We start from the raw sequence: 57671 nt of genomic DNA on the forward strand, positions 1-57671 counted from the left end.
ATAACGACTGATATTCCATAAACAAAACTGACTTATCCCATAAAAAAGAAAAGCAAACATGCCATGAAATAAATAATGACTATTTTTCATTACGAATCTTGAGCAAGTAAACGATGTTGTATCGCGAAACGAATCAAATCGACAATATTACTTAAACCAAGTTTGTTCAAAATATTGGCTCGATGAACATGGACAGTTTTATAACTCAGAAATAGCACTTGTCCAATTTCCTTAGCATCTTTGCCTTGGATCAATAAGAAAAAAATCTCACGCTCTCGTTTGGTTAACTCCATCAGCACATTTTTTTCTTGAGGATTACTCAAATTAAACAACGCATCAGCACACAAATAACGGTGTCCACGTGCCACCATACGAATCGCATCGACTAATTCACTAGGACCACATCGCTTCGATAAATAACCACTCGCTCCACTATCGATCGCTTTACTCACAAAAGAAGCTGAGTCATAAATACTTAAAATAATCGCTTTGAAATGAGGGTGCAGCGTTTTCAGACGAGCCAAGAGACTTAAGCCACTTTCATCAGGCATCGAGATATCCATAATCACGACATCTACTGGTTTTTTTGAAAGCGCTAAAAATGCAGCTTGTGCATCACCGTATTCACCAACCACTTGAATATCATCTTCTACATTAAGCAATTGAGCAAAGCCAGAACGAACCACTGCATGGTCATCCACTAACGCAACCGTAATCATTACTGACCTCAACAGACCTCTTTTCCTGTGAGAGTTATCATTACAGTGATGCATGATAACTGCAAATAAAGTCGGTCAAGCTGTGATTTCGGTTAACTAAATACCCCTCTTATCACTTCCTCACCAAGCGTGACCTTATTCACGCTTTGTACAACACCTTGCCGTTTCTAAGACTTTTTCTTAGTTGATCTAAGACCCTCTCTCATGCTCAACCAGCCAACAAGCCATACACTTTGCGACAACGCTTAAATACCCCTTTTATTTATACGGCAAAGAGAACGTATTATGTTGAAATTTCTAGAGCAGGTCAGAAAACCGACGTTAGATCTTCCACTCGAAGTCAGACGGAAAATGTGGTTTAAACCCTTTATCCAATCTTATTTGGTGGTCTTTATTGGCTATATGGCAATGTATTTGGTGCGTAAAAACTTCAATATTGCCCAAAATGATTTGATTTCGACTTACGGTTTATCAATGACGGAGCTGGGCTTAATTGGCCTTGGTTTCTCAATTACTTACGGCATCGGTAAAACGGTGGTGTCTTACTATGCCGATGGCAAAAATACCAAACAATTTCTGCCTTTTATGCTGATCCTCTCCGGTATCGCCATGCTGGGCTTCAGTTTCAGTATGGGCGGCGGTAGCGTCAGTCTATTTTTGATGATCGCCTTTTACTCTTTAAGCGGCCTATTCCAAAGTACTGGGGGACCATCGAGTTATTCAACCATCACCAAATGGACCCCGCGTAATAAACGCGGCTCTTATTTAGGTTTGTGGAATATGTCACACAACGTGGGAGGCGCTGGCGCAGCTGGGGTCGCTTTGTTTGGCGCTAACTACTTGTTTGATGGCCATGTGATCGGCATGTTCGTTTTCCCTTCGCTACTGGCGATTGTCATCGGTTTTATTGGCCTACGCTACGGTAGTGATTCGCCAGAAGCCTATGGTTTAGGTAAAGTAGAAGAACTGTTTAATGAGGTCATCAGCGAAGAAGATACCGCCGCCGAAGAGAACCAGATGACGCAGCGACAAATCTTTGTTGAATATATACTAAAAAACAAAGTGATTTGGTTGCTCTGTTTTGCCAATATCTTTCTCTACGTGGTACGTATTGGTATCGACCAATGGTCCACGGTTTATGCCTTCCAAGAGCTAGGACTATCAAAAGAAGTCGCGATTTCCGGCTTTACCATGTTTGAAGTCGGTGCGCTGGTCGGAACCTTAATGTGGGGATACTTATCCGATTTAGCGAATGGTCGCCGAGCCTTAGTTGCCTGCGTATCGCTTGCGTTGATCATCATGACCTTAGAGTTTTATCAACACGCCACCAGCGAATTGATGTACCTTTCTTCACTCTTTGCCTTAGGCTTTTTAGTGTTTGGCCCTCAGTTGTTGATCGGTGTTGCTGCGGTCGGTTTCGTGCCGAAAAAAGCCATCTCGGTGGCCGATGGCGTCAAAGGCACCTTTGCTTATCTGATTGGTGATAGCTTTGCGAAATTAGGCTTAGGTATGATCGCCGATGGCACGCCGATTTTTGGATTAACCGGCTGGAAGGGCACTTTTGCCGCGCTCGATACCTCAGCTTTCCTCTGCATTGGTCTACTGGCATTTGTCGCGATTGCCGAAGAGAAGAAAATCCGTAAAGAGAAAAAACGCTTATTATCTCTTTCTAGCTCACAAGCTTAATCTCCTCATCAATCTCCCGATCACATCCATTCACGGTGTGATGGGGAGAAGCTCAATAACTACCGATTGCCAGCGCGTCTATTTAGCGTTAATTTACCCTCTTGGTTACAGACTGATTCAATTTTATGCACAACGTGGTACTCGTCGATGATCATGTCATCGTCCGCTCAGGCTTTGCCCAGCTGCTCAATTTAGACCCAGATATTCAAGTTGTCGGCTCTTTTGGTTCCCTTGATGAAGCTCGGCGAGGCCTACCAAGCTGCCATGCCGATGTGGTGATATTGGATATTTCGATGGCCAATGAAAGTGGCTTTAGTTTATTGGCGGATCTGCCCTCTGGGTTGGCAGCGATTATGCTCAGTGTTCACGATTCTCCCGCCATGGTGGAAAAAGCGTTAGAGCTCGGTGCTAAAGGTTACCTGAGTAAACGCTGTAGCCCTGATGAATTAATCCAAGCGGTAAAGACCTGCGCGAGTGGAGGCTGTTATTTAACGGCTGATATTGCCAGCCGTTTAGTAACACCGAAACATCCGATTTCACCGCTGGCATCACTGACCCCACGCGAGCGAGAAGTGTGTCAATTGCTCGCCGATGGTATCGACGTTAAAACGATCGCCCAACAATTAGGACTGAGCCCAAAAACTGTCCATGTCCATCGAGCGAACGGTATGGAAAAGCTCGGCGTGAGTAACACCGTTGCTTTGGCGAACCTCATTCATCACAACTTAACCTAATGCGCTTACATCCTTTTACCGCCGTATGTAGCTTTTGCCTCATCGCTTGCACTTGGTTTTGCTTATGGGTGATTGGTTTTTACTTTGTCAACGATCCTGAATTAGCGATCCTGTTTTTCCCTTTTGCTTTGCGATTAGGAATTGCGCTCCATTGTTCCCATCGCTATTGGCCGATTCTGTATTTCACCGAGTGGGCGCTGACCATCAGTTTAGCGCTGCTCTTGGCACAACCGCAGTGGCTAACAATTTTGATTGCCAGTGGATTGAGTATCCCGATCACCGCTTTTGCTCAGCGCTATTATCATGGCGAACAATGGCGACGCTTAACGGTGATCTGTCTGACCATTGCGCTATGCGCCACCCTCAATACCGCTTCGGTAAGTTTCCATGTCCCTTCAATCTACCTCACTTGGTTAGTCAGTTTAACTGGTGGATTAATGCTTGTGCCAACCTGCTACTTACTCTGGAATTATCTGTTTCAAACACGTTGGTTACCACTTTCCGTACAACTGATCCGTCGAAAACCCAGCTTTAATGTCAAAGCGGTTTTGCTATGTAGTCTCTTATTTACCGTTAGTATTATCCTACAAACCAGCTTACCAGAAGAGCTACGCCGCTTTGCCCCTTTTTGTCTTGCTATCCCGATCATCGTATTGGCTTTTCGCTACGGTTGGCAAGGCGCGTTATTAGCAACTCTGCTCAATAGTGTTGCTTTAATAGCAACGCGAAATGATGTCTCTAACTTAGCCATCACTGATTTACTGCTGTCGATTTCCGCACAAAGCCTGACTGGTATTTTCCTTGGCGTCGCCGTACAGAGGCTACAAGATCTCAATCGCCAACTGAGTAAAGAGTTATGTCGCAATCAGTCGCTCTCTCAGCAATTGGTCAGAGCTGAAGAATCGGTCAGAAAAGAAGTCGCGCGTGAATTACACGATGAAATTGGCCAAAGCATCACCGCCATTCGCACTCAAGCGAGCATTATCAAACGTACCGAACAAGCCCAGATGCGTGAAGACAGTGCCAATACTATCGAGTCTTTATCACTTAACGTTTACGACACCACTAAGCGACTGCTGAGTAAACTTAGGCCGCAATCGTTGGATGATTTACAGCTATTAGAAGCGATTGAGCAATTAATTCGTGAAATGGAGTTTGCGCATAATGGCATTGAGGTTCGTTTAACTAGCCAAGGGCCAACGGAGCAACTGAGCGATACTTTGCAAGTCACTGTATTTCGACTCTGCCAAGAAGCGCTCAATAATGCCCGCAAATATGCTCATGCGCATCATATTGAAATTGACTTAACCATCGACAAACAGGTGTCTTTGACGATTAAAGATGATGGTGTCGGGATCAGTAAAATCGACCCACTCAAGGGGATGGGAATTAAAGGCATGCAAGAGCGTGTACAAGCGCTCGGCGGACACTTTAAGCTACAATCACAATCCGTCCTCCCCAGCGGAACCCATTTGCACATTCAATTGCCTAGGGTATGACATCGCTTATGTTTCGTTTTCTTTATCAATCAACAACGCCACCAGCGCTGACCAATCCGCATACCATCAAAGCTACGTACGATCATTGGCGATTGCATATCATGATCGGCATGTATTTGGGCTACGCTGGCTTTTATTTTACTCGGCGTACACTCAATTACGCTGCGCCGAGTTTACTGACTGATTTAGGATTGGATAAAGGCGATTTAGGACTGCTCGGTACGCTTTTTTATATCACCTATGGCTGCTCAAAGTTTCTGTCTGGCACCATCTCAGATCGGGCCAATCCTCGCTACTTTATGGGGCTTGGCTTAATCGCCACCGGATTGATTAATATCGCTTTTGGTTTTTCCAGTTCGATCAGCGCGTTTATTTTGCTCTGGGTCTTGAACGCTTGGTTTCAAGGCTGGGGTTGGCCTGCTTGCTCAAAGCTGTTAACCACCTGGTATTCACGATCTGAACGAGGCTGGTATTGGGCCATTTGGAATACGGCGCATAATGTTGGCGGCGCATTGATCCCTATTTTAGTCGGATTTTTAACCCTGCATTTTGGCTGGCGACACGGCTTTATTTGGCCGGGAGTGATTGGCGTGCTGATCGGCATCGTACTGTGCTGGCGACTTAGAGATAAACCCGTTTCATTAGGCTTACCAAGCATCGGGCGCTGGCGTAAAGATACCCTTGAACTTGCACAAGAAAATGAAGGTAAGGGACTGAGCTATCGAGAGATTTTAGCGCAATATGTCTTTAGTAATCCCTACATCTGGTTACTTGCTGCGAGTTACATCTTGGTGTATATCGTGCGCACCGCTATCAATGATTGGGGCAATTTGTATTTAACCGAGCAGCATCATTACAGCCTGATTAATGCCAATGCCGCGTTATCACTATTTGAAGTGGGTGGGTTTATTGGCTCTCTTGTCGCAGGCTGGGGATCGGACAAACTCTTTGCTGGCAATCGTGGACCAATGAATTTATTGTTCGCCAGCGGTATTTTCCTTTCTGTTGCCGCATTATGGTTGATGCCAATGACCCATTTTATCTTTCAATCCGCCGCACTATTTTGTATTGGCTTTTTTGTATTTGGCCCGCAAATGTTGATTGGTATGGCCGCCGCAGAGTGTTCACATAAAGATTCAGCAGGCGCTGCAACCGGATTTGTCGGCTTATTTGCCTACATGGGCGCAGCTCTCGCCGGTTATCCATTAGCGATGATTTTAGAAACCTATCATTGGAACGGTTTTTTCATCACCATTGCTCTTTGTGCCAGCGTAATTGGTTTATTGTTACTGCCCTTTTTATTAGCGCAGTTACCGAAGGCTGAGTGAAACATTGAGATTAAATACAAACAGAAAATCGAAGTCCTGATCAATAAAGAAGATTAAAATGGTATCACAATGCCGAGAGTAAGATTCAATATTGTTGCTTGTTGATAATCCAGTTGATCACTTTGAACACCAAAAGTAAACCATCGCCATTGACCTTCTACTCCAATGGCCCTAGTTTGCCAATTATAACTAAAACGGGAACGGAGATTGTCTCGCCATTGAGTTGACCATTCCAAGTCAGTTAACCAGAGTCTATCGACATAAACGTTTTTGATACTGTAAGCATGTTGTCCAGAAAGATAACCGAATCGAGCATGATACTTAACGGGGAGACGCTGAGTATAATCGCGAAATCCTTCAACCCCATTAACTAAAGGTTTAATAGAAACAAAACCATTTTCATCGGTCTCCGCCGTTGCCGTATTAGCGGTAGCAACCGTATAAGGCATATCACGCCAATAAATACTGCTGTAGAAATCTTGCGCTAGCAAGGAGATGAATGCTCGCTCATGGAACTGCCAATGAATGCCGATATCACTGGTATAACCAAAGTAACTGGATGGCGCTTGTACCTCGCGTTTTAATAACACATCTTCACTGTAGACATAATCTAGCTCGAGTAGACCATCATAATCACTCTTTCCCGTTTGTCCTACTTGCCCATGTAAGCGGCCACTCATCATCTCTTGAGCTTGTAAATAACTTGCAGAAACATGCCAGATAAAGGGCTGAGAGGGATCCGATGTCCACGCCAGTTTAATGCCTTGGCTGATTAAATGCTCAACACGTAAATCAACATCATAACGTTTACTCGCTTGCATATCTTGCCGGTTGACCGATTCACCATACAGCAACATGGTATCGGGGCTAAAGCGCAAGTACCATTCATAACGAGCGAGTAAAGAAAAAGAAAACTGTTGATAACGGACACCCATTTCCGCTTGGTTTAAAGTAAACGCATGTTTGGCCGGTGTATAGGCAATTTTATCCCCCTTCACTAACGGATAAATACCATTCTCTTGTGAATAACCAAAAGCCTGAGTCTGGCTAAATAGCTGCCAAGACTGATTTGTCTCAGGTAATGAAAAAAAACTTAAACTCGGTAATAATAAAAAAGCACTCGACATAATCAAATCTCAAACGTTCAAGAGCCCTGTATAGGGCTCTTGAGTATCGCCACACCTAGTTAGAATAATGATTCAAACTGGCCATTGATATAACGGACCACACTGACAGAATTACGTGGTGCATCAATACTAGCCACTTGTTTATTGCCAACTTTTATCGTTCCTACCACTTGTCCCTTATCATCTTCACGTAAATGAGCAATTGCTTGACCATTAGAGAGTTCAACGTTTAATGGCTCATCTTTCTCAGTATTGATTTGAGTTTTTAACGTCAATGATTGCTGGTTATAAACAATGGTGCCATTCAGATTCAGCAAATCAAACGCTGGGCGAGAGGCTTGTAAGCTAACTTTCGCGAGTTGTGGGTTATCTGGATTAACTTTACTCTCTAAGCTCACTAATAGAGAACCACGCAGGAACTGCGTTGCCGTCTCTGACTTAATGTCATCCAAGCTTGAACCCGGTAGCGCAAGATCACTTCCTTTGCTAACCTCATAGTTATAACCCTCACCCCATTGCCATGCTTCACGCATACTGGTGAAATAAACCACACCGTTGGGATTATCGAGAGCAATACTTAAAGAAGTATCTAATGTTTGGTCTTGATAGTCTAAACGAACCCCTAAGTTAAAATCGAGGCTACGCGCGCTGAAGGTTTCTTCATCAAAGTTCTCCGACTGGCCTTGCTGTTCCGTCGATGTGTGTGAAGAAGAGTGCTTACCTTTTATTTCAGGTTGGTTAGCGGTAAATGCAATACGCCCCGTTAATAACAAAGGATTTTCTTCTTTATCCTTAGCTTTAAGGCTGATTTCATTCAACGCAAAATGCAATTTTTCAGCTTTAAGCATCCATGTTTCGCTAAAGTCATGATCGCCCTCTGAAGCTTCGTGCTCCCAACTCTCTTGCGAGACAAACGACACCACCTCAGCTTTACCACTGGCAGCTTCCAGTTCAACCGAGCCCTGTTTTATCCACAATTCAGAAATAGTCAGATTAATAGCAGCACTGTCATTAATCGAACCGCCTTGTTCGGTTTCTTGCTCATCCAAAACAAGGCTGGCTGAACCAGAAACGACCAGCTTCACCGTCTCTGTATTAATCGTATAGGTATCGCCTTGCTGAGTGACCTGCCAATCACCCGCCTCTTCAACCAATTGATCATCGATTTTATGGGCGATAGACATGAGCGCAGAAGTCAATGTTTCAAAAGTGGCTGTCACATCATCTTGTAATAAATCAGGGATCGGATCTAGGCTGTCACCTAAACGAATAAATCCTTCTCGCAGTGCCCCCTCCTCTTGAGTGGCGTCGTACACAGTGCGAACTTGCTTAACTAACGCTTTAGCCGTAGTAATCTCATCCGTTGCAGTCGGCGGGGTAATCTTTGGTGGGGAGCCTTTAGCATCGTCAATTTTTTGTACGACATCTTCTAACTTAAGATCCACATTTTCATCTTTAGAAAGTTCAGTAACCACAGTATTAATGACTGAAGAAGCACCGGTTAGTAAAGCTTTACGCTCCTCTTCCCAAGTATTGGTCTCTTCACCATCCACTGAGCTAATTAGATTATCAGCCAGCGTAAATAAATTATCTAAATTCGGTTTTGTATCTGCAAATGCTGCAGACAGCGCAGCAACTTTGAGAGACTCAACATCACCAGCATCCGCTGCAGCTTGTATCGCCGCCGCGTCCGTTAAATCGACAGCACCTAACGACATCACTTTTTGTGCATCAAGCCCGAATAATTGAGCCATCACACTGCGGCTACTATTTATCACGTCAAGGTTGACTTCTTCACTGCCGCGTGAGGCACGAATAGTATGTTTAGCGATCGCATCAGTGATACTGGTCATGTGGGCGGTTATTGAGTCTGCATCAGAGGCGAGAATCGAGATGAGTTTAAAATCATTATCAACATCCATCCACTCACCGAGGGTTTTACCCTCATCAAGACAAGCCTGATAGTCACACTTCATTTGCGTGATAATGTCAGGATCATCATGTGAGGTCAGCACAAACAGTAGCGCTCTATTTTGAGGCAAGCCACTGAAAGTATATTGACCACGCTCATCGGTTTTAGTGCTACCTAGCACATCGTCATTCGGACATTGCTGTTCAGTAACATTGGCGGCACTAGCCACACAAACTTTCACTAAACCATCGCGAACTAAACCTTTATTCACCACACCAGAGACTTTTGATTGACTCTCAGGAGTCACTTTGGAACTGCTACTTCCACCACCACAGCCAACCAAGGCAATGGAAGTAAGAATAGCCGTTGCTAATAACGTTCTGTTCATTCCATGTATTCCTATATTATGAGGTTATCCATAGAACAGACCACCCGCCTGCTCAGTCACAAACCCTTACCATTAGTTACAGGTATGCTCAATGTTAAATTATAGGCCACATGAATAAATCAGAACAATTTAATTGTGAATTTAGTATGAAATGAAAGTTGAAACGAAACATAAAGGACCGAAGGATCTAGGTTCTATGATAAACGAAAACCTAGAACCAATAATGAAGATCATTACATAGACTCAAAAAATCAGCGGCCAAGATCTGAATACCGTATACAACAGAATAGTAAACGAAATTTACGGCCCCTAGGATCCGGAAGCTTGTGTACCCCACACTCCAATGTTATATCTAAATTCTAACCTCTCCCCTATAACCGATAATTTCCAACGCTTTAGCAAAACCTTGCTTAGCTGAACGTTCACCGTGAATCAAATGTATTTCCTGTGGTGGTTGGTCGATGCCTTTAATAAACGCGAGTAATTCAGATTGATCCGCGTGGGCGGAGTACCCCGATATGACATGAATACTGGCTTTCACATCAATCTCTTCTCCATCAATACAAATCGATTTTTCGCCTTCGGCAATGGCTCGACCTAGGGTTCCCTGCGCTTGAAACCCTGCAAAAATCACATCGGTACGCTCATCCCCAAGCAAGGCTTTTAAATATTCAACGATTCGTCCGCCTTGGCACATCCCCGATGCGGTAACCACAATCGCGGGCGCACCGGTTGAGGCGAGACGATTGACTAGCGCCTGATGAGTACGATAATCACTAATTTGTATGCACTGATCGAAAACCAGCGGATGACGATGCATCTCTAAACGCTGCTTGGCCTCTTCTCCCCATAGTGTTTTGAAGCGGCGATACGATTGGGTGACTTGTTGAGCCATCGGTGAATCAAGAATAATCGGCAGATCGGCATCAATTTTGTGCTCAAAAATCAAGCGTTCAATATCAAACAATAGCTCTTGGGTACGGCCAACACTGAAGGCGGGAATCAAAATCGTGCCGCCATTTTCTAATGAGCGTTGGATGATTTCGCGTAACTTCTCAGCGCGACCAGCCACATCGTCATGATTACGGTTACCATACGTTGTCTCAATGACAAGATAATCGGCGTGCTGTGGTGATTGGGGATCAGGTAATAACGGAGTATTGCTTGGCCCTAAATCGCCTGAAAACACTACCACTTCACCGTTAGCTAAACGAAGCTCAACATAAGCGGAACCTAAAATATGCCCAGCAGGTTGAAAACGAAGTTCAAGAGTAGCGGACTCCGGACGACGGCACTCGATCGTTAACCAATCGCCATAACAAAGAGGACGTAACCGTTGTTTTATGGTTTGCAAAACTTGCTGAATTTGCCCGCGATTCAGGCCCAATTGCAATTTAAGCCCATCTTCTAACATTAATGGGATCAATTCTGCACTGGCTGGCGTACAATAAATCGGCCCGGTAAAACCGGCAGCAAGCAACCACGGTATACGGCCAATATGATCAATATGAGCATGAGTCACAATCAGTGCATCGATATGCTCCACCGGAAAATCCAACTCAATGTCTGTCGCATCTTTACCTTGAAACAGCCCACAATCGATCAGTACCGCTACACCATCGACGCGCAACTCGTGACAAGAACCGGTGACAGTATGTTTACCGCCATGATGAAGTATTTGCATATCCTTTGCCTTATTCACAAACCCAATAAGCAAACACTAGCATAATGAATAAAAAAACAAGATGGGGAGAAAAAGAAAATTCGAGGCAGTTGGCAGGAAAAGATAGTAACAGAGTGGGATTTTCTAAAAACTAATTTAGCCTTCATTATTTTTGATAATAAATAAAACTCAAATGTAAAGGCATAAAAACAAAAAGCAAACGATAACTCTCTCAAAAAACAAACATCGTTAAAAATAATTACAATTAATGTTTAATTAGTGATCATCCATATATATAAACTGATTAACCATTTTTAAATATTATAAGTCCAACACTAATCACAATGATAATTTTAGTATCGTTTAAAATATTGATATAAATTGCAGCTTATAGATATGAGTTTATGATGAATAAAGTAAATATAGTCGCACTTGCAATAATGTGCGCATTACCAGCCCATAGCCAAATAATCATTTCAGAAACAACTGAAGGTTCAGGAAACAACAAAGCGATAGAACTCACTAATATTAGTCAAGAAAATATCAATCTTGAACAATACACGCTAAGAATTGCCCATAATGGTGCACAGGACTGGAGCAGTAGTACACTCAGTCTTCCTATTACCGTTATGCAGCCTTCACAAACCTATGTAATTGCTCATTCTCAAGCAGATCCAGAATTATTAGCACTGGCCGATCTACAAGATACTCGCGTAACAACCTTTAATGGCGACGATATTGTTGGCTTATTTCATCAACAGCAACTGATTGATATTGTTGGAACACTCGGTATTCGTGAAGACTTTAATAAAGATACATCATTACGAAGAATTAACGTTCAATCCTCGACCACCTTTAAACCTGAACATTGGCACAGTACAGGAATCATCAACGATTGGAGTCATATCGGCACTCCACCGAAACTGGATAATCAAGAGATACCACCAACGATCCCACCAATCACCGCTATAGATACAACTATCATGGATCTACAAGGGGACGGTTGGGCCTCACCTTATACGGATCCAGCTAATGGTAAACTTGAATCTGATGAAGTTTTTCGAGTTAATGGCGTGATTACCCATATTCAAACTAATAGCGACCTTGGAAAGGATCTACCAATTGGATTTTTTATACAAGATGAATTTGGTGACAATAACCCGCTGACTTCTGACGCTATTTTCGTTCAGGGCCTCGTACAAGGCTATTCGATTGGCGATAAAGTGACTGTTACAGGAAAAGTGATTGAGCAATTTGGTTCAACCCAGTTAGTCCCTACTGGTAATATCACAAAAATATCGTCCGGCCATAATATCGAACCGACAACCGTGACCAGATTACTATCTGATCGCTATTACGCCGAAACCCTTGAGCGCCACGAAGGGATGTTGGTGCGCTTTACCGATGATTCAAATATGTACGTTTCACGTAGCTTTGCTTTCGATACCGGCCCTCAGCGCTATAATATGGTGCTAGCTTATCAACAACCTAACATTCATCCTCATCAAAATCATTTACCCGGCAGTAATGAAGCGATCCGTCAAGCCGATTGTAACCTAGACCAACGATTGGTTGTCGAAGCAACCCAAACAGGAAGCAAACATCAACCGATAGTTTGGTATCCCGATTTTGCAAAAAACACTAACGGTATTGAGCAGAATTTGATCTCAATTGGCGATCGAGCCTCGAACATTGAGGGGATCATTGGTTACTCTCATTCTGATTATCGTTTATATGTCACTAAACAAGCCAATTCAGAGTCATTCACTCGACAGATAAATAGCTCTGATCCCGTCATTAATGAAGGTAATATAAAAATTGTCACCTTCAATACCGAAGGATTGTTTATTTCCCACCTTCACGGTAATAACAATCCAGCGGTCGATAATCATAGTCAAACTGGATTTGTGACTGGTGGAGCTAAAGATCAAGCCGATCTTGACTTACAAATTAAAAAATTAACGGCTGCCATTCACACTATGAATTCCGATCTAATTGCACTCTTACAAGTCGAAAATAACGGTTTTGAACAGGGCTCCGCTATTGATTATTTACTAACGAAAATCAATAAAGGCCAAGAGAACAAACAGCATTATCAAGTCGCTAAATGGAACGCCAGCAATCAAGATCACTACGTAGGGAATAATCCAACCGCAAGTTATATTCTTTATCGGCCCTCTGTTTTCAAGTTAAATGATCTTGAATTATTAACAATGCCAAGCGATGACAAGCAAAGCATCTCCATGAACGAGACTGTTATCGCAACATTAAACATTCACTCTAAAGAAAACCCCATAGAGCTAGTTGTGGCCGCTGTTGACCTAGTCAATCGCGATCAAAACTGTCATGGTGACACGACTCAACAAACGACTCCTTGTGACCAATTACGCCAACAAGCCAGCCAAGCAATTATTGAAGCGATGAGTAAGAAAACTGACCACCAGTTAATTCTGGGTAGCCTACACGCTTATCCAAAAGAAAAAGCAGCTCTCGTTTTTAGCCCAACGGAGCTAAATTCATACGTCGATGCTGTTGCGATCCGAGATAGAAACTCTGAACGGTATTCTATTGAACGCAACGCTGAATCAGGTCGAGTGGACTATATTTTCATGTCAACTTCGCTGAGAGATAAATTCGTCGATTCTGCACCTTGGTCAATTAACTCAGCTCAATCTGCACTGTTAAATTATCAATCTGGGATGACATTTGACGAAACCAATTGGTACCGCTCATCTTCCCACGATCCGATCCTTTTGACGCTAAACCTAGCGCTTAGCTCAAACAATGATCTTGGTGATGATTCAGAGACAGGTACACAACCTGATGCTGCTGAAAATAGTAGCAGTGGGGGTGGCCTTGGTTTGTTCAGTTTTTTACTGTTATTGCCATTGTTACGCCGCATACGCAATCAACAAGCCTAATGCCGTTTAAACTCCATCAGAATCAGAATAAGAGATACAAATAATGAAAAAGCTATTGTGCATCGCCTTAATGGTTAGCTTTAATGCCAGTGCCAAGTATATTGAAGCTCATCACCCTCATGTGATGCAGCCATTTTCTTCGACTTGCATCATCAATGCTAAACCGACGCCTCCTGAAAATTCGGATATTTTTAATCCTAATGGCTACTATAATGCGGCCTTGGAAAAAACGGGCGATGAATTAAAGCACGCCTTGAATACAATCGTCTCCGCCGGTCATATTCGTCTGCAATATACGGATAATAGTAATCTTCAAACACCAGATGTTTGGCGAGCATTAATGATCACCGATGAAGACCCATATAACTCAGACAACGTGATTTTACTGTATACAGGACGATCACAACTAAAAACCCAACGCACAGGACAAGGCGATTTAGGGCGAAATAATTGGAACCGAGAACACGTCTGGCCAAGAGCACAAGGAAGATGGAGCAGCAGCTCACACGCTGAGACCGATATTCATCACATTCGCCCCGCAGATGAGGGAATGAACAATGAACGAGGTAATTTTGAGTTTTATGAAGGTGGCGTCGCGACCAATGAATCACCAAGTGTCGGTAATAAAAAAGATACCGGTAAACAAACCTTTGAGCCTCGTGATGAGGTGAAAGGTGATATTGCACGGATGATGTTTTATATGGCGACACGTTATCAAGGTAACGATAATGATGACCTAAAGTTAGACCTCCTCCCTGGATACAATACACCTACGACTAAACTTGGTGATTTATGCACGCTACTCAGATGGCATCAGCAAGATCCCGTTGATAAATTTGAACGTGACCGTAACGAGAAAATTTATGACATACAAAATAACCGTAACCCGTTTATCGACAACCCAAGCTGGGTCGATGAGATATTCTATCATTCAGACTGTCGTTAGAAATTTTCCAGCGGTTATTTGGTCTGATCTGAACATAACTTAAAACTTGGTTATGGAGTACAGAGACAACAACATAAGTCCCTGTATTCCATAATCGATAATCAGAACTAAAAAGCACGATGATATCCCCTTCCTAGGATCTTAGTTTAAAACCTACTCCGTTAGGCTGTGGACATCAAACAGCAAGCTGCACATTATGATTAATGCTATCAATGACTAACGTTTTAAATAATGTTTGTAAGAGTAAGTCTTCGGCTTACTGACGATCTCAGTGTATTCAAACAGCTGACCGTCCGTTAATTTTCCTACTGAAATTAACTTCAATAATGGTGTTTGTTCACTAACCGTTAAACATTGAGCCATATGTTCATTGGGTAAAATGGCTTCAAAATCTTGAATCGCACCATCAATCTTCAACCCTAAGATCTGTTCTAGATAGTAGTACTTAGAGCCTCTCAAATGATTCAGGCTAAGATCTGGAAATAAGCGCACTGGCATATAAGAATCTTCGTAAATCGACAACACCTCATTAATGTACATAAAGCGTCGAATAAAAAAGACTTTTTCATTGCGATCGATCATTAAAGCCTGAGCGACATGATCGGGTGGCGTTATCAAGGAAAACTGATCAACTTCATAACTCAGTTTTCCTCCCGACTCAGCAAGGTATTCTCGATTACTACGCAGATTAGACATAGAACCTGTCATACTTTGACCAATTACCGTTGTTCCAGCCCCTTGGCGTTTTTCGACCATCGCCATTTTCACTAATTCATCTATGGCCTTACGCACGGTAATTCGGCTAACAGCGTACTCTTCAACCAATTTGCTTTCGGTCGGTAAATTATCACCAATTTGAAACTCACCTGAATCAATACGCTGCTTTAGCGCCAACATGACTTTTTTATATAACATTATCTCTCTCCAGCGAGAAAACATCATACACCAAAAAGTAACAAATTAAATACCTATCAACTCGTAGATTTTACTTTTAGCTCGAACTCATGCACAGCAACTACTAATACATTATATATTTATATCTAAATCACAACTTGTAATGATCACTTTGTTTTTTTATTACCAGGATCACAATAAATACATCCTATATTTGTACTATATATATCATATCGGTACATTAACTCTGTCTTAAGGCAATTTACCATTATCTCCCAAGAAGTTGGGGACACATAAATCAATACACTAGAGGGATTTTCCAATGTTAAGTGCAATACAACGCTTAGGTGGGGCAATGTTTACCCCCGTACTGCTCTTTCCTTTTGTTGGGATTATGGTTGGCCTGACGATCGTACTCAAAAACCCAATTTTTGTCGGAGATTTAGCGAATCCAGACGGACTGTATTATCAGATACTGTTTATTATTGAAGAAGGAGCTTGGACACTTTTCCGCAATATGCCACTGCTATTTGCGGTTGGTCTGCCGATAGGATTAGCAAAAACGGCTCATGCTCGTGCTGTGTTGGTGGTCATGGTCTCCTACCTTACCTTTAACTATTTCGTTCATGCCATGGGCTTACAGTGGGGGGCTTATTTCGATGTAGACTTTTCACAATCGATTGGTGGGGTATCCGGACTGACTGATATCGCCGGAATAAAAACCTTAGATACCGGTATCTTCGGAGCGATCATTATTTCAGCCATCGTCACTGGGTTGCACAACCGTTTTTTTGATAAACCCTTACCGGCATATTTAGGCATTTTCCAAGGTACTGCTTTTGTAGCAATCATTGCTTTCTGCATGATGCTACCTGCCGCATGGTTAACCTTATACATCTGGCCTTCTATTCAACACAGTATCTTAGATTTACAAGGTTTTCTTGTAAATTCAGGGGCATTTGGAGTTTGGCTATATACTTTCCTAGAACGAATTTTAATTCCGACTGGCCTACATCACTTTATTTATGCGCCTTTTGTCTTCGGTAATATTGCAACCCCTAATGGAATTTATGTCGACTGGTTTGCTGGCTTAGAAACCTTTAATCAATCTAGCCAAGCGATTAAAGACCTTTTCCCTGCTGGCGGTTTCGCCTTACATGGTAACTCTAAAGTCTTCGGTTGCAGCGGTATAGCTCTTGCCATGTACCATACCGCTAAACCAGAAAATCGTAAAAAAGTAGCCGCGCTACTGATCCCTGCCACCTTAACCGCGGTGTTTGTTGGCATTACCGAGCCCTTAGAATTCACCTTCTTATTTATCGCTCCTTGGCTATTCGCTGTTCATGCGTTATTGGCTGGAACCATGGCGATGGTGATGTATATGTTCGGTGTCGTTGGCAATATGGGAGGCGGACTGATCGAAATCGTCACTGGCAATTGGATTCCACTGCTTGGCAGCCATACTTATATGATGGTGACCCAAACCGCTATCGGACTGAGCTTTACCGTTATTTATTACTTAACTTTCAAATACTTAATCATTAAATTTAATGTACTGTTACCTGGCAGAGATGGCGCTGAACTCAAACTGCGCACCAAACAAGACTTCAACCAAAAACACGGTATTGTCGACAACGGCTCTTCATCAGCCACACCACTACAAGTCCAAGCCATGCAAACCATTGAAGGGCTTGGAGGCATAGACAATATCACTGACTTAAGTAATTGCGCGACTCGCCTGCGTGTGACAGTCAAAGATCCACAACAAGTTGCTAACGCCACCTATTTTATGGAAAACGGTGCTGTGAACCTAGTCAAAAACGGCTGCGCCATTCAAGTGATTATTGGCTTACACGTTCCGCAACTCAGGGAGGCTTGTGAACGAATTATGCAGCAAAGACAAGAAATCACAGATTCAGTCATCATTGCCGCAAGTTAGCTCAAAAGAGCAACAGTGAATACACCCATATACGACATAACCGATGAATAACATGATTTAAAGGAGCGCCGCTATGTGGCGATGCTCAACACAAACACAGACTAATTTAAAAGTGAGGTTTAACATGAAAAAGCAATTCTCTATCGTTATTGCAGGTGGCGGCTCAACATTTACCCCAGGCATCGTGATGATGCTATTAGAAAACCAAGAACGTTTCCCTATTCGTCAATTAAAGTTCTATGATAACTTCGCCGAGCGTCAAGAAGTAGTGGCTAAAGCTTGTCAAATCTTGCTCAAAGAACGGGCTCCGCACATTGAGTTTTCTTACACCACGGATCCAAAAGAAGCCTTTACCGATGTTGATTTTTGTATGGCGCACATTCGTGCTGGCTTGTATGCCATGCGTGAACAAGATGAAAAGATCCCTCTCAAGCATGGTTGTGTAGGACAAGAAACTTGTGGTGCAGGTGGTATCGCTTATGGCCTACGCTCTATTCCAGCGGTCATTGAATTAATTGACTATATGGAAAAATATTCACCGAACGCTTGGATGCTGAATTACTCTAATCCAGCAGCGATTGTCGCTGAAGCTTGTCGAGTCATGCGTCCAAACTCAAAAGTATTGAATATTTGTGATATGCCAATTGGTATCGAAACCCGTATCGCGGAAATTCTTGGTTATCAAGACCGTAAACAGTTTGATGTCATGTATTACGGCTTAAACCACTTTGGTTGGTGGAAAGAGTTTAAAGATGGCAAAACAGGGGAAGATTTACTACCACGCATTAAACAATACATTAAAGAGCACGGCTATTTACCGCCAAGTGCCCTCAATGGTGCTCAACATACGGATGAATCTTGGAAAGAGACGTTTATTAAAGTACGTGATGTTTACGCCCTAGATCCTGAGACGATTCCAAACACCTATTTAAAATACTATTTATTCCCAGACTACGTGGTGGAACATTCAAATAAAGAATACACCCGAGCTAATGAAGTGATGGATGGAAGAGAAAAAGAAGTGTTCACCGAATGCCGCCGAATTATTGCACATGGTACCGCGATTGATACCACTATCGAAGTAGAAGAGCATGCTTCTTACATCGTCGACCTTGCGACAGCCATCGCCTTCAATACTAAAGAGCGCATGTTACTGATTGTTCCCAATAATGGTGCGATCAGCAACTTTGATCCAACGGCTATGGTAGAAATACCTTGTATTGTCGACAGTACTGGGGCAAAACCGCTGCAAATTGGCGCTATTCCCGAGTTCCAGAAAGGTATGATGAATCAACAAGTTTCAGTAGAAAAACTGGCCGTACAAGCTCATGTTGAAGGCTCTTACCAAAAACTATGGCAAGCACTAACACTGTCAGCCACCATTCCTAGTGCTTCAGTGGCTAAAGCCATTTTGGATGATTTATTGGAAGCAAATAAGGACTATTGGACTGAATTAAAATAATCCGTGGTAGGTAATGATTGCTCCTCACTTCCGTGAGGGGCAAGTTAAGTGAAATTCATTAAGTGATTGATTAAACGCTCCCACTCACGTTCTTCATCCCCGCGCAGGCGGGGATCCATTCCGCCGAAAACGCCAAGTGACGAGCGCAGGTGCGAGACTAACCCTTAGCGCCATATAAATTTTCATAACAGTAATTGGTCGCTTCAATGTAGCCCTCAACACTGCCGCAATCAAAACGCTGGCCCTTAAACGTATAGGCCAATACACAACCGGATTTGGCTTGCTTTAACAGCGCATCAGTAATTTGAATCTCGCCACCTTTACCCGGCTCAGTTTGCTCGATCAGCTCAAAAATATCCGGCGTTAAAATATAGCGGCCAATAATCGCTAGGTTACTTGGCGCCGTGCCTGGCTCAGGTTTCTCAACCATGGTATCAACTCGATAAATATCGTCTTTGATCATTTCACCAGCAATCACGCCATACTTATGAGTTTCATCTTCAGGTACTTCTTGCACGGCAATGATTGAGCAACGAAACTGGTTATATAAAGCCACCATTTGCGCTAATACCCCTTGCTCAGGATTAACACATAAATCATCCGCTAACACCACCGCAAAAGGATTATCACCAATCAAAGGCTGGCCGGTTAAAATTGCATGACCTAAACCTTTCATTTCACGTTGGCGGATATAAGTAAAGTTGGCCGCATCAATCAGTGAGCGAATACCGGTTAATAGATTCTCTTTGTTAGTGCCACTGATCTGGTGCTCTAACTCATAGTTTTTATCAAAGTGGTCCATTAAGACATTTTTTCCACGCCCAGTGACCACACACATGTCGGTCATCCCCGCCTGAATGGCCTCATCAACGCCGTATTCAATTAAGGGCTTGTTGACAACCGGCATCATTTCTTTAGGCATTGATTTGGTGGCAGGTAAAAAGCGGGTGCCGTAGCCAGCGGCAGGAAATAAGCATTTTTTAATCATAATAATAACTTACTGGGTAATGGTTAATGGGTAATGGTTAATGGTTAATGGTTAATGGTTAATGATGATAAAGTTTATAGGTCCTAGATCCTAAGAAAAACACCACTCACCATTGTCATCCCCACTCACGTTCGTCATCCCCGCGCAGGCGGGGGATCCAAGTTTTAGTTTTTATCTAGGACCTGCTTTTCCCTAGGACCTAGGACCTGCTTTTAACCTAGGACCTCATAGTTTATAAAACTCGCGATACCAATTAATAAACTCCGCCACACCCTCTTTGACACCAATACGTGGGCGATAACCTGTAGCAGTAAATAAATCTTCGGTATCGGCGTAAGTTTGATACACATCCCCTGGTTGCATACCACGGAAGTTTTTCTTGGCTTCAATCCCCAGTTGGTCTTCAATCGCTTTGACAAATTCCATCAAATTAATTGGCGAGCCATGACCGATATTATAAATCGCGTAAGGGGCTGAGCTGGTCGCTGGCGTGCCAGATTCTACCGTCCAAGCCGCATTGCGAGCCGGAAGCACATCCGTAATGCGTACTACGCCCTCAACAATATCGTCAACATGGGTAAAATCACGCCACATATCACCATGGTTATTAATATCTATGGTTTCGCCCGCTAAAATCTTCTTGGTAAAGATAAATGGAGCCATATCAGGACGCCCCCAAGAACCATAGACAGTAAAAAAGCGCAACCCCGTGGTCGGAATATCGTAAAGGTGCGAATAACTGTGCGCCATTAGCTCATTAGATTTTTTAGTGGCCGCATACAAAGAAACCGGGTGATCGACCGAGTCAGAAGTCGCGAAAGGCACTTTAGCATTTAAGCCATACACAGAGCTGGACGAAGCGTAGACTAGATGGCCCACTTTATTTTGTCGGCAACCTTCAAGAATATTCAAATGACCGACTAGGTTTGAATCGGCGTACGCATGAGGATTTTCGAGTGAATAACGCACCCCTGCCTGCGCGGCAAGGTGAATCACGCGCTCAAACATCTCTTGATCGAAAAGCTGCGCCATGGCAGCGCGATCAGCGATATCTAGTTGGATAAAACGAAATAGCGGGTGCTCAATACGCGCCAGTCTGGCATGTTTTAGATTAACATCGTAATAGTCGTTAATGTTATCAATGCCAACCACATGATGGCCTTGTTCAGTTAATTTTTTAACGGTGGCGCTACCAATAAAGCCAGCGGCACCAGTAACTAGATATTTCATGTTTAAGTCTCGAAAATAATGGTGGAGTTAGGTTTTAGGTTTTAGATACTAGGTTTTAGATACTAGGTTTTAGGTCCTGGGTTCTAGGTTCTTGGATTTTGCTTTTCCCCTAGGACCTGCTCTTCCCTAGGACCTGCTTTCCCTAATCACTACCAAACAAATCACGGGTGTAAACCTTATCGACCACATCCGCCAACTCTTCCACCATACGGTTAGAGACAATCACATCCGCAGTTTGTTTAAACTCGTTTAAATCTTTAATCACCCGTGAATGGAAAAACTCCGGCTCATCGAGTACCGGCTCATAAACCACCACGTCAATACCCTTGGCTTTAATCCGTTTCATAATGCCTTGAATGCTCGATGCGCGGAAGTTATCTGAACCGGCTTTCATGATCAAACGGTAAATACCCACCACTTTTGGCTGGCGCTTGATGATTGAATCAGCCACAAAATCTTTACGGGTACGGTTCGCCTCGACAATCGCACCAATGATGTTATTGGGCACACTGCTGTAGTTGGCAAGTAACTGCTTGGTATCTTTCGGTAAACAATAACCACCATAACCGAATGACGGGTTATTATAGTGGCTGCCAATACGAGGGTCTAAGCCTACACCTTCGATGATCTGACGCGCATCTAAACCATTGGCCTCGGCATAAGAATCTAGCTCATTAAAGTAAGCCACACGCATGGCTAAATAAGTATTCGAAAACAGCTTCACCGCTTCAGCTTCGGTAGAATCGGTAAACAGTACAGCAACGTCTTTCTTTTCAGCCCCTTCAAGCAACAAATTGGCGAATACTTGTGCCCTTTCGCTGCGCTCACCGACAATAATTCGTGATGGGTGCAGGTTATCGTACAGCGCTTTGCCTTCACGTAAAAACTCAGGAGAGAAGAGGATATTATCGCAATTGAGCTCTTGTTTAATCCGTGCTGTGTAGCCCACAGGTACGGTCGATTTTATCACCATCACCGCCTGTGGATTAATCGCCATCACATCGCGGATCACCGCCTCAACCGAGCTGGTATTAAAGTAGTTAGTTTGCGGGTCATAATCGGTGGGTGTGGCAATAATCACAAACTCGGCATCTTGATAGGCTTGCTGCTTATCTAAGGTAGCAACAAAACTAAGCAGCTTATGAGCGAGAAAGTGTTCAATTTCTGCATCGACAATTGGCGATTGCTTTTGATTTAACATGGTGACTTTATGTTCAACGATATCAACCGCCACCACTTGATGATGCTGGGCTAATAACATGGCATTGGAAAGACCAACATAGCCAGTACCTGCTACTGCAATTTTCATTGTTTGTTCCTGGTTTGAAGATATAAAAGGTTATAGTGCCTAGAGAAAACCCACCCCGTCAAGCTGCGCCTGCCACCCCTCCCTAGAGGGGAATTTGATTTAGCGTTAAATGGCTAATTTTGCGATTAATTCATCGCTGACTTTGGCGGACTGATCCGTGATAACCACAGCATTAACTAACACTACGTATGGATTCCCGCCTACGCGGGGTGGGTGGTGCCGAAAATATACCGGAGATATAAACTTTACGGGGCAGAAACCACGGTGGTTTTCATTCCCCTCTTGAGGGTTGCCCGCAGGGCGGGGGGATGCAAACGAATTAGAGACTATAAGGTTTAAAGCTCTAAGATACCCACTCACGTTCGTCCTCCTCGCGCAGACGTATTGTGCAACAAACGCCATCTCTAAGGTACGGGTTATCGCCCCATACCGAATAGAACTGTTTTGACTGTCAATAAAAGGATCTTAATTTCCATTTTCCAGTTTTGATGCTTTATGTAGTAAATATCGTATTTATGCTTCCACATCGCATCTTCAAGTGAAGCACCATAAGGATATTTAACCTGAGCCAAGCCTGTCACTCCTGGTTTAACAGCATGACGAAAACGGTAATAAGGGATGGCTTTTTCAAGATCGGCAATGAAAACTTCACGCTCTGGTCTTGGGCCAACCATAGACATCTCGCCTTTTAACACATTGATTAATTGTGGTAACTCATCAATCCGAGTTTTTCGAATAAATTTGCCCACTCTTGTTACCCGTGCATCGTTTTGTGTTGCCCATTGCGCCCCGTTTTTCTCCGCATCATTGCGCATAGATCGGAACTTAATCACTTCAAATTCGCGGTTATATTGCCCCGTTCTCTTCTGTTTGAAGAACACTGGGCCTGGCGATTCAAGTTTAATGAGTAGCGCAGTGATCAAGCCCACGGGTATAGCCACCAAGGATAATGCAAACACAAAGAGTAAATCGATAAACCGCTTCTCCCAACCGTTTTTACGGTTAGTCAAAATAGAGAACGCCTTTTGATGTAAAAAATACCCACTATGCAGCAGTTCAAGTTCGGTAAAACCGAGCTTGCGGTCACAAAAGCTCACCAAAGGCTCAACCCAGCCGCCAAGCTCCGTTGCGGCAATCAAAAAGCTTTGTTGCTCTGGTTGCAATTCAGAGCTTTTAAAGTGGCATAAGGTTTTGTGTTTGAAATCACGAAGAGAGTAATCATTAATAATCATATGCAATGATGGATGACGTGCCGATAAATGCTCTATCTTGGCTACATCACTATCAGGACAATAGACATAAACGGTATTTTGAGGCATGGCTTGATCTGTTAATGAAAGTTCATCCAAAGCAGAATTTGCCGTATGAGGTTGAACATAATATTCGGTAGCCTGATACTTATGTATCAATATGGTTGTGTTGTTGTTCATGACGTTGTTTCTATAGTAAGTAATAGTAAATTATTTATAGTAGAGTCACTCAATTAGAGTGCTTATAGTAGATGAAAAATCAACCAAGAGCTAGTTAACTCTCTAGGAATAGTTATGCGCACATTTGTTACAGGCATTTATCGACAAAACTTATAAGCTACCTTCTTAACAAAAAGAGGAGATGAACGTAATATAAATTTAATCATGACGTTTTTAATAAATTCAAAATAAGAAAGAAAGCCTATTTCCTTTTGAAACTGAAGTAACTGATATTCATGTTTAAAATAATCTAGCCCCCGCCTTCCCATCATTTCATCACCTGACCGCATTTTTAATAGAACACTGGGTAAGTTTGCTAACTGAGCGCCATTGACGATTAGCAAGCTCCATAAAGCGTAATCTTGTGCTTTTCGTAAAGGAGGATACCCGCCAACTTCAACTACTGCAGCTTTTCTAAACATAGCGGCTGGGTGGTTCAACGGGCTGCGAGACTTGGCAAACTTTACAATATCATTATGCTCTTGTGGTAATTTTCGGCAACCTAACTGTTCTGTAAATGCCGAATCCCATTCTTCAATGACGCCACTACAAGCGATGACATTGGGGTTTTGCTGCATAAACTTGACTTGTTTTGCAAAACGTTCCGGCATAGCGATATCGTCTGTATCCATGCGGGCGACTAGTTCATATCGACAATGTGCTAAACCTGCATTAAGTGCAGCGCCTAGTCCAACATTCTTTGGCAGCGAAACCATCGTTAATGTTTCTTGAAGTTCGGATTGATAACGATCTAATACTTCTTCAAGCTGTGCTGGTAAAGAACCATCTTTTACAATCACTACCTGTGATGGCTTAAGCGTTTGATTATGATAAATACTTTCTATTGCCTGTTGTAAAAACAGTGAGGTTTCCGCCTTATAGACAGACAGCAGTACCGAAAAATCCACTATAGTAGCTCCATCCGATATAGCTTACGTTCACCCGTAAATACCGAATCAAAATAAACCGCTTTGCCGTCTGGTGTTAACCTTGGGTGCAAATCACAGCGGGTTTCTCCTGAAAATTGAAAACCGTGGAAAAATTCGCCAACGTGCTTAACTTCACCGGTTTTCCAGTTACATTGTAGAAGGTGTTGCATTCTTGCTTTGTCTGGGTAAGTGTCTGTGATAAACCAATCTCCAACGACATGAGGGTGACCATCACCATATTTCGATAAAACCTCATGAGCAAAAGGCGTAAACTCTCTAGTATCAACGTCTAATAGCCAGTACCCATCTTTCTCTTCTGGGCCACGCATATACCCAAGTACAGTATTATCATCTGCCCAGAAACAGTGACTCACCATACCGAAATTACTTAACAATTTCAGTGCCCCCGTTTTGGCATCAGCTAAGAACAAACGATCAAAACGCCTTTTACCTATTAAGTAGCGGTGCATAAATATAAATCTCTCGCCATTAGGAGAGATCATAACATGATTAAACTTATGTACTGCTGCATCGAACTCATCTCGTGGCTTCACGTTGCGTGCATCCGCGATTGAAATCAGCAGCTCTGACTTACCTGTTTCGAAATCGATACGCCATAATCCGTCTTTCTCGCATTCATTTAGCTCATCATTATTTAACGTTGGCAGATTACGGTAACCATAATCGGGTCTCAGTGTCATTAAACGTTGATAATTGAGAGATATAAAATAATCCGTTTTGTATGAGTCCTGAACAGGTTTATCGAAGCATGTCACTTCTTTATTTTCTTTAATTGAGAAAACGCGTGCTACATAGTTATGATTTTTTTCATCAAAATCATTGTAAATAAAAAGATCATCTGTTAACCAATGAGCACGACAGCCTTGTTGCCAATTGTGAGCTTTTACAGGCAGCTTAAAAATAATCTGATTTTCATTACCAAAAATATGTAAATTAACATTTTGATTGGTAGCAGGTAATTCACTCGTAGACTGTTTAGAAGAAAGAGCCAAGATCAACCCTTGTTTATTTTCAGGACATTTATCATAATAACCGAAAAAACTATCGTGCATTTTATTACAATAAGAAATGGGCTCAAAGGTTGTACGATAACGGTAATTTTTCTTATTTTTACTATAAATAATCCGTGAATAACAAAATTTCACAAATTGTTTAATGGCAGGGAACTTTGCAAGAACTCTAGCAATGTGACGCTCTAAGCCGCTATAAGTACTCATTTACCCTCCAATAGAGTTTTATAAAAATCTTGATATTTTTGAGACATGCTCTTTGCTGAAAAGACTTCATTAGCAATTCTTTTTGCCTCTATAACAGAATGTTCATCAAACAGCTCATTAACTTGCCCCATGAGTTTTGCTAAAGAAGCCTCACCATAATTCAGAGTAAACGTTTTACAAGCAGACGATGACTCACAAGCAATCTCTAAGTGTGACTCAATATTGGAAAGGATGACGGGTAAACCTGCCGACAATGCTTCAAGTACAGTGTTCGGCAGTCCTTCAGACAAAGAAGATGAAAGGAAATAATCTGCTCCTGCGAGATAGTCAGGTACATTATTTACATTTCCAAGGAGATGAACACCATTAACATTTTTTGCTTTCAAACTATCCATTAAAGGACCATCTCCTAATATTACCAAACTACCTCGGGTATCGTTTGGCAATTTAGAGAATACTGAAATCAGTAGTTCCATATTTTTCCTTGGAATTAAGCTACCTACTGAAACGAAAATTGGACGCGATAAATTCGAATATAGATCAACATCTAGTTTGTTAACTTCTAGAGAGCTTACTCCATTTTGAATTGCGAAACATTTCAAGCCATGGTCATTTAGTTTTTTTTGAATTGTTTTTGAACATGCAACCAAATTTTCACAGCGTTCCATTGCTAAAAGATGTTGTTTTACCATAATACTACCTTTTAGTTTTCCAAACTTTGTTGGATAATCATCTACAGGATAGTTTCTAGAAGTCATTAGCCAAGGAATATTTAATGAAAATGAAGATAAAAGACTGTCAGCTCGAATACCTTGCGTATGGATTATATCAGGCTTAATCTCATCTATTATATTTCTAAGTTTTGGTTTAGCAAATAAAATACCACCTAGACGAGATAAATTTAATGAATAGAGATTTATCCCTAGTTTCTCATAATCATTCCACCGACTATCTTCCGGTTCAGGAGACAGTGTAGCAACCGAAGGCTCAAAAACTGACCTATCAAGATTTTTAATAAGATTAAAAAGTTGGTTTGTAGGGCCTGAGCGTTTTAACGTACTAACTATGTAAAGTATTTTTTTCATAAAATTACACTATTGAAATCTCATAGGGAAAGCGACCTTCTTTGAAGTATAGATTCAAATACAATGTCAGAAAAGCATACAGCAGAATAAAGATAGTCATGATGAACTTTTGCCTGAATGCATAAATTAAAGCTGGGATTAAAAGCACTTCAACGATACTAAAAAATGTTGCGACTCGAGCTGCAAATATACCAAAGTCACTGAAGGCAATCCGCCAAGTAACGGCAAGGAAATAAAACAACAACATGGTATCAAAGTAAATAACTTTATCTTTAATTCGTGATCTTAGCGCTACAGACAATAATAAAATAAAACTGTTTTTTATATTGGTTATATCTAATAGCGATACCGTTTCAGCATAACCTGAATTAGCATAACCTGTAAGCTTAGTGGTAACATGACCTAAGTTAGGTAAAACACTAAGTAATAACGAACTTACGCCTAAAAGACCCAAGGTTATTGAAATAACATATCCAACAAATAACCTTTTATTAGTGAGCTTTAAAAATGAAATAAAATACACTAAAAAATATGATAGCGAAGCCATATGAAATGCCCCTGCCAAGAATATCGTACATATTATTTTAAAATGTTGCCTGTGATAAATTTGTGGTATTAAAAAAAGACCAATAGCAGCGGCTATAGCCGCACGAATTTGATTAATATCACGATATAAATATGTGTGAACAAAAAACAAAACTAAAACCAAGAATACATATTTTGAAAAACTGTAATAATTATAAGATGCAATACCTACTGAAAATAGCGAAACGACTAAAAATAGATATGTATAGTTTGATGTAAACAAACGAATAATTGCCCCTAAAGCAATATAAGCAGGCTCCATCCAAGTCTCGGAAAAAGAGTATGTAAACTCTCCAGTGAACCAATAACTTATATCTGGCACCTCCAAGAACTTTATAATATAGTTCCAATCATCAGCACCAACTCCAGCCCCTCTAAATCCTGCAAAAAAAATTAATAGTAAGGAAGATAATATAAAAAAAAATGGTTTTAGATAAGAAAATTGCTTTGTATTTTGAGCAACTGAACAAAAAGCAAGCCAACCAAAAACAACCAAGTATGGTGTCATACTTTAACCTTTAATAAAATATATAACATATGTGTTATCTAGTTGACATTGTCATTTTTATTTCGCTGGATCACCATGCCAAAGGTTTCCCATCCAAAGATCAAACATTTTGTGCATAAAAATAGCACCACCGCTAGTTTTTGCAAAAGTCAACTCACCAAAATAAATATTTCCAGAAACATTATAAAAATCAACTCGAACATGAGTAAATTCATCTGCTAATTGTTTTGCTTTCTCTAACATTATTTCATAATTAACTGGTCTTTTTATTTTAGTAATAATATTAGGATATTCAATGGTTAAAGGCAACCAATTCAGTTCTTCATCAAAATAGCTAATTGTGTGATTATAACCTTGACCAAAATGAACCTCTAATAATATTTTAAAAGTCCCATCTTCTTGCTTAAACATATGGAATTTATAATCTTTTAAATCCTTTTCACCTTCCTCTGGGTAGATGCGTTTTTCGACTAAAATCTGAGGTTTGATCTCGCTATACCAAGGTTCATTTTGATATTTACCAAAATCGATAGTTAGCTGGTGGTTAACATCATCACATGCCGCTTTAAGCTCAGTTTGACTCATATCCGTTGTTAATAAATACACAGGCCCAGAGTTATGGTTCGCTTTGAGTAGGCAATCACCATGTTCAGTTAGCAAAGCTTGTATTTGCTCTAGTGTGATACTGCTGCCTGTATATAAATTAGGAATAATATACTGTTCACCTATTTTCTCAGCCACATACTCTTTGGCGGCTATTTTATCAGCACAGACACTAAATAATGGATGATTAGCATTTCTCTTACGGTAATTAACTTTTTCATTGTATGTTTTTGGCTGTTTAAAGTTAGGAATATACTTGTTGTTATAAACAAATCGAAGCCAAAAGTAGAGGTTACGGATAAATCCGATCTCCTTTAATATTTTTTTCATTTTTCACTTCCGATATAAAACTTAAAGACTAAGAAAAAAATACCAAGTCACTTTTCATTTATATTTCTAAAATCTTCAAATTGTGTACGTCTAGGATGCCTACGATTAAATTTCATATTTATCCTGTCAGCCACTCGAGATAATTCATAAACCCAGCGGTTAAACTTGAACTCGCATGCTGGCATTTCAATATTTTTCAACGAATCCATTGACTTTTGACAGCTTTCATTGGTAAACGGATCAATACAGTCAAGATGTTTTTCTTTTAAGCGTTTTCTGTCAACATTGGACATGCGGATGTATTCACATATGATATCTTCAACATTAAAAAGCGGCAGCTCTAATCCTTTCAAGTTATACTCATGCTGGTATATATCACAAAAATACCCATATGTTTTTGGTTCTATCATATTCTCTACACCAGTAATACACGGTACTCCTAATGATGAGGCTTGAATAATTGCCGTACCACTACCAATAAATAAATCATAGTGCGATACAGTTGAGTCAAAACTTGAATAGTCTAAGGTTCCTTTTAAAAAAAAGTTGTCTTGCAAGTTGAATTTATTTATTTTTTCTTGAATTTCCTGCTTTAAAGGACCGTCTCCATAGACATCAAACTTAACATCAATTCCTCTCTCAATTAGATTTTTGATAACATTTACCATATAAAAATTATAGGTTTTAAATTCAACCAATCGTCCAATAGCTACAATTTTCAGTGGCGCTATTAAATTACCTATAAGCGTTACCTCCTTTTTGTCGATAACACCTAGCCTAAATGTATTAGATCTATCAAATGATTTTTTTTTATGCTTTCTGTAGAGATTACGATTACCTTCAGAGAAGAAAAATAACGACTCATCGGGTAGATAGTTAAATATAAAACTTCTATTTACTTTTTCATGCCAAGCTACTCTATCCCCGCCCCATAAATATTTTATATAGTGATAAAAACCAATTGTGATGGGAGTGTTTCTGTCTAGTTCTTTTGCGATTCGATAGCCAAGCATAGCGTGCATACCATCAAAAACGTGGATTTGGTCAACATCTTTTAATTTTTCTAAGGTTATTTTACGCTTTAATGGAGAAAGAAGTGGAAATCGACGAGAAAACAAAGAAGGACCATAGAAAACATCCTCAGGAAAAATCACATTTGCGTATTTTTTTATTTCTGAAATCAACTCATCATTACTCTGCTCTGGTTTAGACAATAATAAAATGGAAGTGGGTAATTTTTTTTTAAATCGCTCTTTTGCCATTCTTACGAAAAAAGTTTCAATACCACCGACTGGTAATGCACCATATATAAACAACATATTATAAACCTTTGATAACTTTCTTCATTTCTAGTGTGATTTTCTTAAATCTGCCACCATAACAAATCACCACTAATAAAAACAATAAAAACCAAGCCATTATCAAATAGTCAAGGCGTGCCTTATTGATAACCATAAAAATTGTTAATGTCATATAGCAAATAGCAATTAGATAAAGTTTAAATCTAGGAAAACTCCACCATAGCTTTGCCGTTGCTTCTGTTCTTACAACGAAATAAGTAAAAAAGGCTAGTAGAGTAGCAATTGCTGCACCAGATGCGCCCAGATCAGGTATTAAGATATAATTTAATGTTGCATTAATCAAAAATGCCAATATTGAAGCTAGCATAGAGAAAGCAGAGCGGCGAGTTATACCAACACCCACACCAGTCGTTTCCGATAGCATTTTAAATAAAGGCATAGCAATACAGGCAACGATTAAGTATTCTATTGCTGAATATTCTGGTGGTAAAAAGTAGACCAAAACAAAAGAGAGCATTCCAACCAAAGACCAAATTAAGCAGACTGCAAGCAGCATGCATTCGATTACGTTTAATACTTTTGCTTTATCAACGCCGTTTTTTACCCACTTGTAGAGAATCGGATGCCAAAGATTTGAAAATATTGTTGAGATAACTGATACTGCTCCAGCAAGTGATACCGACAAAGCATAGACTCCTAACTCCTCAAAACCTGAAAAACTACGTAAAAAGAACCTGTCCATAGTTGTCAAACCCCAGTAAGCAATACCGCCAGCAACAAGTGGTAAGCTAAAGGTTAACATTCGGTATAAGAGTTCACGATCAAGCGGTTTTAGTATAGCGGGTAACCACGTTGATCTGGTCCACCATGCAAAAATAGTTACCGAACTTCCGACGGCCAGTACATTCATTAGCATCAGTGTTTGAAATTCAGCCCTTAAATTAAGAAAGAATATAAAGCCAATAAAAATCAGTAATAGCAGTTTAGGGAGGATTTGGGTTGCTGAAAAAACCAACCCACGCTCTTCCATACGTACAACATGAGCGAAAAAATTAATAAAGTAACTGCAATAGATACCAAAAATTAGTAACCAAGTCAGTAAAGTGGAATCAATATCAAATAATAATTTAGAAATTGACCATGGTGAAAGCAGTATGATTAATAAGAACAGAGTTAAAACAACTAAGCCAGGTAAAACTGCATGTTTAAATAATGCAGCTTTATCATCCTCTTCATGATACTCACGTACATAAGCTTGATGCATGGCTAGGCTAAACAATGACACACTTAAAGCTAATGTTACTTGCAGCATGGTTAAACGGCCAACATCTTCAACACTAAAAAACCACGCTACAAAAGGTAACGTGATTAGACTTAATGCGGCAGCTCCGATAGGACCTATCGAGAATTGTATAACTTTTTTAACGTTCAAAATATTAAACTCTTTATATACTTTTGATTAATAAAACCGTTCATTTTTAAAGAGTTTTAACAAAGTTTAAAATTACACTACAAATATAATCAACCTGTTCAACCGTTAACTCATAAAACAAAGGTAGCCTAACCAGGGCGTCTGTAAATCGGTCAGAGTTTGGCAAATTACTTCCACTATATTTAGCTTGATAATATTCACTTTGATGTAATGACAAATAATGGAAAACGGCATATATACCATTATCTTTCAAAAATTGAATTAACGCGCTACGTTGCTCAAGGCTTTCACACACCAAATAAAACATATGAGCATTATTGGTCGAATAATCTGCAACTGACGGTAACTCAATGCCTGAACCAGTTAACACGTTACTCAAATTATCATAATACCGTTGCCAAATCGCTTTACGCCTTGCTTGAATATCATCAATATTCTCAAGCTGAGCATAGAGATACGCGGAAATAATATCGGATGGTAAAAATGATGAACCGATATCTACCCAACCATATTTGGCTACTTCACCACGGAAGAAAGACGAACGGTTAGTCCCTTTTTCACGGATTATCTCAGCACGCTGAATGTATTTTTCATCATTAATCGCGAGAAGACCACCTTCTCCTGCAATAATGTTTTTAGTTTCGTGGAATGAAAATGTACCAAAGGTGCCAATACTACCAAGCGGACGACCTTTGTAATATCCATCTATCGCTTGCGCTGCATCTTCTACTACGGGAATGTTATATTGGCTAGCTAATGCCATAATGGTATCCATATCACAAGCAACACCAGCATAATGAACAACAACAATCGCTTTTGTTTTTGGTGTAATCAGCTTCTCGATATGCTGAGGATCAATGTTAGGATGATCTGCATAGCTATCAGCAAAAACTATTTTTGCACCGCGTAAGGCAAAGGCATTGACGGTAGAAACAAAAGTGTAAGATGGAGCAATTACCTCATCATCAGGCTGAATATCTAGCAAAATAGCTGCCATTTCTAAGGCATCAGTACACGATGTAGTCATTAATGCTTTTTTGAAATGATAACGTTGCTCAAAAAATTCATGACATTTTTTAGTAAACTCACCGTCACCTGAGATTTTGCCCAATCTAATCACTTGAGCTATATTTATAAGCTCTTGACCATGTAAATATGGTTTGTTGAACGGAATCATATTATTTAAACCTTGTTCTCATTTTGGTTATTTTTATTTTATCCCCACGGCTATTTTCAATTTCATCGAGCCTTAGAAGGCCTCTTCCGCAGACAACTACAGGCTTCCCATCAGCAAAGAAAATAATTTTCCCTGGTGTTCTATTTTCTACAACAATATCATTTACCAGTGTACTTCTTTTAACTCTAACTAATTCATTATTTACAAAGCTTGAGGCACCTAGATATGGGTACCCCAAGGTATTAATTTTCAAATATATTTCTTCAGAAGTTGATGACCAATCAATTAAATAATCTTCTTCATCTCGCCATAAACTATAAGTGGCTTTATTCTCATCCTGAGGAACACCCTTTAATTTATTTTCAACAAATAATTCATAAATTATTTTTGCAACATCATAGTAAGCACAAGCAATATTGCTAATCGCATCTTCGATAAAAATTGGATATGAGATAGGGATTTTAACTTGATATACTACATTACCACAATCATAGCTTTCAGCAGCAGTTAAAGCTGTAAGTCCTATATAATCATCCTTATTTAATAATGCCGTAACTAAAGGATTAAAACCTCTATATTTAGGCAACAATGAATCATGGAAAACAATTAATGAGTCAGATGGTATATCATAGATCATTTTCTGCCAGCCTGCTGCTATCGCAAGCCCAAAATCCAAATCATTGTCTAATGAATCATATGTATACTGAATGTTGTTTATTTTGCAAAAATCTAAAATCTCTTCTGAATAATCATTTAAAACATTTCTATCTCTGCCAATAACAACTATAATTTTTTCTGTTTTCTCTTTAATTCCGTGTACGGTTTTTAAACCTTTGAGTCCAGTTGCAAAAATTTTAATTACGTTTGAATTAGCTATATACATATTATTTCTATTCTATATTATTTTTATTAATGATTGTAAATACTGCCCATACCCATTTTTAGCCATCAACTCTGCACGCGCTGACACTTGTTCTGTAGACAACCACTGTTGGCTATAAGCGATTTCTTCTAGACAAGCCACTTTATAGCCTTGGCGTTTTTCAATCGTTTCCACAAACTGCGCGGCTTCTAATAGACTTTCATGAGTGCCGGTATCCAGCCAAGCGTAGCCACGACCGAGTAATTCAACATTAAGTTGATTACGCTTTAAGTACATCTCATTAAGACAAGTAATTTCTAGCTCACCACGCGCTGAAGGCTGAACCTCTTTGGCCAGTTTTACGACCTGATTATCGTAAAAATACAGCCCAGTGACAGCAAAATTACTTTTTGGTTGGCTTGGCTTTTCTTCAATGGAAATGGCGCGTTTATTATCATCAAATTCGACCACACCAAAACGCTCAGGATCTTTAACTTGATAGCCAAACACGGTTGCCCCTTGGCCGTTATTGGCATTAGCAACCGCTTGTTGCAACTTAGGTCGAAAGCCTTGCCCCCAAAAAATATTATCGCCCAATACTAAACAAACTGAGGAATCGCCAATAAATTCTTCACCAATAATAAAGGCCTGTGCCAGGCCATCAGGTGACTCTTGCACCGCGTATTCAAGGGCAATACCAAACTGGCTGCCATCACCCAATAAGCGTTGAAAACTGGCTTGATCTTCTGGGGTGGTAATGATCAAAATCTCACGAATGCCCGCCAGCATTAATACCGACAGCGGATAGTAAATCATCGGTTTGTCGTAAACCGGTAGCAGCTGCTTGGAGACTCCCATGGTGATGGGATAAAGGCGAGTGCCTGAGCCGCCGGCCAAAATAATACCTTTGGTATTATTTTGAGTGTTGAATGTTGATTGTTGAATGTTTAATTCCATGATTAATGCTTAATAATTTTTAATGTTAATTGGTAAATGTTAAATGGAATGAAATAGCTTGGTTTACTTCTTCTGAGTTTGCTGGGCGGTTTTCACAATGCTGGTAAGCATTTTTATCAGCTCTTCACTCTGAGTAAGTAAGGTTGCAACATGTCCATCTTTCTGATTTAAGTAGTCGGTTTCACACAATAGCTTTAGCCAATAATGCGATTCTCTGGCTTCTTTACTGGCAATCGACATTTTTGCAATAAAGTCTGCATGACTTTGTGCGGCTTGCGCTTCATTGATATTGGCACCAATTGATGTACCCGATCGTAAGAGTTGTTTAGTCAGCACATATTCTTTATGTGTTTTAACTAAATGTTGGTTTAGCTTGACGATTCGAATCGCAAATTGAAACGCTTTGTCCAACACCAGATTCGAACTCATCCACTCCCCCCAACATTCAGCATTTTCAACTAGCCATTAACCATTTCCAATTAAACATTCACGATTAATAATTAACAACTACCTAATCGTTCACGTTGGTAGCTACCATCCTGCACATTTTGGCACCATTGTTGGTTGTCCAAATACCACTCAACCGTTTTGCAAATCCCAGATTCAAAGGTTTCTTCTGGCCTCCAACCTAATTCACGCTCAATCTTACTGGCATCAATCGCATAGCGTCTATCGTGCCCAGGGCGGTCTTTAACGTGAGTGATTAATGATGAATGTTGCGTGTTGATTGGGTAGCCACGCTGCTCCATCGGTACTAGTTGATCCATAATCGCACAAATAGTTTTTACCACTTCAATGTTCTGCTTCTCATTATGGCCGCCGATATTGTAGGTCTCACCCACTTTGCCTTCTGTTACCACTTTGTACAGTGCACGGGCATGGTCTTCGACATACAGCCAATCACGAATTTGATTACCCTGACCATAAACCGGTAATGGCTTACCTTCTAAGGCATTTAAGATCACCAGCGGAATCAGCTTCTCAGGGAAATGGTACGGGCCATAGTTATTTGAGCAGTTGGTGACTATGGTAGGTAAACCATAAGTACGAAGCCACGCGCGCACCAAATGATCAGAGGAAGCTTTAGAGGCTGAATACGGGCTTGATGGCGCATAAGCGGTGGTTTCAGTAAACAAGGGTAAATGGTTAATGCTTAATGTTGAATTTTTAATGTTTAATTCATCATTCACCATTACACATTCATCATTATTCTCAACCTCATCAGGGTGTGGCAGGTCACCATATACTTCATCGGTCGAGATGTGGTGGAAGCGGAACGATAGTTTCGCTTTATCATCGAGCTTGTTCCAATATTGACGAGTCGCTTCCAACAAAGTGTAAGTACCAACAATATTGGTTTCAATAAACGCAGCAGGGCCATCGATAGAGCGATCAACATGGGACTCAGCAGCAAGGTGCATGACTGCATCCGGTTGATGCAAAGCAAAAACGCGATCCAGTTCAGTGCGGTTACAAATGTCCACTTGCTCAAAGGCATAACGTTCACTATCTGCAACCAAGGTTAACGATTCTAAATTACCTGCGTAAGTCAGCTTATCCAAGTTAACTACGCTATCTGTCGTACATTGAATAATATGGCGAATAACGGCAGAGCCAATAAAGCCAGCACCACCGGTGACAAGAATTTTCATGATTTATCCTATAAGAATAAGAGCGGGCTGCGCCCTGCTAGAGCGTCGCTGCGCGACTGCGAGAAGCTAGATTCTATAAAAGCGTAAAGGCAGTTATAGATTCTAGAAGGCCGTTAGGCCGCTCTAGTTGCTCGATTCAACTTCTTCTTCCCTTCTAAACGCAAAGCGCACCAAAACAATCGCTATGCCAAGCATACCGCCGAGTAAGGTGCCTAATACGCAAATTAGTGCGCGTTTCGGGCCATCTTTTAGCTCTGGCACTACCGCGGGGTCAATAAGCTTAAACACAAATTCATCTTGCGCTTCAGCCAACATTAGGGTTTTGGTTTGCTCTTCAATCAGGGAATAAAAGGTGGCTTGCATAGCAGCAATGGAGGTGCGTTGTAGCTGCTCTTGTAGATAAGCGAGGTTTCGAGTGGCCTCAGTAATGGTACGCTCACGCATCACTTGGTTAATATCATCCACCAATAAACTTACCCATTGCTGGGCAATATAAGGGGAAAGATGAGTAATACTCACCGTGTATAAACCGCTATCACGACTGGAATTGACGCTAAAAATCTCTTTAAAGGCTTGAATAGCTTCTTGAGCGGTAGGCTCTACGCCACGCAGCCCTTTAGGTTCACGCAACCAAGTTTGGGTTTGAGAGTCGTAAACCTCTTGATTAATCACTAACTGATTGTTATTTGCATCCCATTCTTGAGTCGCCATTAACGGGACCCAGAGATCATGCTTATCAATAAAGTATTCTAAAAACTGACGTGATTGCATGATTTGTGCTGCCAGTTCGGTTTGAGTCATTTTACCACTCCCCAAATTAACGCCACCTAACGCGGCTAAGCCGCCTAGTTGGCCTGCCATCCGCGAGAGGCCGCCCCCTTCTCCGCTGTCTGCCGGAGCCAATAAAGCATCGGCTTTGTAGGTATTAGGTTGGCTAAGAGCGTACAACACGGCACCGACAGCAAAGATGAAGGTAGTAGCGATGATGATCCATTTGCCTTTCCAGAGGGCGATGAAGAGTTCGCGTAAGTCGATTTCGTCATCGTGCCGCGGCAGCGGCGCGAATTGCGCATCTGGTTGGTATGGTGGGTTGTTTTGGGTCATTTGTGTGTTCATAGGTTCTTCGGGTTTAGGGTCTGGTGAAGAAAGAGCGGGCTGCGCCCTGCTAGAGCATCGCTGCGCGACTGCGAGAAGCTAGATTCTATAAAAACGTAAAAGCAGTTATATATTCTAGCAGGCCGTTAGGCCGCTCTAGTAAGTTGCGTTAGCAAAACGCTCTCGTTTCTAGACTAAGAGCGGGCTGCGCCCTGCTAGAGCGTCGCTACGCGACTGCGAGAAGCTAGATTCTATAAAAGCGTAAAGGCAATTATAGATTCTAGCAGGCCGTTAGGCCGCTCTAGTAAGTTGCGTTAGCAACGCTCTCGTCTCTAGCTGTTCTCGTCCTTACATCTTTCTTTGCTTTTGTTTAATCATTGCGCCCAAAATTTTGGCTAATTCTTTTGCTTCTTGAACCATACCTAATGCCGGTTCTTTATCTAAGTAGCCAATCTCGATACCGATATAAAGTTGAGTAACTAACTCACCAAGTGAGCCTTTGGCATAGTACAAAAAACGAATTTGATCTTTTAGGGTTTCGCGCTCTTCACCCTCTGCAATATTAGAAGGAACTGAAAGTCCAGAACGAGTGATTTGGTCTTTAAATCCCCAATTACTGACTGACTCTGTCATTTGATATATTTGACATGAGAGTCGTGATGCTCTTTTCCAAACATCCAGTTGTTCAAAGCGCATGGGTGATCCTTATCAGATATAGAGCCCTGCTAGAGCGTCGCTGCACGACTGCGAGAAACTAGATTCTATAAAAGCATAAAAGCAGTTATAGATTCTAGCAGGCCGTTAGGCCGCTCTAGCAAGTTGCGCTAGCAACGCTCTCGTTTCTACTATTTCAACGCATTTACCGCTACACCGGTTTGATACAAGATTTGCGTTGCGGCGGTCCAGACATTAAGCGCGTCGCGGTAATCGGTATCGACTGGAACAACAATCGTATCACCTGGGTTTAACGTTTCATTGCGGCGGCCAAACCAGAAACTGGTGTTGGGGGTAAAGACAGAGCCATCAGCACGGACCACGAAAATACGCCCTTCATCCGCTTGCTTCTTAATACCACCCGCGCGGTTGATATAATCTTTCACTGTTAGACTTGGGTCGAGTAAGTAGGTGATTCCCACTTGTACTTCACCCATGATCGAAATGGTATTACGGAACTTAGGCACGTATAAAAAGTCACCATCTTCGAGCATAAAGTTGGCACTTGGCTGACCGGCAATCACTTCATCCAGTTGTACTACCATACGCCCTAGCGCACGACTTTTGGTCGCCTCTTCAATAAAGGCTAAGGTTTTATCTGGATTAGTGATCACACTTGAAACACGGCTATCGGCATTAAAGCTTTTTTTCGCCACTTCACGGCGCATATCCGCAGCGTATTGAGTAAGCAATTTTTGCTCTTGCAAGCGCAAGGCTTCACGAGTGAACACCGCTCCTTGTGGATGAGCAAAATCGGTCAAACCACCCGCACGTTCAATCACTTGAGCTAAAGTATCACCAGGAAGAACGGTATAATTGCCAGGGAAGCGGACTTCACCTTGCAAAGTGATGGTATTTTGCTGGCGGACATCTGGTCGTTCAAACACGCTTAGCCTATCTCGTGGCTTGACGACCACTTGATAATCACCATTAAGCACTGCCGTTAAGTTAACTTGCTCAATATTGGCTCGGTTATCCGCTTGGTTAATCGCTGCGCGGGTTAGCTCGGCTCGGTTACTGTAAGCATTGGCGGTTAGGCCACCAGCAGCAGTAAGTAATTGATTTAAATCATGCTGTTGAGTTATCGGATAACGACCTGGATAACGTAGTTCACCCACTAGCTCAACAATTGGTGCTGGCTCTCCGTAGCGTGCTTGTTGTTGTAAGCGAAACAGTACAGGGGCTAATAACGCACGACGTGAATTGGTGGCTTGGTTGCTATCTATAATTAACTGGGCACTGATCTCTTGTTTATCTTGACGAGCTTGACGCTGAGCTTGATCTAAAGATTGAATGGTTTCTTCTGTGGTGCCGTTATCGCGATCAACACCATTACGGCTAAAAATAATCAGTTGATCGCCATTATTAAGCGAGAGATTATTTGTCCCTTCAGGATTGAGTAACGCATCCGCTAGGCTAAATTGTAAGACTTTAATATCACGTTGATGGTTAATTTCTCTAATCACTAGAGCATAATCTAAATCAGCAGTTGGATTAAAAGCGCTGTCTTGAGATTGAAAGACGTCGCTAATAGTCATGCCATCACGCCACTCGAGCAATCCTGGATGACTCACATCACCCGTCACTTGTATTACATTGGTTAAAGGATTAGTGCGGGTGGCAACCGTAAGAATATCACCGCGACGAGCAGGTTGATTGAGCACACGGATATCGGTCAAATTGAGATCAATCAGTTCGACACTTTCTCCTGACAACAAACGTTTAACTTGACTACGCTCAGCAAAGGCATTGATACGCAATCCGCCTGCCATGGCGATTAAATCTTGATAGGTTTCTCCCGACTTGATCTCATATATAGCAGGACGTTGCACTTGTCCTTCAATGGTTACCACATCGGCCACCGGAGCAATCCAAACCACATCGCCCGGCAGTAGACGGACATCACTACTGGTATCACCTTTTAACAGCAAGTCGTACATATCTAAGATTTGTACGACTTGACCATCACGTTTAAGCTGAACATTACGTAATGCGCCACTGCTGTTAAAACCACCACTGTGGTAAATCGCTTGTGATAGGGTAGTCAAAGCACTCACTGTGTAAGCACCTGGTTTGTGAGCTTCACCCATCACAAAAATCTGCATACTACGTAATTGGCCTAAAGTGATATCGCTACGCACACCGATCATTTGCTCTTGAACGCGTTGCGTAATACTAGCTCTCACATCACTAAAAGCTAACCCTGCCACAGAGATAGGGCCTAAAGTAGGAAAATTGATCACCCCTTCTCGGTTAACCAACAACCGATGAGTAACATTCACTTTACCAAACAGTTGCACGACAATTTCATCCCCAGGGCCGACAGGATAATCACTGGGTACAGGGGAGTCATTAGTCGGAGCAAAAGTGGAAGGCGAGGAAGCAAATAAACCCAAGCCAAAGCGCTTTAAACCATTCGCTTTACCATTATTTTCTTTGTTTTTATTCAGCTCATCATCTTCTGAGTCTCTTGGCTCTTGCGTTGCGGCTTCTTCTAGCTGACTGGGCGACTCGCTGTTTGTCGCTTGTGCTTGTGCCTGTGATAAATCAACACCAAATTGATCCGCTAGCGCTTGTTGCTGACTGGCTGGAAGATTTTGAAACATGTTGATCTGTGCTGGCGTTGGACCTTGAGCAATAGCTTGGCTAGCTAATAAACAAAGTAATAGCGGCGCAAAAAGGGTAAAGCGTCCTTTAAACATGGTAGTTTCCGATGGTTGGGTTTTTAAGTTCCTAGGTTCTAGGATCCTAGGTTCTAGGTTTTTTGGTTCTTTAAGTTCTGGGGTTTTAGGTTTTGGTTCTCCCTAGGACCTGCTCTTTCCTAGGCCCTGGTTTTTCCTAGGACCTTGCTTTCGCTTTTACCTAGAATCTTTTCAATCAAAATTTAAATTGAATACCCAGCTGAAGTGCGCTTAAACGAACATCATCACCATGCAAATAGTTAATCCACTCACTGGTGATGGCACTGGTTGAGCTCAACGCATAGTGAACCCCCAAACCAAAACTTATGCTGTCGTCATAATGCGATTGATTGCGATAATCAGCACTCACATAGCTGTAACCGCCAAGGGCATAAACTGAAGTGCGAGGAGTTACGGGGATATTGGCTTTGATAAAAGCACTTGAGAGGCTATCAATGGCCAAACCTGCATCACGCTTAACACTCGCAGCGTGGCGTGCTTCAATAGCAAGATAATCATTGAAAAAATAACCCATTTGCGCTTGTGCTAAAAGGGGAGAAGCTTCTTGCCAAGTTTGGCTACGAAACTCACTACTACTATAGAGGCCGTTAAAACCGAAGTAAGTATCAGCATGAGCAGATGCACCAACAAAACAGGTCACAAGTGCTAAAAGAGGGGAAATGCATCGGCCTGACGTTAGGGCGCTAATGCCTGAAATATAGGTGTTTGCCATGATATTTAAATAACTCTTATTGGTAAATGAACCGTGTGGTTCTATACTTTATTATTGCTTGGCTTTGATTGCCAAGTCTGAGTTAGCAACAAAAGATGACTGAACATCACATTGCTTCATTTTTAGGCATGCTACCGCCCTACGCTGTCACACGCATTCCGGGCAATCATTGTAATTAGTTTGAAAACCTTGTTGCCAACCTTAAACAGAAAATGAAAGCCAGATTTACTGCTGCTAATTAAAGCATTGGGTTGGAACAATTAATTCAGCGCAGGATTACATCACAAACTGGCGTTGATAAGCAAACACTTCCCAACCAACAAAACGTGACAACCATCACACTAAAAGCAATCATCAAGCTCATGAATGGTTATTTAATCAACTAAATTATCATTAACAGGTATTGTGTTTACAAATGCTTTTTTTTGTACTTACAATGGGCGCGGAATGCCTGTCATTTCATAACATCGATGTTATTTTAACCCTTAAAGATCCATGGAGAAACTTATGAAAAAAACAGCAATGGTTTTGCTGGCAACATTCGCAATGGCACAAGGTGCAATTGCTGCTGAAACAGTGGGAGCCGTAGGTGGCACAACAGGGACAACCACAACAGCAACTGCTGGCGCTGCTGGCGCTGCTGGCGCTGGCGCAGCGGCTGGCGGCGTGGCAGCAAGCACCGCAGCTGCAGTAATGGCAGCAGCAGTAGCAGTAACAGCGGTAGCCGCTAGTGACAATGGTACACCTGGCACAAACGCTTCAAACGCTAGTGCGCAAAAGTAAAAATAATGACTGATCGCACCTAATACAGAAAGCCGCTCTATTGCGGTTTTCTTTTTCTAACGGTATCTATTTTAATAGGTTATGTATACACGATTTCATCACCCCTTTGATAGTATTGATTAACTCACCACATTACCGTTATTCTCTGTCGACTTGCCTGCATTAAGGATTGTGATATGCGCTTAGCCCATCACGGCTTGCTTATTGTTACGCTTGCGCTTAGCGGTTGTGCGCCGCAAACGCAACATATTTCAGAAACACTCTCAGTGGCACTGTTTGGGGTCAGTGATGAACGCGCCACCGTGGATTACGCCCAAACGCTGCCTTATGCGTCTTTATTTGCTAGCTTAGATAACGCGCCTCATGCTCTGTTAGTGTTAGCTTGGGATGAGCCAGGTCAACATAACGCGCTGGCTTTAAAATGGATTTCGGCTCAGCAAGAGTTAATCGTTACTGAGGCTGGGCGTATCACCAAAACGGTTAATTTGGTGGTCGGCAACCTTCAACATCTCTATGCCAGCGAACCCGACCCGCTAAGTCAAAATCTGTTGCTCGATAGCACACCGAAAACTTGGCGTTATCAATTAAGTTGGCAAGATACTCAGCGTCATCAGCAACCCGCGGTTTCGACGTTTATTATTCATCCGCAACAAGAGAAAGCCTTGCCTAATGGCACTCAATCACTGATTTGGGTCGAGGAGCAAGTTTCATTGCCACTGATCAAGCAACGCTATACCAATCACTATTGGCTAAATCCAACGAGCGGCAAAGTGATTGCCAGTGAACAGCGTTTGGGACCAAACGGGTCTCAACTGGCCTTATCCATTGCTAAACCTTTTGCAGGAGAATAAACCATGCGCTTTGCGTTATTGTTCATGCCATTCTGGCTTCTGGTTAGTCAATCTAGTTTGGCAAGCACACCGGTTTCTCATCCTATTGCAAGCTCTCGTAGCAATGATTCAACCTTTAGCGCACAAGTGGCGATTTCAACCGCTTCACCGATGCTTAATTTGGTTGCCGAAGGCCCAGTACGTTTAGAGGCGATGATGATGGAGGCACTGCACGCCCAACAACCTACCTTAAGTACCTTACAGGTCGATTGGCAGCGCGCCGCTTTGTTTATGCTCAATGCTCCTTTTGCTCATCAAGCGCAAGTATTAAAACAATTGGCCCTGCAACAAGACAATATCTCTGCGGATCAAGCCCGAGCTTGGGAGCAGTTACGTAACCAATTGCGACGCAGTGAATTTGCTCAGCGTGAGTTTATCCCTCTTGATCCGGATGTGATTCGTGTTGTTGATCGGCACAACCCGTTATTGAAGGGCCATTTTGCCCTTCATTTACCGCTGCTCAGCGACCAAACGAATGTTTCGGTATGGGGCGCAGTTAACGAGCCAACCCGCTTTGAGTGGCAAGCCAATTTCAGTGCCAAAGATTATGCCCAGCAAGCACAGTGGATAAACCCGAGATTAAGTGCCGTGATGGTGATTCAGCCGAACGGCGACGTGCAATCTCACCCGGTTGGCTATTGGCAATCGCAGCCTCTACCCGTTCAGCCCGGTGCCATTATCTACGTACCTTTTACGCGCAGCCTGCTCGCTTCTCTGTCACGCTCTGAGTTAGATCAAACCAATCAGCAAGTGGTTGAATTGCTTCGCCACCTTTTGCCCACTGAGTAACCATGATGATGTTAACTAACGGTTTCTTTAAATATTTAAGCTACACTGGTGTCTTATTGTTGACCCTCCCCGCCACCGCACATACGTACACACAATCGAATTTTGGTGGTACTGGATTAATGCAAATGCCCAGCGCACGCATGCAGCCGGAAGGGGAATTTAGCGTCGGTTTTAATCATAACGATGCCTATGATTTCTATACCGTTTCTGTCCAGCTTTTTCCATGGTTAGAAACCACCGCTCGTTACGCCCAAGCACACGATCTATTGTATAGCAACGATCCTTCTTTTAGCGGTAATACTAAATACACCGACAAGTCGTTTGATATCAAAATGCGTTTATTGGAAGAGAGCTACTGGCTACCTCAAATTTCCGTTGGCTTTCAAGACTTTGCAGGTACAGGGCTGTTTGATGGGGAATACCTAGCGGCCAGTAAACGCTGGGGACCACTTGATGTTACCCTCGGCATTGGCTGGGGATATGTCGGTAACCGAGCTAATCTACGCGGCGATAAATCGTTATCTGCTGACTGTGGTCGAGACACCAACTATAAAGCGAATGGGGGCAGTTTTGATGTAGAACGCATGTTTACCGGCTGCATGGCTCTGTTTGGTGGCATTGAATATCAGACTCCTTATCAGCCGTTGACCTTAAAAATCGAATACGATGGTAATGATTATCGCAGTGATTTTCCGGTCGAAAGGGGTAAAAACTCAATGACCCAATCAACGCCATGGAATTTTGGGCTTAATTATGCGATGACCGATTGGGCCAGTGTACGCCTTAGTTATGAACGAGGTAATACGGTTAATCTAGGAGTTAGGCTGCACAGCAATTTCTCTTATATTAAACCATTGTGGCTTGATGAACCCAAACCCGCTTATCAACCCAATGAACCTCGCACCCAGCTCAGCAACGAAGAATGGCAAGCCTTGACCGAAGAAGTAGCTCAAGTCGCGGGTTATCAATCGGTTCGACTCTACCAAAGTGATGACGCAGTGACAGTGACAGGTGAACAAAAACGCTATCGAGATCGCCAAGAAGCCCATGAACGAGTCGCACGCGTTGTGCTTAATAGTGGCATTGATACCGATGAAGTGCGGATCATTGAAACGCGTAATCAACAGCCATTAACTGAAGTCGTTATTAACCGCGAACAAGCCCATCAAGTGCTGAACCAAGCCTATATTGGTAGCCATATTCGTGATGCAACCACATTACAAGAGCCGTCGCCGATTATCGGTGAACAACACACGCATCAAGATAAAGCGTGGGATTTTGGGTTAGCTCCATTACTACAACAATCGTTTGGCGGGGCAGAAAGTTTCTATCTTTTTTCGATTGGTGTACGTGCGGATGCCAGTTGGCGCTTAAATGATCACTGGCTACTGTCTGGCAGCTTATATGGCAATATTTACGATAACTACGATAAATTTAACTACATCGTGCCACCCGATGGTACCGATTTAAAACGCGTTCGTACACTCGGTCGAGAGTATTTAGAAGATACGATACGAGTTAACCATGCTCAGTTAACTTACTTTGATCACTTAGGTCACGGTGTCTATAACCAGTTCTATGGCGGTTATTTAGAAAACATGTTTGCCGGGGTCGGAACCGAATGGCTTTATCGACCACTTAATGACAACTGGGCATTTGGGGTTGATATTAACTACGTCGCGCAGCGTGAAGCGGGATCAGTCTTTGGGATTTATCATGACGAAGTTCAACGGGATCACCAAGATACTTATCGAGTGCAAACCGGTACTGCCACTGGCCATGCCACGTTATATTGGCAGCCGCAATTTTGGTCATTACTGGATAACAGCTTATTAAAAGTCAGTGCTGGACGTTATTTGGCGGAAGATATTGGCGTGACTGTCGAGTTTTCTAAGCAGTTTGCCAGTGGCGTGATTGTCGGCGCTTTCGCGGCGAAAACCGACCTCTCTGCTGATGAATTTGGCGAAGGAAGCTTTACTAAAGGCTTTTATATTTCAGTCCCACTAGAGATGATGACGGCGAAACATAATACCAACCGCGCGGCGATCAGTTGGATGCCGATTCAACGTGATGGTGGGCAAATGCTCGGTCGTCAACATAGTTTATTTGGTATGACGGACGCAAGAAGCCCATGGTATGAAAAACCGGTGAGTCGATAGAAGGTTCTAGGTTCTAGGTTCTAGGTTCTAGGTTCTAGGTTCTAGGTTCTAGGTTCTAGGGCTTACTTTTCCTAGGACCTGCTTTTCCTAGGGCCTAGAGCCTATGCCCTAAGATCTTTTTATGGTCCGATTTTTGCTTTGTTTTTATCAATAGCATTCAGCAACATTAATCGGCGACATTCAGGGACTTCATACTATGCAAAAACAAATTATAACCAGCGTTATCGCCCTTACCCTATTCGGTTGTGGCGGTGGAGAAAGCGGCAACTCTGGTAACCCAGCGCCACCGGTAAAAAACTATACGATTAATTTTTTAGGGACTGGTTTACAAGCTACTGTTGGTAACTGCCAAGTTTTTGGGTATGGTCCTGAAAAAGAAAATGGATCACGCGATAAAATTATCGCCTATCGCACCCAGCCAATAAATACTCCTACAAGGCAATATGAAGTATTTATTCATAATGCGGATGGCAGTGTACGGCAGCATTTTAGGGGAAGCGGTCTCAATACCAATCAACTCCAATTTGCACAACGTGAAATCCCTAATGATGGTTATTTGAGTTTTGTCATCTTTGAAAACTTCGGAACTAATGTAACGACTTTCGCAAAATCTTTATTACCTGACGCATTTTCTGTCTATACCGAGGGGAATATAACCTCGTGTTTAACGCCTAATAGCGCAAATCCACGGGAATTTGAAGTAAAAGGGCGGATTCAAAGGGTGTCTGGTGAACCACTGTCCGGTTTTAATACCGCCTATCAAAACTTAGACGATATTACAAAGTTTTATCTACTAAATAATCCAGATATCGAACCAATAACGTTTCTCTCACAAGATCGTCCTTTGCTAGCAATAAATTATGAAACCGACAGTGAAAGCAAAGCAATTAAATCCCTCCTTGGATTTAAATTTACCCCTTTTACGCAAACGGGTACTTCAGGAAATCCAATAAAACTTGATCTATTAGTTCACCGAAATGCTCCATGGGAGTCACCTACGGATATTAATGTTGAAAATGCATTTCTATTTGTGAATGGGAAAAAACAACTACCCAGTGCCAATTATGCTTATTTATGGCAGCCATTTATTCAAAACGGTGAAGTAATTCATGATAAGTTTAGTTATACCGATAGCATTGGTGATAATAATTACTATCTCTATTTACAGGGTCAGCAAAACGTCAATGGTCACCCATACTACTGGGGTATACAGCATGTAGCCCAAGGTACAACAAACGCAGGTGCAAGCCTAAGTGCTGACCAAGTTCTGGATCCTCTTCCACAAGCTGAAACGCCAATACTAGAGGCTTGTACTTTGAATGAGTCGCGTCAATGTTTAATCGTTAATACTGGTGAGTTATCAGCTAACGATGGTATCCAACGAACAGTATTAGATGCAAAACTACGTGCAAGCTCATCCGTAAGCCTAAGACAAGTATTCTATACTCCGATTCAAGCTACGCTACCTATATTATCGTTTAACAAACCAAACCTCGATCAAGGGTTGGCAGAAAATACCGCAACGACTTCAGTATCGTTGTTGATCAGCAACTCTGTAGAAGTACGTGAAGCATTTTTATATCAGCATCAGAATTTACAAGGCGGAAGCGAAAATCTTTTTGACCCCAAAGTAGATATCATCCCACTCCTAAAAAATATCGCTGCCCAGCAAGATCAACAAGACTTGCTGAAGCGCCAACCTTATACGTGGGTATGGTTAGAAGAATAAAAGAAATAGAGATCTAGAATCTAGAATCTAGGATCTAGGGCCTATGAACCTAGGTCCTAGATTCCTAAACCTTCCCCACCTCCCCCTTTCCTGCTACTATTTTGTGAGACTTTTTAGCATAAGGTAGAACAGGTTATGATCATCGTCACTGGCGGTGCTGGCATGATTGGCAGCAATATTATCAAGGCCCTGAATGAACGCGGCATTAGCGATATTTTAGTGGTAGACCATTTAAAAAATGGCCGTAAGTTCAAAAATTTAGTCGACTTAAACATTGCCGACTATATGGATCGTGATGATTTTCTGACCCAGATTATGGCCGGGGATGATTTTGGCCCAATTGATGCCGTATTTCATGAAGGCGCGTGCTCTGCGACGACCGAGTGGGATGGCAAATATGTGATGCTCAATAACTACGAATATTCTAAAGAGCTACTGCATTACTGCCTCGACCGTGAAATCCCATTCCTTTATGCTTCCTCGGCGGCAACCTATGGCGATACCGATACCTTTATTGAAGAGCCACAATATGAAGGTGCATTAAACGTTTACGGTTATTCCAAGCAGCAATTTGATAACTATGTCCGCCGCCTATGGCAAGACGCTGCCGAGCATAAAGAGAAGCTATCGCAAATTACTGGCTTTCGTTACTTTAACGTCTACGGCCCACGAGAGCAGCACAAAGGCTCTATGGCCTCGGTCGCTTTCCACTTAAATAATCAAATGAACGCCGGGGAAAATCCAAAGCTGTTTGCGGGTAGCGAACACTTTAAACGCGATTTTGTTTATGTTGGCGATGTCGCAGCGGTCAACTTATGGTTTATGGACAGTGGCGTATCGGGTATTTTTAACTGCGGTACTGGTAATGCAGAATCGTTTAATGAAGTCGCCAATGCCGTCATTAAGCATCACGGTAAAGGGCAAGTAGAAACGATTCCCTTCCCTGAACATCTAAAAGGCGCTTACCAAGAATATACGCAAGCGGATTTAACCAAATTGCGCGCCGCGGGTTGTGACGTGACGTTCAAAACCGTTGCTGAAGGCGTCGCTGAGTATATGGCGATCATCAACCATTAATTTTATTGAGAGAGGATGATACTGTGAAAATAGCCGTTGCAGGAACAGGCTACGTGGGCTTATCAAACGCCATGTTGCTCGCTCAGCACAATCAGGTGGTTGCTGTCGATATTATTGAAGAAAAAGTCGCGATGCTCAACCAGAAGCAATCGCCCATTGTTGACCACGAAATTGAGGATTTTCTGCGTAACAAAAATCTTAATTTTGTTGCCACTCTTGATAAAGTCCAAGCTTATCAAGACGCTGATTTTGTGATTATTGCCACGCCAACAGATTATGACCCAACGACCAACTACTTCAATACCGCCTCTGTTGAAGCGGTTATTCGTGATGTGATGGCAATCAATCCTAATGCGGTGATGGTCATCAAATCTACCGTTCCGGTTGGTTATACAGAACAGGCTAAACAGCAGTTCCAGTGTGAGAATATTCTCTTTTCACCTGAATTTTTGCGTGAAGGAAAAGCGTTATACGATAATTTGTATCCTTCTCGTATTATTGTCGGTGAACAGAGTGAGCGGGCGCAAGTGTTTGCCAATCTATTATTGGCGGGAGCGATCAAAGATCAGGTTCCCGTACTGTTGACTAACTCCACCGAAGCCGAAGCGGTAAAATTGTTCTCCAATACCTATCTGGCGATGCGTGTGGCTTATTTTAATGAACTCGATACTTATGCTGAAGTGCATGGCTTAGATAGCCGACAAATTATTGAAGGTGTAGGGTTGGATCCGCGAATTGGTAACCACTACAACAACCCTTCATTTGGCTATGGCGGTTATTGTCTCCCCAAAGATACCAAACAACTGCTAGCAAACTATCAAGCGGTACCGAATAATATTATTGGCGCGATTGTCGATGCCAACCGTACTCGTAAAGATTTTATTGCCGATTCAATACTAAAACGTAATCCCAAGGTGGTTGGTATCTATCGGCTGATCATGAAAACGGGATCGGATAATTTCCGCGCTTCAAGTATTCAAGGGATCATGAAACGCTTAAAAGCCAAAGGAATTGAAGTGATTGTCTATGAGCCGGTACTCAAAGAGAGTCACTTCTTCCATTCACAAGTGATCAACGATTTAAATGCGTTTAAGCAAGCGGCTGATGTGATTGTCTCTAACCGTATGACCGATGATCTCAAAGATTGTGCTAGTAAAGTGTATACCCGTGATTTGTTTGGTAGTGATTAGTCTTTAATACGATTTAACCTTACTCCTACTCTTGCATAGTCGTGGTGCAACAATTGCGCCGCGACCATCACGGCGCCTTTTATATCGTAACGTTATAGAGAGCATTGCCTATCATTTTGTCAGATTGTTTCTGTTCCGTACTGTAGGGAGCTGCTATACTTTTCTGATAATTCAAACAATATTCTCGTTTTTATACTGGGTAGTTTATGTCTTTACCGCGCAATGACTTTGATCAATACGCCTATAATCCTAAGTTTCAATGGCGTTTTTTTCACCCTCGTTACTGGGGAACATGGCTAGCGATCCTCATCGCTTGTCTGATCAGTTTTCTACCTACCAGCTTTAAACGTACCATCGCCCACGGACTTGCTCGTTTGGCCGTTAACGTGAAAAGTAAAGCCAATAACCGCGCCAGAGTGAATTTGGCGATGTGCTTTCCAGATAAAACGGAGTCTGAACGTGAAGCTATTCTGAGCAAAATGTACGTCACTTCAACGATGTTTTTGATGAGTTTTGCTTCGACAACACTCAGAAGTAAACAGTGGCTAGAAAAACAAACGACCGTGCGTGGTTTGGAGCATGTTGAACAGGTACTAGCAAAGGGTGAGAACGTGATTCTTCTCGTCCCCCACACTTGGTCAATTGATATTCCGGCCATTTTGCTTGCTTCACGTGGATTACCAGTTTCAGCAATGGCAAAAAGCCAGAGCAATCTACTCTCCGATTGGTTGATGCATAAACAGCGTGTGCAATACGGTGGGCGAGTTTACGATCGTAGCGTCGGCATTAAGCCATTTATAAAGTCGGTTCGTAAAGACGGTTATTTAGGCTACTACTTACCCGATGAAGATTTAGGCCGTGAGCACAGTGTGTTTGTCGATTTTTTTGCCACTCAAAAAGCGACCATTGCTGGGCTGGGCCGCATATCAAGCCTTAGTAAAGCGAAAATTGTTCCTCTTTTCGCGATGTTTAACACTGACACCGGGAGTTATGAACTGGATTTTTATCCCCCCCTGCCATTCCCAACAGGTGATGAACAACAAGACGCACGAATGATGAATGAGTGTATTGAAGCGTATGTCACCGAACGTCCAGAGCAATATATGTGGATTTTACGTTTGTTAAAAACACGCCCTGAGAGTGACATTAACCCATATAGTAAAGTATAATTATGTCTTCGAGATTAAAAAAAATAACAGACCTACTGGTACTTCTACCTTTTATTTATATATTTTCTATCATATCGATTACAGAAAGTTCAAGTAAGATACTAGTAACCACAGTCATTATTTCATTTATTTTTTATATATCTAAAGATATCGCAAGTTTAAAAAATCAGTTTTTAGAAAACATAAAGTCTCCTTTTTTCTGGGTTATAATTTCATTTACACTTTATATTGTTATATTGTATAAAAATCATGATGTAAGCAATCGTGAAATAAGAACCTTACTCTGCCTATCCTTTCTTGTTTTTTATTTCCCCTTTCACTTAATAAATAGGAAAATATTTACAGTTCTTTGCATTGTTGGGTCATCGATAATTTTCATTAATAGTATTTACTATCTCTTTCAATCAGGCTACATTCGCTGGGCCGGAGCACTAAACCCTATCCCTTACGCGACAATATGTGCAACATTTTTGTTACTAAACACTTATTTGCTTATTAATGAAAAAAATAAATTATTAAAATATATTTTATCACTTTCTATTTTATTTAGCCTTACTTCAATCCTTCTCACACAATCAAGAGGAGTATGGATTGCTATTATTTTTTCAATATTAGTATTATTAAAAGATGAAATACCTAAAGTATCAAAGAGGGCTTTGCTTATTATCTTAGGTATTATCATTCTTCTATTTTCAGCTAACGGTAATGTAATAAAAGAAAGAATGCAGCAAAGTGCTATAGAAATTGAAAGAATAAATAATGGCGATCTAAATTCATCTTTTGGCCTTAGAATACAAATGTGGAAAGCATCACCAAAATTAATCAAAGATAACATTTTTTTTGGATTGGGAAGACATCACTCAGAAAAAATGAGTGAATTGTATGAAAACAAAGAAATTTCTCAAACTCTATATAAATATAACACTGTACATTATCATAACCAGTTTATTGACATTATAGTTAGATATGGAATATTTGGATTTTTATTTATAATAGGGTTATTAGTTACTCCTATTGTTTTATCTAAGAGATATAAACCTATAGAGAAAAAAGCCATTTATTCTATTGTTTTATTATTTATTATATCAGGTTTAACTGACGTACCTTTTTTCCACAGTCAAAGTTTGTTAATTTATATTTCTTCAATTTTCTTCCTAGATAAAATCGGCAGAAGAGAAATTGGACACTAGAAAATGACAAACACTATTATTTGACATTTTAAAAAGTAAATAAAAATATAATTATTAAACCCACTTTTAGATAAAACTGGATAATCGTTCATGATAAGAAAACTTAAAAATATAAACAGGGCATTTAGAAACCTTAGAAAAAAAATAACCCTAAACTATTACTGTCTACAATATGATAAATTACCAAACCCAGTGATAAACCTAAAAGATGCTCGTTCTATTGCTTTACTTCGTTGGGATAATAAACTTGGTGATGCTATCATGAGTGGAATATTCATTAACGCATTAAAAATGACTCGCCCTGATATCGAAGTCTCAGTTATTACCCCACAATTTTGCGGTAACTGGTATAAAAAATCGATGCAATGTCATGTGATCTCGTGCGAAAAAAGAAGTATTAAAACGGCTCGTTCCTTTCGAAAACTAAAAGGGAGGTTTGATGTTGTCATTGACTTAGGAACTAGTTTTGATTTTAAAGAGTTATTAGCTATTCATGAACTAGGAGCCCAATATAACATTGGATATAATAAAGAGTCTCATCCTATATATAATGTTTGCTTACCTAAAAATACTATTCATTTTAGGGATCGCTACCTCACGGCAGCAAAATTATTTGCCAATGAATTCGTAGAACCGTCAATACCATTAATCCCATTTTCTAAGAAAAATATTTTGATATCAAAAGATAGAGTCAATGTGGCACTCAATTTTTTTGGTTCAAGTAAGTACCGCCAATTTTCAAAAGTAGAAGCTATAAAATTCATTGCCCGCTGGCTAGAAGATTTCCCCAATGATGTTCTATATCTTATACCTGTACCTGATAAAATTTCGTTTTTACAGGACTTACTCAAAGAGTGTAATAGTGAACGAGTCATTCTTTTAACCGAATCAGCGTCACTCGAATTTTCATTACAACTACTCAGCCAAGTGGATCTTTGCGTGACTCCAGACACCTCTGTCGTTCATATGGCTAGTGCTCTGAATACACCAGTTTTAGCAATATACGCTGATAATCATCAAAACTTTCAAGAATGGCATCCACTATCAGAGCAATCTCAAGTGCTATTTAATCATCCGACTCATAACAAAAATGATCGAATATATGTCCACGAGTTCGACTGGTCTGACTTAAAAGCAAAACGAGAAGCAATGATCTTCAAATAAATAGAAACATCTTAAAAATCTAGATTAATCCTAAAATTAGGTTAATATTTATATGCTTAATAGCTTTTTCAAAAATGAAGTGTCGCATGAAAGTTCTCATAATAGGTCCATCATGGGTGGGCGACATGGTAATGTCACAATCCTTGTACATCACCATCAAACAACAACATCCGGATGCTTTAATCAGTGTGATGGCTCCGGCTTGGTGTAAACCCATTTTAGAGCGGATGCCAGAGGTACACCGCGCATTAACACTGCCTTTTGGACATGGTGAGTTTAACTTTTTTGCACGTCGAAAACTGGGACTCTCTTTACGTGGTCAATACGATCATGCCTATGTCTTGCCCAATTCAGCAAAGTCGGCTCTGATAGCTTGGTTTGCAGGTATCCCCGTCCGTACAGGTTGGAAAGGCGAAATGCGCTATGGTTTACTAAATGATTTGCGCTCTAATAAAAAAGCATTTCAGTATATGATTGAACGCTATGTAGCGTTAGCACACCCCAAGCTTAAGATGATAGGTTCAGAAGCATTGGGCGGAATCGAGCAATTACCTAAGCCCCAGTTAACCATCTCAACAGAGCAGCAACAAGCTACAGCAAAAAAGTTTTCTTTATTATTGACTGAAACGATTGGCCTGTGTCCAGGTGCTGAGTTTGGCCCTGCGAAACAGTGGCCGCCAACTCACTATGCTCAAGTAGCTATACATCTGCTGCAACAAGGTAAGCAAGTCTGGCTCTTTGGCTCAGTGAAAGATCAAGTGACAACCCAAGCGATTGTAGCGCAAATTCCAAAATCTCTAAGGGGAAGCATACGTGATTTAGCAGGTCAAACTAGCCTGATTGAGGCGGTAGACTTACTTTCTTGTTGTCAAACGGTGGTCAGTAATGATTCTGGATTAATGCATGTCGCAGCAGCCGCAGGTTGTCAGGTTGTCGGTATTTATGGCTCGACCTCTCCACACTATACCCCGCCGCTGGCAAAAAAAAGGGCTATTGTTCATACCGATATTGAATGCCGCCCCTGCTTTCAGCGTGAATGCCCTTACGGACACTTAAAATGTTTAACTGAGCTTACCCCTCAACAAATCATCAAAGCTATCGAGGCTTTTGACACAGGTTTAGAGCAATGCTGATTCGTAGCTTATATACTTTTTTTTTGCTAATCGCCGCTCCTTTTATGCTATATGGTTTGTATAAAAAACGGGCCGGAAAACCCGCCTTTGGCGCACGTTGGAAAGAGCATTTTGGTGTAACCCCTAAATTAGATGATTCAACAAGTAGGCCACTATGGATTCACGCCGTTTCTGTTGGTGAAGCTATTGCAGCTACCCCGATTATTCAAGCAATAAAAGAACGTCAACCTAATTTGCCGATTGTGGTCACCACTACAACCAGTACGGGTGCACAGCAGATCAAAAAGTTATCGAATTTGGTTGAGCATCGTTATATGCCACTGGATTTTCCTTTCTGCATTAATGGCTTTCTTAATGCGATTCAGCCTAGCCAGTTGCTGATTATGGAAACGGAACTGTGGCCAAATACGCTACATTGCGTTGCCAAGCGGAACATTCCCATCACCGTAATTAATGCCCGTTTATCGGAACGCTCTTGCCGCCGTTATCAGCGTTTTCAATCGGTCTTTCGTCTGCTTTCTTGTCATATTAGTCAGTTACTTTGCCAATATCAGAGTGATGCAGACCGCTTTCTCCGGTTAGGTATCGACCCTAACAAAATATCGGTCACGGGATCGATTAAATTTGATCTCACCGTTACCGATGAGATCCGTCAACAAGGACAAGCGTTACGTGAACAATTAGGTCAAAATCGTCCAATTTGGATCGCTGCTAGCACCCATCAAGGTGAAGATGAAATTTGCCTTGAGGCACATCGTCAATTGCTAAATCACTATCCTGATGCATTATTAATTTTGGTCCCTCGCCATCCAGAGCGTTTTAATCCAGTGGCTTTATTGTGCCAAGCACAGGGCTTTACGGTTAGCCGTCGAACTAAGGCGCCGATAGAGCGAACTCAGGTCTATCTTGGAGATACAATGGGTGAGATGCTAACGTTAATGAACGCTGCTGATGTTTGTTTTATGGGCGGAAGCCTACTGGGAGACAAAGTGGGTGGACATAATTTAGTTGAACCAGCAGCATTAGGAATGCCAATATTAACTGGCCATAGTTACTATAATTTCTATGATATAGTGCACTTATTAAGAAAAAATGATGCTATTCAGCTTTGTAACGATGAAAATGATATTTATAAACACTTAGAAAATCTTTTCTCTAGCGATATTCTATTAAAAAGAAAAGGAGACAATGCCTTGAAAGTCTTTAATGATAATAGAGGTGCTATCGAAAAGACTATATACATATTAAAAATAGAGTAAGTGAATACATTATGAACATAAAATTTTTAATTAGAGATTTAAAAATTGAAGGAGTACAAGTCGTTGTAATTAGACTCGCTAGAGTACTAAAAAGCCATGGTCATAATGTAGAAATTATAACTTTATACAATGAGAAAAATATAAATTCAATAGACGATTTAACGATTTTTTCGTTGGACATACCTAGTGACAATAAAAATTCAAACTCAATTTATAATACATTTAATTATTGGTATAAAGCTAATTATAATAATTTTGATGTTCTACTTGCTCCTCATAGTGAAAGTATAAATTTAATATCAAAATTTAACGATAGAAGACTCATCCCCTATATACACAATTCTGATGAAAACTCATACAACAACCGCAATTTAATTAGAAAAATAAAATACATATATAAATCAAGAAGAAAGCTAAGAGGGAAGCATGTTATTTGCGTTTCTGATGGGGTTAGGAAATTTGTAGAAAAAACGTGTGGAAATAAAATATTATCCTGTGATGTGGTATATAATCCTTTTGATATAAATGAAATCCAGCGTCTTTCTTTAGAAAAAAAAGAGAGCATAGAATTTGATTACCTATTATTCGTTGGACGATTAGAAAGTCAGAAAAGAATTGATAGACTATTAAAATCTTTTTATTTACTACAAAATAAAGAAATAAAACTTGTTATTTTAGGCGAAGGTAGCTTATTTGATGATATAAAAAACTTAATTCATCAACTCAACTTAACTGACAGAGTTATTATTAAAAACTTTGAAAGCAATCCATATCCAATTATGAAGAAAGCTAAATGTTTAATTTTAACTTCAGATTATGAAGGGTTTGGGAATGTTCTTGTTGAGGCATTATCCGTAGGAACTCCAGCAGTAAGTACGAATTGTCCATCAGGTCCTAGTGAAATTCTAACCGATAATTTATCTCACTATCTCATTGATTCTTACGATGAAAATGTTATCGCTCAACATATTGACAAAGTGTTAAACATGAAGAACCATCCTCACCTTTCCGAAGGATATCGTCGATTTGATCAAGATAATATT

The 57671-nt window shown here is 41.2% G+C and carries 47 protein-coding genes (2 of these 47 cut by a window edge); 21 read left to right on the plus strand and 26 right to left on the minus strand.

Annotated features, from left to right (window positions below; all coding sequences use genetic code 11):
- Both uhpB (FKN88_RS14545) and FKN88_RS14550 read right to left on the minus strand, forming a co-directional pair.
- A protein-coding gene (gene uhpB, locus FKN88_RS14545) for a signal transduction histidine-protein kinase/phosphatase UhpB (protein ID WP_187985417.1) crosses the window boundary here: on the minus strand, nucleotides 1-90 show its 5' end (the start). Its footprint begins 1470 nt before the window's first position; the window shows 90 of its 1560 coding nt (coding positions 1-90); its start codon is at nucleotides 88-90; its stop codon lies off the left edge, out of view.
- Entirely contained in the window at nucleotides 90-719 is a 630-nt protein-coding gene (locus tag FKN88_RS14550) for a response regulator transcription factor (protein WP_004397391.1), read from the minus strand. Before FKN88_RS14550 ends, uhpB (FKN88_RS14545) begins: the two co-directional genes overlap by 1 nt.
- Nucleotides 720-1004: 285 nt before the next feature.
- Between FKN88_RS14550 and uhpT the strand changes: the two genes are divergently transcribed.
- The 4 genes from uhpT to FKN88_RS14570 all read left to right on the plus strand — a co-directional run bounded on the left by uhpT (nucleotide 1005) and on the right by FKN88_RS14570 (nucleotide 5966).
- A complete protein-coding gene (uhpT, locus tag FKN88_RS14555; RefSeq protein ID WP_004397393.1) occupies nucleotides 1005-2405 on the plus strand; it encodes a hexose-6-phosphate:phosphate antiporter in 1401 nt (466 codons plus the stop codon).
- A gap of 125 nt (nucleotides 2406-2530) precedes the next feature.
- A complete protein-coding gene (uhpA, locus tag FKN88_RS14560; protein ID WP_040905665.1) occupies nucleotides 2531-3139 on the plus strand; it encodes a transcriptional regulator UhpA in 609 nt (202 codons plus the stop codon).
- On the plus strand, nucleotides 3139-4638 hold the full coding sequence (uhpB, locus tag FKN88_RS14565; protein WP_306687610.1) for a signal transduction histidine-protein kinase/phosphatase UhpB: 1500 nt from the start codon (nucleotides 3139-3141) through the stop codon (nucleotides 4636-4638). The genes uhpA and uhpB (FKN88_RS14565) overlap by 1 nt, the downstream gene beginning before the upstream one ends.
- Before the next feature lie 8 nt (nucleotides 4639-4646).
- Nucleotides 4647-5966, plus strand: coding sequence for an MFS transporter (locus FKN88_RS14570; RefSeq protein ID WP_217518874.1), 1320 nt, complete (start codon nucleotides 4647-4649; stop codon nucleotides 5964-5966).
- Between the two features lie 53 nt (nucleotides 5967-6019).
- Here the strand turns inward: FKN88_RS14570 and FKN88_RS14575 are convergent, their stop codons facing one another.
- The 3 genes from FKN88_RS14575 to FKN88_RS14585 form a co-directional block, all read right to left on the minus strand.
- Nucleotides 6020-7093 carry a hypothetical protein gene (locus FKN88_RS14575; RefSeq protein ID WP_217518873.1) on the minus strand — a complete coding sequence of 358 codons (1074 nt, stop codon included), beginning with the start codon at nucleotides 7091-7093 and terminating at the stop codon, nucleotides 6020-6022.
- A gap of 59 nt (nucleotides 7094-7152) precedes the next feature.
- The gene (locus FKN88_RS14580; RefSeq protein ID WP_306687608.1) at nucleotides 7153-9393 is read right to left on the minus strand and encodes a hypothetical protein; all 2241 of its coding nucleotides are present in this window, start codon (nucleotides 9391-9393) and stop codon (nucleotides 7153-7155) included.
- Between the two features lie 352 nt (nucleotides 9394-9745).
- Nucleotides 9746-11077 carry an MBL fold metallo-hydrolase RNA specificity domain-containing protein gene (locus tag FKN88_RS14585; protein ID WP_306687607.1) on the minus strand — a complete coding sequence of 444 codons (1332 nt, stop codon included), beginning with the start codon at nucleotides 11075-11077 and terminating at the stop codon, nucleotides 9746-9748.
- A 383-nt stretch (nucleotides 11078-11460) separates the two neighbouring features.
- Here FKN88_RS14585 and FKN88_RS14590 point away from each other — a divergent pair, with 383 nt between their 5' ends.
- Nucleotides 11461-13977 (plus strand): ExeM/NucH family extracellular endonuclease, encoded by a 2517-nt coding sequence (locus FKN88_RS14590; protein WP_083797801.1) that lies wholly within the window; start codon nucleotides 11461-11463, stop codon nucleotides 13975-13977.
- A 43-nt stretch (nucleotides 13978-14020) separates the two neighbouring features.
- The gene (locus tag FKN88_RS14595; RefSeq protein WP_306687606.1) at nucleotides 14021-14923 is read left to right on the plus strand and encodes an endonuclease I family protein; all 903 of its coding nucleotides are present in this window, start codon (nucleotides 14021-14023) and stop codon (nucleotides 14921-14923) included.
- A 216-nt stretch (nucleotides 14924-15139) separates the two neighbouring features.
- Here FKN88_RS14595 and FKN88_RS14600 read toward each other — a convergent pair whose 3' ends face one another.
- Entirely contained in the window at nucleotides 15140-15838 is a 699-nt protein-coding gene (locus FKN88_RS14600; protein ID WP_040905672.1) for a GntR family transcriptional regulator, read from the minus strand.
- Nucleotides 15839-16139: 301 nt separating this feature from the next.
- Here FKN88_RS14600 and FKN88_RS14605 point away from each other — a divergent pair, with 301 nt between their 5' ends.
- On the plus strand, nucleotides 16140-17756 hold the full coding sequence (locus FKN88_RS14605; RefSeq protein WP_306687605.1) for an alpha-glucoside-specific PTS transporter subunit IIBC: 1617 nt from the start codon (nucleotides 16140-16142) through the stop codon (nucleotides 17754-17756).
- Between the two features lie 124 nt (nucleotides 17757-17880).
- A complete protein-coding gene (locus FKN88_RS14610; RefSeq protein ID WP_115152557.1) occupies nucleotides 17881-19218 on the plus strand; it encodes a 6-phospho-alpha-glucosidase in 1338 nt (445 codons plus the stop codon).
- Between the two features lie 157 nt (nucleotides 19219-19375).
- Here the strand turns inward: FKN88_RS14610 and galU are convergent, their stop codons facing one another.
- The 20 genes from galU to FKN88_RS14710 form a co-directional block, all read right to left on the minus strand.
- On the minus strand, nucleotides 19376-20206 hold the full coding sequence (gene galU / locus FKN88_RS14615) for a UTP--glucose-1-phosphate uridylyltransferase GalU (protein WP_217557522.1): 831 nt from the start codon (nucleotides 20204-20206) through the stop codon (nucleotides 19376-19378).
- Nucleotides 20207-20431: 225 nt separating this feature from the next.
- On the minus strand, nucleotides 20432-21436 hold the full coding sequence (locus tag FKN88_RS14620) for an NAD-dependent epimerase (protein WP_306687604.1): 1005 nt from the start codon (nucleotides 21434-21436) through the stop codon (nucleotides 20432-20434).
- 142 nt (nucleotides 21437-21578) lie between these two features.
- Nucleotides 21579-22745, minus strand: coding sequence for a nucleotide sugar dehydrogenase (locus FKN88_RS14625; protein ID WP_306687603.1), 1167 nt, complete (start codon nucleotides 22743-22745; stop codon nucleotides 21579-21581).
- A 416-nt stretch (nucleotides 22746-23161) separates the two neighbouring features.
- Nucleotides 23162-24175: a sugar transferase gene (locus tag FKN88_RS14630; protein ID WP_306687602.1), complete on the minus strand. Its 1014-nt coding sequence runs from the start codon at nucleotides 24173-24175 to the stop codon at nucleotides 23162-23164.
- A gap of 137 nt (nucleotides 24176-24312) precedes the next feature.
- Nucleotides 24313-25122: a glycosyltransferase gene (locus FKN88_RS14635; protein WP_306687601.1), complete on the minus strand. Its 810-nt coding sequence runs from the start codon at nucleotides 25120-25122 to the stop codon at nucleotides 24313-24315.
- Entirely contained in the window at nucleotides 25122-26381 is a 1260-nt protein-coding gene (locus FKN88_RS14640) for a glycosyl transferase (RefSeq protein WP_306687600.1), read from the minus strand. The genes FKN88_RS14635 and FKN88_RS14640 overlap by 1 nt, the downstream gene beginning before the upstream one ends.
- Nucleotides 26378-27466, minus strand: a complete 1089-nt coding sequence (locus tag FKN88_RS14645) for a glycosyltransferase (RefSeq protein WP_306687599.1) — start codon at nucleotides 27464-27466, stop codon at nucleotides 26378-26380. Before FKN88_RS14645 ends, FKN88_RS14640 begins: the two co-directional genes overlap by 4 nt.
- A gap of 4 nt (nucleotides 27467-27470) precedes the next feature.
- The gene (locus tag FKN88_RS14650; protein ID WP_306687598.1) at nucleotides 27471-28559 is read right to left on the minus strand and encodes an EpsG family protein; all 1089 of its coding nucleotides are present in this window, start codon (nucleotides 28557-28559) and stop codon (nucleotides 27471-27473) included.
- Nucleotides 28560-28616: 57 nt separating this feature from the next.
- Nucleotides 28617-29492 carry an ATP-grasp fold amidoligase family protein gene (locus tag FKN88_RS14655; protein ID WP_306687597.1) on the minus strand — a complete coding sequence of 292 codons (876 nt, stop codon included), beginning with the start codon at nucleotides 29490-29492 and terminating at the stop codon, nucleotides 28617-28619.
- Nucleotides 29493-29539: 47 nt separating this feature from the next.
- Nucleotides 29540-30811 (minus strand): glycosyltransferase, encoded by a 1272-nt coding sequence (locus tag FKN88_RS14660; protein ID WP_306687596.1) that lies wholly within the window; start codon nucleotides 30809-30811, stop codon nucleotides 29540-29542.
- Nucleotide 30812: 1 nt separating this feature from the next.
- Nucleotides 30813-32225, minus strand: a complete 1413-nt coding sequence (locus tag FKN88_RS14665; protein WP_306687595.1) for an oligosaccharide flippase family protein — start codon at nucleotides 32223-32225, stop codon at nucleotides 30813-30815.
- Nucleotides 32226-32271: 46 nt separating this feature from the next.
- Complete coding sequence (gene rffA / locus FKN88_RS14670) at nucleotides 32272-33402, minus strand: dTDP-4-amino-4,6-dideoxygalactose transaminase (protein WP_306687594.1); 1131 nt, start codon at nucleotides 33400-33402, stop codon at nucleotides 32272-32274.
- Nucleotide 33403: 1 nt separating this feature from the next.
- The gene (locus tag FKN88_RS14675) at nucleotides 33404-34285 is read right to left on the minus strand and encodes a methionyl-tRNA formyltransferase (RefSeq protein WP_306687593.1); all 882 of its coding nucleotides are present in this window, start codon (nucleotides 34283-34285) and stop codon (nucleotides 33404-33406) included.
- Nucleotides 34286-34297: 12 nt separating this feature from the next.
- On the minus strand, nucleotides 34298-35221 hold the full coding sequence (gene rfbA, locus FKN88_RS14680) for a glucose-1-phosphate thymidylyltransferase RfbA (RefSeq protein WP_306687592.1): 924 nt from the start codon (nucleotides 35219-35221) through the stop codon (nucleotides 34298-34300).
- A gap of 63 nt (nucleotides 35222-35284) precedes the next feature.
- Nucleotides 35285-35650, minus strand: a complete 366-nt coding sequence (locus tag FKN88_RS14685) for a four helix bundle protein (RefSeq protein WP_217518975.1) — start codon at nucleotides 35648-35650, stop codon at nucleotides 35285-35287.
- Nucleotides 35651-35721: 71 nt separating this feature from the next.
- On the minus strand, nucleotides 35722-36873 hold the full coding sequence (locus FKN88_RS14690; protein WP_306687591.1) for a dTDP-glucose 4,6-dehydratase: 1152 nt from the start codon (nucleotides 36871-36873) through the stop codon (nucleotides 35722-35724).
- A gap of 123 nt (nucleotides 36874-36996) precedes the next feature.
- Nucleotides 36997-37977 carry a Wzz/FepE/Etk N-terminal domain-containing protein gene (locus tag FKN88_RS14695; protein WP_306687626.1) on the minus strand — a complete coding sequence of 327 codons (981 nt, stop codon included), beginning with the start codon at nucleotides 37975-37977 and terminating at the stop codon, nucleotides 36997-36999.
- A 339-nt stretch (nucleotides 37978-38316) separates the two neighbouring features.
- Nucleotides 38317-38664, minus strand: a complete 348-nt coding sequence (locus FKN88_RS14700) for a four helix bundle protein (protein ID WP_099610802.1) — start codon at nucleotides 38662-38664, stop codon at nucleotides 38317-38319.
- Nucleotides 38665-38813: 149 nt separating this feature from the next.
- Nucleotides 38814-41384, minus strand: a complete 2571-nt coding sequence (locus FKN88_RS14705) for an SLBB domain-containing protein (protein ID WP_306687590.1) — start codon at nucleotides 41382-41384, stop codon at nucleotides 38814-38816.
- 175 nt (nucleotides 41385-41559) lie between these two features.
- The gene (locus tag FKN88_RS14710) at nucleotides 41560-42096 is read right to left on the minus strand and encodes an outer membrane beta-barrel protein (protein WP_187985383.1); all 537 of its coding nucleotides are present in this window, start codon (nucleotides 42094-42096) and stop codon (nucleotides 41560-41562) included.
- Between the two features lie 507 nt (nucleotides 42097-42603).
- On the opposite strand from FKN88_RS14710, the gene FKN88_RS14715 reads away from it, so the two are divergent.
- The 13 genes from FKN88_RS14715 to FKN88_RS14775 all read left to right on the plus strand — a co-directional run.
- The gene (locus FKN88_RS14715) at nucleotides 42604-42879 is read left to right on the plus strand and encodes a hypothetical protein (protein ID WP_187985382.1); all 276 of its coding nucleotides are present in this window, start codon (nucleotides 42604-42606) and stop codon (nucleotides 42877-42879) included.
- Nucleotides 42880-43055: 176 nt separating this feature from the next.
- Nucleotides 43056-43730, plus strand: coding sequence for a YjbF family lipoprotein (locus tag FKN88_RS14720; RefSeq protein WP_306687589.1), 675 nt, complete (start codon nucleotides 43056-43058; stop codon nucleotides 43728-43730).
- A 3-nt stretch (nucleotides 43731-43733) separates the two neighbouring features.
- Nucleotides 43734-44558 carry a capsule biosynthesis GfcC family protein gene (locus FKN88_RS14725; protein ID WP_306687588.1) on the plus strand — a complete coding sequence of 275 codons (825 nt, stop codon included), beginning with the start codon at nucleotides 43734-43736 and terminating at the stop codon, nucleotides 44556-44558.
- Between the two features lie 2 nt (nucleotides 44559-44560).
- A complete protein-coding gene (locus tag FKN88_RS14730) occupies nucleotides 44561-46717 on the plus strand; it encodes a YjbH domain-containing protein (RefSeq protein ID WP_306687587.1) in 2157 nt (718 codons plus the stop codon).
- A gap of 196 nt (nucleotides 46718-46913) precedes the next feature.
- Complete coding sequence (locus FKN88_RS14735; protein WP_217557488.1) at nucleotides 46914-48446, plus strand: hypothetical protein; 1533 nt, start codon at nucleotides 46914-46916, stop codon at nucleotides 48444-48446.
- A 135-nt stretch (nucleotides 48447-48581) separates the two neighbouring features.
- Entirely contained in the window at nucleotides 48582-49523 is a 942-nt protein-coding gene (rfaD, locus tag FKN88_RS14740) for an ADP-glyceromanno-heptose 6-epimerase (RefSeq protein WP_187026458.1), read from the plus strand.
- A 23-nt stretch (nucleotides 49524-49546) separates the two neighbouring features.
- Nucleotides 49547-50713 carry a nucleotide sugar dehydrogenase gene (locus FKN88_RS14745; RefSeq protein ID WP_306687586.1) on the plus strand — a complete coding sequence of 389 codons (1167 nt, stop codon included), beginning with the start codon at nucleotides 49547-49549 and terminating at the stop codon, nucleotides 50711-50713.
- Nucleotides 50714-50919: 206 nt separating this feature from the next.
- The gene (lpxM, locus tag FKN88_RS14750) at nucleotides 50920-51882 is read left to right on the plus strand and encodes a lauroyl-Kdo(2)-lipid IV(A) myristoyltransferase (RefSeq protein ID WP_170906452.1); all 963 of its coding nucleotides are present in this window, start codon (nucleotides 50920-50922) and stop codon (nucleotides 51880-51882) included.
- A gap of 2 nt (nucleotides 51883-51884) precedes the next feature.
- Entirely contained in the window at nucleotides 51885-53072 is a 1188-nt protein-coding gene (locus tag FKN88_RS14755; protein ID WP_187985377.1) for an O-antigen ligase, read from the plus strand.
- 90 nt (nucleotides 53073-53162) lie between these two features.
- Nucleotides 53163-54236: a glycosyltransferase family 9 protein gene (locus tag FKN88_RS14760; protein WP_187985376.1), complete on the plus strand. Its 1074-nt coding sequence runs from the start codon at nucleotides 53163-53165 to the stop codon at nucleotides 54234-54236.
- 86 nt (nucleotides 54237-54322) lie between these two features.
- Complete coding sequence (waaF, locus tag FKN88_RS14765) at nucleotides 54323-55369, plus strand: lipopolysaccharide heptosyltransferase II (protein WP_306687585.1); 1047 nt, start codon at nucleotides 54323-54325, stop codon at nucleotides 55367-55369.
- Nucleotides 55363-56628, plus strand: coding sequence for a lipid IV(A) 3-deoxy-D-manno-octulosonic acid transferase (gene waaA, locus FKN88_RS14770; protein ID WP_187985374.1), 1266 nt, complete (start codon nucleotides 55363-55365; stop codon nucleotides 56626-56628). The genes waaF and waaA overlap by 7 nt, the downstream gene beginning before the upstream one ends.
- An 11-nt stretch (nucleotides 56629-56639) precedes the next feature.
- Nucleotides 56640-57671 carry the 5' portion of a glycosyltransferase gene (locus FKN88_RS14775; RefSeq protein WP_306687584.1) on the plus strand. Its footprint extends 51 nt past the window's final position, so the window shows 1032 of its 1083 coding nt (coding positions 1-1032); it begins with the start codon at nucleotides 56640-56642; its stop codon lies off the right edge, out of view.

It is taken from the genome of Vibrio sp. 2017_1457_13 (assembly GCF_030851525.1).
GTDB lineage: Bacteria > Pseudomonadota > Gammaproteobacteria > Enterobacterales > Vibrionaceae > Vibrio > Vibrio metschnikovii.

What these genes read in the sequence shown, in the direction of transcription:
- FKN88_RS14550 (WP_004397391.1), bottom strand. Translation starts at nt 719, where the DNA reads ATGATTACGGTTGCGTTAGTGGATGACCATGCAGTGGTTCGTTCTGGC.
- uhpT (WP_004397393.1), top strand. Translation starts at nt 1,005, where the DNA reads ATGTTGAAATTTCTAGAGCAGGTCAGAAAACCGACGTTAGATCTTCCA.
- uhpA (WP_040905665.1), top strand. Translation starts at nt 2,531, where the DNA reads ATGCACAACGTGGTACTCGTCGATGATCATGTCATCGTCCGCTCAGGC.
- uhpB (WP_306687610.1), top strand. Translation starts at nt 3,139, where the DNA reads ATGCGCTTACATCCTTTTACCGCCGTATGTAGCTTTTGCCTCATCGCT.
- FKN88_RS14570 (WP_217518874.1), top strand. Translation starts at nt 4,647, where the DNA reads ATGTTTCGTTTTCTTTATCAATCAACAACGCCACCAGCGCTGACCAAT.
- FKN88_RS14575 (WP_217518873.1), bottom strand. Translation starts at nt 7,093, where the DNA reads ATGTCGAGTGCTTTTTTATTATTACCGAGTTTAAGTTTTTTTTCATTA.
- FKN88_RS14580 (WP_306687608.1), bottom strand. Translation starts at nt 9,393, where the DNA reads ATGAACAGAACGTTATTAGCAACGGCTATTCTTACTTCCATTGCCTTG.
- FKN88_RS14585 (WP_306687607.1), bottom strand. Translation starts at nt 11,077, where the DNA reads ATGCAAATACTTCATCATGGCGGTAAACATACTGTCACCGGTTCTTGT.
- FKN88_RS14590 (WP_083797801.1), top strand. Translation starts at nt 11,461, where the DNA reads ATGATGAATAAAGTAAATATAGTCGCACTTGCAATAATGTGCGCATTA.
- FKN88_RS14595 (WP_306687606.1), top strand. Translation starts at nt 14,021, where the DNA reads ATGAAAAAGCTATTGTGCATCGCCTTAATGGTTAGCTTTAATGCCAGT.
- FKN88_RS14600 (WP_040905672.1), bottom strand. Translation starts at nt 15,838, where the DNA reads ATGTTATATAAAAAAGTCATGTTGGCGCTAAAGCAGCGTATTGATTCA.
- FKN88_RS14605 (WP_306687605.1), top strand. Translation starts at nt 16,140, where the DNA reads ATGTTAAGTGCAATACAACGCTTAGGTGGGGCAATGTTTACCCCCGTA.
- FKN88_RS14610 (WP_115152557.1), top strand. Translation starts at nt 17,881, where the DNA reads ATGAAAAAGCAATTCTCTATCGTTATTGCAGGTGGCGGCTCAACATTT.
- galU (WP_217557522.1), bottom strand. Translation starts at nt 20,206, where the DNA reads ATGATTAAAAAATGCTTATTTCCTGCCGCTGGCTACGGCACCCGCTTT.
- FKN88_RS14620 (WP_306687604.1), bottom strand. Translation starts at nt 21,436, where the DNA reads ATGAAATATCTAGTTACTGGTGCCGCTGGCTTTATTGGTAGCGCCACC.
- FKN88_RS14625 (WP_306687603.1), bottom strand. Translation starts at nt 22,745, where the DNA reads ATGAAAATTGCAGTAGCAGGTACTGGCTATGTTGGTCTTTCCAATGCC.
- FKN88_RS14630 (WP_306687602.1), bottom strand. Translation starts at nt 24,175, where the DNA reads ATGAACAACAACACAACCATATTGATACATAAGTATCAGGCTACCGAA.
- FKN88_RS14640 (WP_306687600.1), bottom strand. Translation starts at nt 26,381, where the DNA reads ATGAGTACTTATAGCGGCTTAGAGCGTCACATTGCTAGAGTTCTTGCA.
- FKN88_RS14645 (WP_306687599.1), bottom strand. Translation starts at nt 27,466, where the DNA reads ATGAAAAAAATACTTTACATAGTTAGTACGTTAAAACGCTCAGGCCCT.
- FKN88_RS14650 (WP_306687598.1), bottom strand. Translation starts at nt 28,559, where the DNA reads ATGACACCATACTTGGTTGTTTTTGGTTGGCTTGCTTTTTGTTCAGTT.
- FKN88_RS14655 (WP_306687597.1), bottom strand. Translation starts at nt 29,492, where the DNA reads ATGAAAAAAATATTAAAGGAGATCGGATTTATCCGTAACCTCTACTTT.
- FKN88_RS14660 (WP_306687596.1), bottom strand. Translation starts at nt 30,811, where the DNA reads ATGTTGTTTATATATGGTGCATTACCAGTCGGTGGTATTGAAACTTTT.
- rffA (WP_306687594.1), bottom strand. Translation starts at nt 33,402, where the DNA reads ATGATTCCGTTCAACAAACCATATTTACATGGTCAAGAGCTTATAAAT.
- FKN88_RS14675 (WP_306687593.1), bottom strand. Translation starts at nt 34,285, where the DNA reads ATGTATATAGCTAATTCAAACGTAATTAAAATTTTTGCAACTGGACTC.
- rfbA (WP_306687592.1), bottom strand. Translation starts at nt 35,221, where the DNA reads ATGGAATTAAACATTCAACAATCAACATTCAACACTCAAAATAATACC.
- FKN88_RS14685 (WP_217518975.1), bottom strand. Translation starts at nt 35,650, where the DNA reads ATGAGTTCGAATCTGGTGTTGGACAAAGCGTTTCAATTTGCGATTCGA.
- FKN88_RS14690 (WP_306687591.1), bottom strand. Translation starts at nt 36,873, where the DNA reads ATGAAAATTCTTGTCACCGGTGGTGCTGGCTTTATTGGCTCTGCCGTT.
- FKN88_RS14695 (WP_306687626.1), bottom strand. Translation starts at nt 37,977, where the DNA reads ATGACCCAAAACAACCCACCATACCAACCAGATGCGCAATTCGCGCCG.
- FKN88_RS14700 (WP_099610802.1), bottom strand. Translation starts at nt 38,664, where the DNA reads ATGCGCTTTGAACAACTGGATGTTTGGAAAAGAGCATCACGACTCTCA.
- FKN88_RS14705 (WP_306687590.1), bottom strand. Translation starts at nt 41,384, where the DNA reads ATGTTTAAAGGACGCTTTACCCTTTTTGCGCCGCTATTACTTTGTTTA.
- FKN88_RS14710 (WP_187985383.1), bottom strand. Translation starts at nt 42,096, where the DNA reads ATGGCAAACACCTATATTTCAGGCATTAGCGCCCTAACGTCAGGCCGA.
- FKN88_RS14715 (WP_187985382.1), top strand. Translation starts at nt 42,604, where the DNA reads ATGAAAAAAACAGCAATGGTTTTGCTGGCAACATTCGCAATGGCACAA.
- FKN88_RS14720 (WP_306687589.1), top strand. Translation starts at nt 43,056, where the DNA reads ATGCGCTTAGCCCATCACGGCTTGCTTATTGTTACGCTTGCGCTTAGC.
- FKN88_RS14725 (WP_306687588.1), top strand. Translation starts at nt 43,734, where the DNA reads ATGCGCTTTGCGTTATTGTTCATGCCATTCTGGCTTCTGGTTAGTCAA.
- FKN88_RS14730 (WP_306687587.1), top strand. Translation starts at nt 44,561, where the DNA reads ATGATGATGTTAACTAACGGTTTCTTTAAATATTTAAGCTACACTGGT.
- FKN88_RS14735 (WP_217557488.1), top strand. Translation starts at nt 46,914, where the DNA reads ATGCAAAAACAAATTATAACCAGCGTTATCGCCCTTACCCTATTCGGT.
- rfaD (WP_187026458.1), top strand. Translation starts at nt 48,582, where the DNA reads ATGATCATCGTCACTGGCGGTGCTGGCATGATTGGCAGCAATATTATC.
- lpxM (WP_170906452.1), top strand. Translation starts at nt 50,920, where the DNA reads ATGTCTTTACCGCGCAATGACTTTGATCAATACGCCTATAATCCTAAG.
- FKN88_RS14755 (WP_187985377.1), top strand. Translation starts at nt 51,885, where the DNA reads ATGTCTTCGAGATTAAAAAAAATAACAGACCTACTGGTACTTCTACCT.
- FKN88_RS14760 (WP_187985376.1), top strand. Translation starts at nt 53,163, where the DNA reads ATGATAAGAAAACTTAAAAATATAAACAGGGCATTTAGAAACCTTAGA.
- waaF (WP_306687585.1), top strand. Translation starts at nt 54,323, where the DNA reads ATGAAAGTTCTCATAATAGGTCCATCATGGGTGGGCGACATGGTAATG.
- waaA (WP_187985374.1), top strand. Translation starts at nt 55,363, where the DNA reads ATGCTGATTCGTAGCTTATATACTTTTTTTTTGCTAATCGCCGCTCCT.